This window comes from Dyella sp. SG562 (genome assembly GCF_011759495.1).
GTDB classification, from domain to species: Bacteria; Pseudomonadota; Gammaproteobacteria; order Xanthomonadales; family Rhodanobacteraceae; genus Dyella_D; species Dyella_D marensis.
Genome location: NZ_JAAOYS010000002.1, coordinates 319252 through 376922, shown reverse-complemented (window position 1 = coordinate 376922; position 57671 = coordinate 319252). Strand labels below are relative to the sequence as shown.

Annotated in this window: 43 protein-coding genes (1 of these 43 running past the window's edge); 18 read left to right on the top strand and 25 right to left on the bottom strand. The window is 67.8% G+C overall.

All coding sequences use genetic code 11. The features are described 5' to 3' along the window. Positions 1-2016 carry the 5' portion of a winged helix-turn-helix domain-containing protein gene (locus tag FHW84_RS05040; RefSeq protein WP_167253046.1) on the bottom strand. Its footprint begins 309 nt before the window's first position, so 2016 of the gene's 2325 nt are visible here — the first part of the coding sequence; the start codon lies at positions 2014-2016; its stop codon lies off the left edge, out of view. Between the two features lie 159 nt (positions 2017-2175). On the opposite strand from FHW84_RS05040, the gene FHW84_RS05035 reads away from it, so the two are divergent. From FHW84_RS05035 to FHW84_RS04990, 10 genes are all read left to right on the top strand, one after another. After that, the gene (locus FHW84_RS05035; protein ID WP_167253045.1) at positions 2176-3756 is read left to right on the top strand and encodes a MoxR family ATPase; all 1581 of its coding nucleotides are present in this window, start codon (positions 2176-2178) and stop codon (positions 3754-3756) included. Beyond that, positions 3756-4748, top strand: coding sequence for a hypothetical protein (locus FHW84_RS05030; RefSeq protein ID WP_167253044.1), 993 nt, complete (start codon positions 3756-3758; stop codon positions 4746-4748). The genes FHW84_RS05035 and FHW84_RS05030 overlap by 1 nt, the downstream gene beginning before the upstream one ends. Beyond that, positions 4745-6529: a VWA domain-containing protein gene (locus FHW84_RS05025; protein WP_167253043.1), complete on the top strand. Its 1785-nt coding sequence runs from the start codon at positions 4745-4747 to the stop codon at positions 6527-6529. Before FHW84_RS05030 ends, FHW84_RS05025 begins: the two co-directional genes overlap by 4 nt. Further along, positions 6526-7485: a radical SAM protein gene (locus tag FHW84_RS05020; RefSeq protein WP_167253042.1), complete on the top strand. Its 960-nt coding sequence runs from the start codon at positions 6526-6528 to the stop codon at positions 7483-7485. Before FHW84_RS05025 ends, FHW84_RS05020 begins: the two co-directional genes overlap by 4 nt. Positions 7486-7487: 2 nt before the next feature. Next, positions 7488-8069 (top strand): hypothetical protein, encoded by a 582-nt coding sequence (locus FHW84_RS05015; RefSeq protein WP_208399631.1) that lies wholly within the window; start codon positions 7488-7490, stop codon positions 8067-8069. Continuing rightward, complete coding sequence (locus FHW84_RS05010; RefSeq protein ID WP_208399630.1) at positions 8066-9415, top strand: AMP-binding protein; 1350 nt, start codon at positions 8066-8068, stop codon at positions 9413-9415. The genes FHW84_RS05015 and FHW84_RS05010 overlap by 4 nt, the downstream gene beginning before the upstream one ends. Then, complete coding sequence (gene pnuC / locus FHW84_RS05005) at positions 9412-9981, top strand: nicotinamide riboside transporter PnuC (RefSeq protein ID WP_167253039.1); 570 nt, start codon at positions 9412-9414, stop codon at positions 9979-9981. Before FHW84_RS05010 ends, pnuC begins: the two co-directional genes overlap by 4 nt. Further along, complete coding sequence (locus tag FHW84_RS05000) at positions 9978-11006, top strand: AAA family ATPase (RefSeq protein WP_208399629.1); 1029 nt, start codon at positions 9978-9980, stop codon at positions 11004-11006. Before pnuC ends, FHW84_RS05000 begins: the two co-directional genes overlap by 4 nt. A gap of 106 nt (positions 11007-11112) precedes the next feature. Beyond that, positions 11113-11901 (top strand): class I SAM-dependent methyltransferase, encoded by a 789-nt coding sequence (locus FHW84_RS04995; protein WP_167253037.1) that lies wholly within the window; start codon positions 11113-11115, stop codon positions 11899-11901. 124 nt (positions 11902-12025) lie between these two features. Next, the gene (locus tag FHW84_RS04990) at positions 12026-13204 is read left to right on the top strand and encodes an antibiotic hydrolase (protein ID WP_167253036.1); all 1179 of its coding nucleotides are present in this window, start codon (positions 12026-12028) and stop codon (positions 13202-13204) included. A 48-nt stretch (positions 13205-13252) separates the two neighbouring features. Here FHW84_RS04990 and FHW84_RS04985 read toward each other — a convergent pair whose 3' ends face one another. Together FHW84_RS04985 and FHW84_RS04980 are read right to left on the bottom strand one after the other, a co-directional pair. Continuing rightward, a complete protein-coding gene (locus FHW84_RS04985) occupies positions 13253-13813 on the bottom strand; it encodes a cytochrome P460 family protein (RefSeq protein WP_167253035.1) in 561 nt (186 codons plus the stop codon). A 181-nt stretch (positions 13814-13994) separates the two neighbouring features. Next, positions 13995-14849: a LysR substrate-binding domain-containing protein gene (locus tag FHW84_RS04980; protein WP_167253034.1), complete on the bottom strand. Its 855-nt coding sequence runs from the start codon at positions 14847-14849 to the stop codon at positions 13995-13997. 158 nt (positions 14850-15007) lie between these two features. Here FHW84_RS04980 and FHW84_RS04975 point away from each other — a divergent pair, with 158 nt between their 5' ends. Next, the gene (locus FHW84_RS04975; RefSeq protein WP_167253033.1) at positions 15008-16966 is read left to right on the top strand and encodes a CocE/NonD family hydrolase; all 1959 of its coding nucleotides are present in this window, start codon (positions 15008-15010) and stop codon (positions 16964-16966) included. Between the two features lie 6 nt (positions 16967-16972). Here the strand turns inward: FHW84_RS04975 and FHW84_RS04970 are convergent, their stop codons facing one another. The 4 genes from FHW84_RS04970 to FHW84_RS04955 form a co-directional block, all read right to left on the bottom strand. Continuing rightward, positions 16973-17863 carry an EamA family transporter gene (locus tag FHW84_RS04970; protein WP_167253032.1) on the bottom strand — a complete coding sequence of 297 codons (891 nt, stop codon included), beginning with the start codon at positions 17861-17863 and terminating at the stop codon, positions 16973-16975. 297 nt (positions 17864-18160) lie between these two features. After that, positions 18161-20599, bottom strand: a complete 2439-nt coding sequence (locus FHW84_RS04965; protein ID WP_167253031.1) for a TonB-dependent receptor — start codon at positions 20597-20599, stop codon at positions 18161-18163. Between the two features lie 267 nt (positions 20600-20866). Continuing rightward, entirely contained in the window at positions 20867-23305 is a 2439-nt protein-coding gene (locus tag FHW84_RS04960) for a glycoside hydrolase family 3 N-terminal domain-containing protein (RefSeq protein ID WP_343203561.1), read from the bottom strand. Positions 23306-23597: 292 nt separating this feature from the next. Continuing rightward, on the bottom strand, positions 23598-24608 hold the full coding sequence (locus FHW84_RS04955) for a LacI family DNA-binding transcriptional regulator (protein WP_167253029.1): 1011 nt from the start codon (positions 24606-24608) through the stop codon (positions 23598-23600). Positions 24609-24739: 131 nt separating this feature from the next. Here FHW84_RS04955 and FHW84_RS04950 point away from each other — a divergent pair, with 131 nt between their 5' ends. Next, positions 24740-25603: a LysR family transcriptional regulator gene (locus FHW84_RS04950; protein WP_167253028.1), complete on the top strand. Its 864-nt coding sequence runs from the start codon at positions 24740-24742 to the stop codon at positions 25601-25603. 74 nt (positions 25604-25677) lie between these two features. Here FHW84_RS04950 and FHW84_RS04945 read toward each other — a convergent pair whose 3' ends face one another. Next, positions 25678-26241: a lipocalin-like domain-containing protein gene (locus tag FHW84_RS04945; protein WP_167253027.1), complete on the bottom strand. Its 564-nt coding sequence runs from the start codon at positions 26239-26241 to the stop codon at positions 25678-25680. Positions 26242-26528: 287 nt separating this feature from the next. On the opposite strand from FHW84_RS04945, the gene FHW84_RS04940 reads away from it, so the two are divergent. Beyond that, the gene (locus FHW84_RS04940) at positions 26529-27431 is read left to right on the top strand and encodes a LysM domain-containing protein (protein ID WP_343203560.1); all 903 of its coding nucleotides are present in this window, start codon (positions 26529-26531) and stop codon (positions 27429-27431) included. 39 nt (positions 27432-27470) lie between these two features. On the opposite strand, the gene FHW84_RS04935 is transcribed toward FHW84_RS04940, so the two are convergent. From FHW84_RS04935 to FHW84_RS04915, 5 genes are all read right to left on the bottom strand, one after another. Further along, positions 27471-29159: a protein kinase gene (locus FHW84_RS04935; RefSeq protein WP_167253026.1), complete on the bottom strand. Its 1689-nt coding sequence runs from the start codon at positions 29157-29159 to the stop codon at positions 27471-27473. Then, positions 29156-29683: an FHA domain-containing protein gene (locus FHW84_RS04930; RefSeq protein ID WP_167253025.1), complete on the bottom strand. Its 528-nt coding sequence runs from the start codon at positions 29681-29683 to the stop codon at positions 29156-29158. The genes FHW84_RS04935 and FHW84_RS04930 overlap by 4 nt, the downstream gene beginning before the upstream one ends. Before the next feature lie 615 nt (positions 29684-30298). Beyond that, on the bottom strand, positions 30299-31687 hold the full coding sequence (locus FHW84_RS04925; RefSeq protein WP_167253024.1) for an XVIPCD domain-containing protein: 1389 nt from the start codon (positions 31685-31687) through the stop codon (positions 30299-30301). 36 nt (positions 31688-31723) lie between these two features. After that, positions 31724-32467 carry a hypothetical protein gene (locus FHW84_RS04920; RefSeq protein ID WP_167253023.1) on the bottom strand — a complete coding sequence of 248 codons (744 nt, stop codon included), beginning with the start codon at positions 32465-32467 and terminating at the stop codon, positions 31724-31726. Positions 32468-32616: 149 nt separating this feature from the next. Next, positions 32617-33465, bottom strand: coding sequence for an AraC family transcriptional regulator (locus FHW84_RS04915; protein ID WP_167253022.1), 849 nt, complete (start codon positions 33463-33465; stop codon positions 32617-32619). A gap of 137 nt (positions 33466-33602) precedes the next feature. Here FHW84_RS04915 and FHW84_RS04910 point away from each other — a divergent pair, with 137 nt between their 5' ends. Beyond that, entirely contained in the window at positions 33603-34571 is a 969-nt protein-coding gene (locus FHW84_RS04910; RefSeq protein ID WP_167253021.1) for an alpha/beta fold hydrolase, read from the top strand. 43 nt (positions 34572-34614) lie between these two features. On the opposite strand, the gene FHW84_RS04905 is transcribed toward FHW84_RS04910, so the two are convergent. Both FHW84_RS04905 and FHW84_RS04900 read right to left on the bottom strand, forming a co-directional pair. Further along, positions 34615-35556, bottom strand: coding sequence for a hypothetical protein (locus FHW84_RS04905; RefSeq protein WP_167253020.1), 942 nt, complete (start codon positions 35554-35556; stop codon positions 34615-34617). Next, on the bottom strand, positions 35549-35803 hold the full coding sequence (locus FHW84_RS04900) for a hypothetical protein (RefSeq protein WP_167253019.1): 255 nt from the start codon (positions 35801-35803) through the stop codon (positions 35549-35551). The genes FHW84_RS04905 and FHW84_RS04900 overlap by 8 nt, the downstream gene beginning before the upstream one ends. Positions 35804-36291: 488 nt before the next feature. Between FHW84_RS04900 and FHW84_RS04895 the strand changes: the two genes are divergently transcribed. Continuing rightward, entirely contained in the window at positions 36292-36651 is a 360-nt protein-coding gene (locus FHW84_RS04895) for a YciI family protein (RefSeq protein ID WP_167253018.1), read from the top strand. A gap of 55 nt (positions 36652-36706) precedes the next feature. Here FHW84_RS04895 and FHW84_RS04890 read toward each other — a convergent pair whose 3' ends face one another. Next, entirely contained in the window at positions 36707-38125 is a 1419-nt protein-coding gene (locus FHW84_RS04890; protein ID WP_167253017.1) for an N-acetylmuramoyl-L-alanine amidase, read from the bottom strand. 347 nt (positions 38126-38472) lie between these two features. On the opposite strand from FHW84_RS04890, the gene FHW84_RS04885 reads away from it, so the two are divergent. Further along, positions 38473-39078, top strand: a complete 606-nt coding sequence (locus FHW84_RS04885) for a hypothetical protein (protein WP_167253016.1) — start codon at positions 38473-38475, stop codon at positions 39076-39078. Positions 39079-39162: 84 nt separating this feature from the next. After that, positions 39163-39396 carry a hypothetical protein gene (locus FHW84_RS04880; RefSeq protein WP_167253015.1) on the top strand — a complete coding sequence of 78 codons (234 nt, stop codon included), beginning with the start codon at positions 39163-39165 and terminating at the stop codon, positions 39394-39396. An 83-nt stretch (positions 39397-39479) separates the two neighbouring features. Here FHW84_RS04880 and FHW84_RS04875 read toward each other — a convergent pair whose 3' ends face one another. From FHW84_RS04875 to xylA, 5 genes are read right to left on the bottom strand one after another with little or no spacing between them, the layout of a single operon-like run. Then, positions 39480-40622 (bottom strand): sugar ABC transporter permease, encoded by a 1143-nt coding sequence (locus FHW84_RS04875; protein ID WP_167253014.1) that lies wholly within the window; start codon positions 40620-40622, stop codon positions 39480-39482. A gap of 20 nt (positions 40623-40642) precedes the next feature. Then, positions 40643-42190, bottom strand: coding sequence for a D-xylose ABC transporter ATP-binding protein (locus FHW84_RS04870; RefSeq protein ID WP_167253013.1), 1548 nt, complete (start codon positions 42188-42190; stop codon positions 40643-40645). A gap of 5 nt (positions 42191-42195) precedes the next feature. Continuing rightward, positions 42196-43221, bottom strand: coding sequence for a D-xylose ABC transporter substrate-binding protein (gene xylF, locus FHW84_RS04865; RefSeq protein ID WP_167253012.1), 1026 nt, complete (start codon positions 43219-43221; stop codon positions 42196-42198). A gap of 32 nt (positions 43222-43253) precedes the next feature. Next, positions 43254-44726: a xylulokinase gene (xylB, locus tag FHW84_RS04860; protein WP_167253011.1), complete on the bottom strand. Its 1473-nt coding sequence runs from the start codon at positions 44724-44726 to the stop codon at positions 43254-43256. 5 nt (positions 44727-44731) lie between these two features. Beyond that, positions 44732-46048: a xylose isomerase gene (gene xylA, locus FHW84_RS04855; protein WP_167253010.1), complete on the bottom strand. Its 1317-nt coding sequence runs from the start codon at positions 46046-46048 to the stop codon at positions 44732-44734. Positions 46049-46257: 209 nt separating this feature from the next. Between xylA and FHW84_RS04850 the strand changes: the two genes are divergently transcribed. Beyond that, positions 46258-47424, top strand: a complete 1167-nt coding sequence (locus tag FHW84_RS04850) for a DNA-binding transcriptional regulator (RefSeq protein WP_167253009.1) — start codon at positions 46258-46260, stop codon at positions 47422-47424. A gap of 47 nt (positions 47425-47471) precedes the next feature. On the opposite strand, the gene FHW84_RS04845 is transcribed toward FHW84_RS04850, so the two are convergent. The 4 genes from FHW84_RS04845 to FHW84_RS04830 are packed head-to-tail and all read right to left on the bottom strand — an operon-like array spanning position 47472 to position 57270. Then, positions 47472-50345, bottom strand: a complete 2874-nt coding sequence (locus FHW84_RS04845; RefSeq protein WP_167253008.1) for a TIM-barrel domain-containing protein — start codon at positions 50343-50345, stop codon at positions 47472-47474. Positions 50346-50360: 15 nt separating this feature from the next. Beyond that, a complete protein-coding gene (locus FHW84_RS04840; protein ID WP_167253007.1) occupies positions 50361-52058 on the bottom strand; it encodes a DUF5597 domain-containing protein in 1698 nt (565 codons plus the stop codon). Beyond that, complete coding sequence (locus tag FHW84_RS04835) at positions 52055-54265, bottom strand: sialidase family protein (protein WP_167253006.1); 2211 nt, start codon at positions 54263-54265, stop codon at positions 52055-52057. The genes FHW84_RS04840 and FHW84_RS04835 overlap by 4 nt, the downstream gene beginning before the upstream one ends. A 38-nt stretch (positions 54266-54303) precedes the next feature. Then, positions 54304-57270 (bottom strand): TonB-dependent receptor, encoded by a 2967-nt coding sequence (locus FHW84_RS04830; protein WP_243867888.1) that lies wholly within the window; start codon positions 57268-57270, stop codon positions 54304-54306. Positions 57271-57671: the final 401 nt, after the last annotated feature.

Sequence of the window (57671 nt, the reverse complement as noted above, 5' to 3'; positions counted from 1 at the left end):
GCCCTCGGCCTGGGCCTGTATGGCCTGCGCACGCAGCAGCCGGATGGCGATCCAGTCGTCGCGGTCGGTGGAGGAAAGCTTGTCGGCCCAGGCCTGCATGGCGGACAGCGCCCGCTGGATTTCCTTCACGTCGCCGGCCTGCTGCGCGATCAGCGCGTCCAGCAGCCACGCATCGGCGGTGTCGCGCTGGTCGCCGTCCCATGCCAGCAGATGCCCCGACAGGGCTTTGGCTATCCACGCCTGCGCGCCGCCGATATCGCCACGCTGCAGCGCGAGCTTGGCCAGCAACATGTATACCGTGGCTTTGAGGCCGGGCTCGCCATGGGGGTCGGCATCGATCTGCGCGAGCACCTGCTCCAGCAACGCGCCGGCTTCGGCGGCGCGGCCCATGCCGCCCAGGGCATCGGCGCGATGGAACATCAGGATATGGCGGCCGATGTTCTCGGTGTATTCCGGAAATTGCTTATCGAGCGGCCAGTACCGCTCCGTGCTGGCGAAGGCATCGGCATGCTGCAGCAGCATCTTCTGCGAGATCACCAGGTCCGTCATCAGCGGCGGCACATACTGACGCATGCCCAGGCGTTCGTATTGCCCGACCGCACGCTGGATCACCGGAACGGCCTGGGCGAAGTGCCCGTGCTGCATGTTCAGTTCCGCCAGCGATTCGTCAATGCCCACCACGCCGGCGGTGTCGCCCGCCAGAGCATAGTTGACGCGCGCATCGCCGAAATCCGCCTGGGCCTCGTCGAAGCGGCCCGCCATGCTCAGCAGCTCGGCGCGCTGCGCATAGGCATAGGCCAGATAGCCCGTGTTGTTCTGCTGCTTCAGCAGGCTGATCGCTTCGAGCAGCGCCTGCGCGCCTTGCGCGTGCTTGTGTTCGCGGAAGTAGACGTACCACCGCTTCGCCAGCGTCCTTCCGCGCAGCACCGGCTGGGTCCTGGCCGGCAGGCGGTCCAGCAGGTTGGCGGATTCGGTCTTGCATGCCTCGTACTCGCCCTGGTCGCAGTAGAAGGCGACCTTGGCGTAGGCAAACGCCGGCGTCGTGCGCAGATCCGCCGGCGCGTTGTCGATCAACTCGCGCAGTACGCCGAGCGTACCCGCATAGGACGCGGCCTCCATGCGCAGCAGGTATTGCTCCTTGTCGTCTTCCGAAGCGACGCGGTCGGAATCGCTCGCGCCCAGCTGGGCGAGCAGGAGAGCGTTGGCCTCGTGCGCGGCCTTCAGCATGTTGACGGCGGAGGCCTCGGCCTGCAGGGCGCCGCCGTCGCGCATGCTCGCCTCGAGCTGGACATGCCAGCGGCCGTTGTCCAGCGTCACCTGGGGCTGGATCACCAGCGCATACGATGCAAGCGGCGCCGCGCCGCCCTGTTCCGGCCGATCGAGCAGGTTGACCACGGTCCGGCTGCTTTCCACCGGCACCCTGGCGCCGCGCAGGTCGCCGACGATCAGGTCCATCAGGCCCAGGCGCAGCCACGCCCACTCTTCCGGTGCATGAATCTGCGCGGGCAGGACTACCGCGGTACCTCGCTGGAAAGCCTTGCTGGCGCGCCCGTGGAAGCGCCATGCGCCGAAGCCGGCCACGGCCACCAGCAACAGCAGCGCCACGCCCCAGCGCAGGCGGCGGCGCCGGGGCGATGGCGCGCGGCGCGCGATGACCACCGGCTCATCGCCCGCCGCGGCCGGCGGGCAGGGTATGTCCGACATGATCGACGTGGCCATCACCCAGCGGTAGCCCATGCGCGGCAAGGTCTTGATGCAGCGCTGCTCGTCCGCGTTGTCGCCAAGCACGCGGCGCAGGCGGACGATGGTCTGGGCGAGCAGGTTGTCGCTGATCTCGGTGCTGCCCCAGACCGCGGCGATCAGCTCGTCCTTGCCCACCGCCCGTTCGCGATGCTCGACCAGGTAGGCCAGGCAGTCGAAGGCGCTGGCGGTGAGTTCGACGGGATCGCCGTTCTGCAGCAGCTGGCGCGCCTGCGGATGGAGCTCGAATGCGCCGAACCGGTAAATCGTCGTCATGGGCGCCATTATGACCAGCCACGGCGAGGTTGCTATCCCGCGGCGGCGGGACTGGCGGCTTTGTCACATGGCAAGCCGCGCCCGGCCTCCCGGGCTGCACTTACGGCCGCCAGGCACGCGTTCTAGAATGCCGCGAATGGCTGCCCAGCGAGGGATCGAGTGTCGCCGTTCAATCTGTTTCAGCGCGTGTCCAAGGCGCCCACCAATCCGCGGGCCGAGCCGGCGCCGCGCAACTTCGACGTGGCGGAGCTGTACGAAGGGCCCGTGCGCACCGCGGCCGATGCCGAAGCGCAACCGGTCCGCCTCGACGAGAAGCTGCGCCAGGCGTATTTCTGGATCGTCAACAACGCGATCATCAGCCCGCACTACGACATCGAATACCACGACGGCCCCGCCGCCACCTTCGCGGTGGGCGATACCCGCCGCACGCTCACCCTGCCCTCGGCGCAGAGCTATTCCAGCTACGTGCTGCTGCCGCTGCTCGCCTTCGCGGCGCGGCGCAAATGCCTGTTCATCGGCGGCCCCGGGCGCGGCAAGACGGCCAGCGCCATCCTGATGGGCGTGCTGGCCGGCTATCCGGTGCGCGAGGTGCGCCGCGCCATGCAGCACGGGCATCCGCAGATGACCATCGCCGACCTGCTCGGCAATCCGCTGCCGGCCGACCTGGTGGCGGCGCAGGACATGGGCGATATCCGCATCGCCTGGCGCAAGTGGCTGTCGATGCGGGTGAAGATCATCGACGAGTACAACCGCATCCCCACCCGCACGCAGAGCGCCCTGCTCACCGTGATGGGCGACAACTACGCCGAGATCCTCAACCACGTCTACGAATGCCCGGAGTCGGCCTGGTACCTCACCGCCAACGACGACCGCGGCGGCGGCACCTACCAGGTGGTGGAGGCCTTGCGCGACCGCATCGACGTGGTGGTGCAGGCGCTGGCCTTCAATCCGCGCTTCCTGGACGAGCTGCTGCTGCGCGTCGAGGAGAACATCCGGCCGGAAGAAGTGGTACCGCGCGACATCATCTTCGCCGAGGCGGAAGTCGACCGCCTGGGCGAGGAAATCCGCGCGGTGGACGTGCCGCAGGACGTGCGCCGGCGCGTGGAATTCTTCGCCAGCCAGTTCGAGCTGATGGAAACCGCCGGCGCGCAGTTCGAATACCTCACCAAGGACACCGTGCGCCTGGCCGGCGCCGACTGGGCGCAGGCCACCGCCGCCGACACCGGCCGCGACCGCATGAAGGACCTGGGCTGCCAGACCCGCAACGGCCTGTCGGTGCGCAACCTCACCACCTTGCTGGTCTTCGCCAAGGCGCTGGCCTATTTCCGCGGCAATACGGCGGTGGCGCTGGACGACGTGCGCCACGTGCTGCCCTTCGTGCTCAACGACAAGCTGCAGCCCGACCTGGACGCGCCGTTCTTCGGCCTGCCCGAGAACGCCGCCTACCGCACCGACCGGCTGAGCTGGCTGCGCTGGCTGTTCGACGCCTCCAACGCGGAATACGACCGCCTGGACCTGGACCGCAACGACCCGGTGGGCGAGCTGTCGGCGGAATTCGCGCGCGGGCTGGACGGCTTGAGCGAGCGCGAGACACGCGCGCGGCTGGTGCGCATCGAGCGGCTGATCGAGGAGCGGGTGAAGGGCCGCAAGCTCTACGGGCATCTGTACGACGATCTGCTGAAGCTCAAATACCTGCACCAGCGCTACACCAATTACCTGCACTGGCAGCAGGCGCGCTGATGGTCTCCGACACGCTCGCCGGCGTGCTGGCCTCGCGGCGCGCGCTGCTCAACCAGCGCGTGGCCGAAGCGCGGCATCAGCAGCCCGGGTTCGATACCGCGGCCTTCAGCGCGTTCGCGGGCGACACGCTCGATGCAGTGTGCGGGGCGGTGCAGGCCGTGGATCCGCTGGCCACCGGCGCGGCGGTGGAGGCGGCGTTCGAGATCGGCCTTACCCTGGTCGGCCAGGGGCTGGCCGAACCGAAGGCGCGGCTGCCGTGGGTGGACCGCGCGTGGAAACAGCTCGCTGCGTCCATCGCCAGGCTGATCGCGCAGGCGCCCACCGAAACCCTGGGTACGGTGACCAATGCCGTCGTGCGCCTGAGCAGCGTGCGCGGCGTGCGGGTGGAAGAGTGGATCGACACCATGCGCGCGCTGGCCGGCCGCTGCGCCGCGCTTGACGAGCTGCGCGCACTCGGCGCGCTGTGCGCCTGGCGCGCCGGCATGGCGCACCTGCGCGAGCCGGCGCTGGTGCAGGCCGATCGGCTGGACCCGGCACTGGCTTCGGCCGCGCTCGGTGCGCCCGACGTGCCATGGGCGGGCTTGCGCGAACGGCTGTCGGCCGATCGCTGGTGGAACCCATCCATCGGTGCGGTCGATGCGCAGGGCCAGACGCTCGGCGGTTTCAGCGGCATGGATGGCCCCTTCGCGGTGCCGCCGGCCATTCGCGCCGGCGCCGGGCATTTCGTGGCCGAGAGCGCGGGGCGCCACTTCCTGCTGATGGCCGATGCCTTCGGCGCGGTGGTGCTGCCGGCGGCGGCGAACGAGTTTGCGCAGGCCGACGCAGCCGCGGCGCCCGGCGTGGCGATCACGCCGCGCGGCGGCAGCGTGGGCGGACGCGAGATCGCGTTCGCTGTGCCGGGCGACCGCATGCAGGCGGTGGGCCGCGCCGACAGCGTGGCGCTCTTCTCGCCGTGGTCGCACCACGTGCGCATCGTGCCGGCGCGCGCGTGAGCGAGGGACCTGCCACCGACACGCTGTCCCGCTGGCAGGCCGCATGGCCGGCCGCGCTGGAAGCCTGGAGCCGCTTCACCCGCCTGCGCGATCCGCGCCTGTGCGAGAGCCGCGTGGATGCCGCCGCCGAAGGCTTGCTCGGCAGTTTTGCGATGATCCGCCTGTTCGACCAGCGCGTGGTGATCGACCTGCCCGAAGTGGAGCGCCTGGGCCTGACCGATCACGCCGTGGAAATCCTGGCGCACGAGATCGGCCACCACGTGCTGGCCCCGGCCACCGCCACCGACCACGCCCACCTGCTCGCGCGCCTGCGCCATGCGCTGCCCACGCTGGAAGCGCAGGCGCCGATGGTGGCCAACCTCTATACCGACCTGCTGATCAACGACCGCCTGCAGCGCCAGTGCGGCCTGCGCATGGCCGATATCTACCGCCGCCTGGCCGAACGCGATACGTCGACAGAGACGACGCCGGTGTGGACGCTCTACATGGGCATCTACGAGCAGCTGTGGCAGCTGGCGCCCGGCTCGCTGGGCGGCCCGGTGGATGACGCGGCGCTGCGCGGCGACGCCTGGCTCGGCGCGCGCGTGGTGCGCGTCTATGCCGGCGAATGGATGGATGGCGCCTCGCGCTTCGCCGCCCTGCTGCTGCCGCATCTGCTGCGCTCGGTGAAGGATTGGCGGGTGGACGTGCTGATGGATACGCGCAACGCCGGACAGGGCAGCCAGCCGGTGGGGCTGGAGCGCATCGAGGACGGCGAGCTGGATCAGGCCGTGCATCCCGCGCTGGATCCGCGCATCACCGGCGAAGCGGAGACGCTGCCACCGACACCGCCGGAGCTGCCGGCCGCGCTCAACCGCCAGGGCGGCCAGGCGCGCGAGCCGTTCGAGTACGGGGAGATCCTGCGTTCCGCCGGCCTGGACCTGAGCGATCACGATATCGCCGTGCGCTACTACCGCGAGCGCGCGCTGCCGCATCTGATCTGCTTTCCGGTGCGGCCGCAGCCGCAGGCCTTCGAGCCGCAGCTGGAAGGGCTGGAGCCGTGGGAAGCGGGCGATCCGCTGGATGCGCTGGACTGGATGCAGAGCCTGCTGCAGTCGCCGCGCGTGATTCCGGGGCTGACCACGGTGCAGCGCGCGTATGGCGATGCGCCGGGGCAGGATCCGGCCAGCGAGCCGGTGGACCTGGATCTGTACGTCGACAGCTCCGGCTCGATGCCCAATCCGCAGACGCACACCTCTTACCTGGCCCTCGCCGGCGCCATCATCGCGCTGTCCGCGCTGCGCGTCGGCGCGCGGGTGCAGGTCACCTTGTGGAGCGGCAAGCAGCAGGTGCTGCACACCGGCGGCTTCGTGCGTTCGGAGGACGACATCCTGCGCGTGCTCACCGGCTTCTTCGGCGGCGGCACGGCGTTTCCCATCCACCGCCTGCGCGATACCTACGCCCAGCGCGCGCCGCACGAACGCGCGGTGCATATCCTGCATATCTCCGACGACGGCATCACCACCATGTTCGCCAACGACGAGCGCGGCAACAGCGGATGGGATGTCGCGGCGCGTGCGCTGGCCGCGGGCCGCGCGGGCGGCACCATGGCCTTGAACCTGTACACCCCGTTGCCGGCGCATCTGGCGCCGACGAGCCGGCCCTGGGAAGCGGACCTGCTGCGTGCGCAAGAGGCCGGCTGGGCCATCCACGCGGTGCGCGACATGGCCGACCTGCTCAGCTTCGCGCGCGAGTTCAGCCGGCGGCATTACGAGCGGCCGGCAGCGGGAGTACGCGCATGATCGTGCTGTGGCGCATCAGTGCGGTATGCAACCTGGCCTGCGGTTTTTGCGCGTACGACCGGCGGCTGCGGCTGGTGCGGCAGGAATCCGATCCGGCCGAGGTGGAACGCTTCGCCGCCTTGCTCGGCGCGTACGGCCGCGCTCATGGCGAAGACATGCTGATCAGCTGGCTGGGCGGCGAGCCGCTGCTGTGGCCGGGCGTGCTCGCGCTTTCGCGGCGCCTGCGCGAAAACCACGGCCTGCGCATCAGCGTCACCACCAATGGCAGCACCTTGCATCGGCCCGGCGTGGTGGAGGCCATGGCTACGGCATTCGACGAAGTGACGCTCAGCATCGACGACGTCGGCGAGGCGCACGAACGCCTGCGCGGCTGGCCCGGTGGCTGGCGGCGGCTGGAGCAGGGCATCGCGCGCCTGGTTGCGCAGCGCGGCGCCGCGGGCGGCACGCCGAAGCTGCGCGTCAATACGGTGCTGATGCACGACACTCTGGAACGCTTCCCGGCGCTGTGCGACCGCCTCGCGGACTGGGGCGTGGACGAGATCACCTTCAACCAGCTCGGTGGCCGCGACCGTCCGCAGTTCCATGCCGGCCACGCCTTGCGCGCCGCCGACGTGGCCTGGCTGCGCACCCGGCTGCCGCCGTTGGCGGCGCGCATGGCCGGGCGCGGCGTGCGCCTGTGCGCGCACGACGCCTACCTCGACCGCTTCGAGGCCAGCGCCACCGGCCGCGCCATTGCCGTCGCCGATTGCGCACCGCGCCGCCCCACCATCTTTATCGACGAGCACGGCCGCATCGCGCCGTGCAGCTTCACCATCGACCATAGCCCCATGAGCACCCGCGACATCCGCACCGCGCACGACGTAACCGCCCTGCGCGCCCGGCTCGCCGTCCGCCAGCCCGCGGCGGTGTGCGCGGACTGCCCTTCCACCCAGGTTTTCGCCAAGTTCGGGACATGAGCATGCCGGCCGGACCTTCGCTCGAACGATTGCTGCGGCGCCTGATCGAGACGCCGCCGGATTTCCTCGCCCCGCCCTGGCGCGGCGGCGAAGGCCAGGTGCGCGTGGCCGCCGTGGTCAACGACGTGCTTGCCGCGCTGGATGTGCAGGCGCCGATGAGCCTGCTCGCCACGCTGTCCGGCGAACTGAAAGCCGTGTCCGCCGAGCAGCTGAGCTTGTCGGCGGTGCTGGCCTGGCTGCTGGCGGACGATGCCTGGCACCATTTCGCCAAGGCATCGCCCGCGCTGCCGGCGTTGTTCGCCGAGGCGGTCCCTGCGCTTGCCGCCGAAGCGAATGCCTCGCGCTACGTGTTCGAACCCGAGCGCCGCGAGGAATTGGCGCGCACCGCCATCGCACGGCTGGGCCTGACGCCCGAAGGCGAAACCGCCAGCCAGGCGGCGGATCGGCTCGCCAGCGTCAGCGGCGTCGAGCGGCGCCGGCTGCTGGAGGCCAGCCGCGAAGCCGAGGCGCGTGCGCGCGCCATCCGCGAAGCGCTGGCGCGCAAGGCGGCCGAGGAATCCGCAGACAAGTGGACGCGCGAGTGAGCCGCGAACCGACGGACGCCGAGCGCTATCCGACGCTGAGCGAGGCGGGCCGGGCGATGCTGCGCTTCATGAGCGAGCACCCCAGTGCGCCGATGCTGCGCAATCGCAGCGGCAATCGCCTGCTGGCCGAAGAGGTCGAGGACTTGCGCGCCTACGAGCGCGAGGTGGCCGCTGCGCGCTTCGCATGGAGCACGCGCCACGCACCGCCATGGCTCGATGCTTTCGTCGATGAGGTGTTCGCGCAGGTCCCGCACTATCGCTCGCTCGGCCGGCCGGCTGGCTTCGCGCAGATCGCCACGGTGGGCCGCGGCGATCTCGCCGCCGATATCGCACAGTTCGTGCCCGACGCCGTGCCACTGGATCGACTCATCAACTTCCGCACCACCGGCACCACCGGCCATCCGCTGATCCTGCCATCGCACCCGCTGGTGGCCGGCCGCTATCTGGCGTTCCACCAGCGCGCGCTACGGCGCGCCGGCATCGAACTGCGCCATGGCCGCGGCCAGGTCGGCGTGATGCTGCTGGGCCTGCAGCGCAAATGCTTCACCTATATCTCGGTCACGCCAACCATGAACGAGTCGGGCCTGGCCAAGATCAACCTGCATCCGGACGACTGGCGCGATCCGGCCGACCGCGCGCGCTATCTCGATGCGATGCAGCCGGAGGTGATCGCCGGCGATCCGATTTCCTTCGCGGCGCTGCTGGAACTGCCGGTACGCCACCGGCCGCGCGCCCTGCTCTCGGTATCGATGGCCTTGTCCGCCTCGCTGCGCACGCACTTGAGCGAGCGCTTCGGCTGCCCGGTGCTGGACGTGTACTCGATGAACGAGGCGGGCCCGCTGGGTGTGTACGACGAAACACTCGATGCTTTCGTGCTGCTGCAGCCCCGCATGTACGTGGAAACCCTGGATGCGTACGGCCACCCGGTGCCGCAGGGACAATCCGGCGAAATCGCGCTGACCGGCGGCTTCAACTTCTGCCTGCCGCTGCTGCGCTACCGCACCGGTGACCACGGCGTGCTGATCGACACCCCTGAAGGCCCCGCCATCGCACAACTGCATGGACGCCAGCCGGTGCGTTTTCTCACCCTGGACGGCGACTGGATCAACAATATCGACCTGACCCATGCGCTGCTGCCGTTGCCGCTGTCGCGCTACACCGTGCATCAGGCCGCGAACGGCGACGTGGCGGTAGCGCTGGCGCGGGCCGAAATGAACTACGCCAGCGAAGCGGCAAACCGGGTATCCGCCGCGCTGCGCGGACGCGACATCCGCATTATCGAACTCACCAGCGAGGACAAAGTGCTGCAATACACCACCGACCTGCCCGGAGGCATGGCCGCATGACCTTGCTGGAAGGCGTCGCCAACGCTCTGGCTACCGCATCGATCCTGCTGGCCGGCCGCAACAGCGTGCATACCTGGTGGACCGGCATCGCCGGCTGCTCCCTGTTCGCCCTGCTGTTCTGGGACACGCGCCTGTACGCCGACGTGCTGCTGCAGGCGTTCTTCGTCGGCGCCAGCGTGGTCGGCTGGTGGTACTGGAGCCGGCATGGCGAGCGCGCGGAACTGCCGATCGCCCGCACCGCGCCGCGCACGCTGGCCTGGTTCGTGGCGGGCGCGGCGGTGGCCACCCTCGTGTACGGTTCGCTGCTGCATCGCTTTACCGACGCCTACGCACCGTTTGCCGATTCGACCGTGCTGGCCTTGTCGGTGCTGGCGCAACTGCTGCTGATGCGGCGGCGGATCGAGACCTGGCCGATCTGGCTGCTGGTCAACAGCGTGGCGGTGCCGCTGTATGCCTCGCGCGGGCTGATGCTGACGGCCGTGCTTTATTCGGCGTACTGGATCAATGCATGGGTGGCGTGGCGGCATTGGCACAATCTGTTCCGGCGTGCGGAAGCGGTGGCGTGAAGCGTTTCGGCACCGCTCTGGTGGTGGGCAAGTTCTGTCCGCTGCATCGGGGACATCAATATCTGCTCGACCGCGCGCAAGCCGCATGCGAGCGGCTGGTGATCGTCAGCTATACCAGGCCGGAGTTTCCCGGTTGCGAACCGGAGCGGCGCGAGCGCTGGCTGGCGGCGCTGTATCCACGGGCGACGCGACTGGTGGTCGACGATGCGCGGCTGGCGGCTTATGGCGTCGCGTTGCCGCCTAACGAAGCATCGGACGAGGAACATCGCGCTTTCGTGGCCTGGCTGCTGCGCGAAGTGCTGCGCGTGGACGTAGAGGCCGTCTTTACCAGCGAAGCCTACGGCGACGGCTTCGCCGCGTCGCTGTCGCGGGCGCAGGGCGAGCGCGGTGGCCCGGCGGTGATGCATGTCTGCGTGGATGCCGCGCGCACCGCCATCCCCGTATCGGGCACGGCGGTGCGTGCGGACGTCCATCGTGCGCGCGCTTCGCTCGATCCCCTGGTGTATGGCGACTTCGTGCGGCGCGTGGCGATCCTCGGCGGCGAATCCACCGGCAAGTCCACCCTCGCGGCGCAGTTGGCCAACGCGCTGGGCACGATCCATGCCGCCGAATACGGCCGCGAACTGTGGGAGCACAAGCAGGGGCGACTCGTCGCGGACGACATGCTGCCTATCGCCCGGACCCAGGTGGCCCGCGAAGAACAACTGGCGCCCACCGCGCAACGCTTCCTGCTCTGCGACACCACGCCATTGACCACCCTGCTCTACGCGCAGGCCATGTTCGGCCATGCCTGCCCCGAACTGGAAGCGCTCGCGCAACGCCCCTACGACGAGGTGCTGCTGTGCGCGCCCGACGTCCCCTTCATCCAGGACGGCACGCGGCGCGACGAAGCCTTCCGCGCATGGCAACACCGGTGGTACCTGCGCGAACTCGCCGCCCGCGGCGTCCGCTATCGCCTGCTGACCGGCGGGTGGCAGGCACGCACTGCCATGGCGCTGGGTCTTCTGTCCGCACCGGCCATTTAAAAACGCCATCATAGAAATCGCTTTTCGCGACTGTCGGCCGCAGGGGCGGTTTTCTACGATGCCCGCTCCCCACTCCGCTCCGATGAGCATCCGCCACGAGGTAATCATGAAAAGGCCATTGCTGGGTTTTGCCACCCTCTGCCTGCTCGGCATCGCGGCCGCCAGCGCGGCGGTACCTTCCTACATCGCCGCGGCCATCGGCGACAGCGCACGCCCGGCGGCTGACAAGGCGAGCGACGCCGCGCGCAAGCCGGTCGAACTGATCGCCTTTACGGGCATCAAGCCGGGCGACCGCGTGGCCGACATCCTGCCAGGCGGCGGCTATTTCACCCGCCTGTTCAGCAAGGTGGTGGGGCCGAAGGGCCACGTCTATGCGGTGTTGCCGGAGACCCTCGTCGCCAAGGCGCCGCCGGAGAAACTGCAGCCGATACGCGCGCTGGTCGCCGACCCGGCCTACCGCGACAACACCAGCCTGGAGACCCGCCCCTACGACAGCCTCGATGTCGGCGCGCCGCTGGACGCGGTGTGGATCTCGCAGAACTACCACGACATCTACGGCGCGGTCAGCGTCTTCAGTGTCGACGGCACCACCGGCACGGATGCTGCCGCCAAGCTCGACGCGGCGGTGTTCAAGGCCTTGAAGCCGGGCGGCGTCTTCGTCGTGGTCGACCACGTGGCCAAGCCCGGCGCCGGCGAAGCGGACGCGCATGCCCTGCACCGCATCGACCCGGAAACCGTGATCGCGCAGGCCAAGGCGGCCGGCTTCGTGCTCGAAAGCCGCAGCGACGTACTGGCCAATCCGCAGGACACGCACGACCAGACCGTGTTCGCCGTGGAGATCAAAGGCCACACTGACAAGTTCGCGCTGAAGTTCCGCAAGCCGAAGGAGCGCTAAGCGGCGCAGTGCGAGTGCGGGAGCCGCATGCACGGGCCTTCACGAAACCCTGTGCTAGCGTGCCGCGCGATCCGGGCAGCCGTCCGGATCGCGGGCATTCCCGCCCATCACAAGGAGATGAGTGATGCATCGCATGCTCTGTCTGGCCGCGCCGGCCATGTTCGGCGCCGTTGCCCTCCTGCTTCCCGTGCCTGCTCTCGCCGCCGCCGATGCGGCTCCCGCCAAGGCCGGCTTCGACACCTTCGCCACGCCCACCCAGGCCAGCACGCCGCAGGGTGTCGACGTCGCCGCCGACGGCAACGTGTGGTACTCGGAAACCAGCGCCGGAAAGATCGCCGTGCTCCGGCCGGATCGCAGTTCGGCGGAGTACCCGCTGCCCGATGGCGGCCAGCCTTTCATTCTTAAAACCGGCAAGGACGGTATCTGGTTCACCGATCAGGTCCGCCGCGCGATCGGTCACCTGGATCCGCGCAGCGGCGCGCTCGTCGAGTACGCGATTCCTTCGCGCGAGAAACCGTATTTCATCCAGCTCGCGCCGGACGGCAGCCAATGGTTCACCGTCACGGCCGGTGTCGGACGCCTCGCGCCGGATGGCAGCGTCAGCGAATGGACGGTGCTGCTGGAGCACCCCGACGACCATATGGAACAGCTGAGCCTGGACCCGCATGGCAACGTGTGGTTCGTGGAACGCAACTACGCCGGCGCCGGGCCGAAGGGGACCAACAAGGTCCGCCGCCTGAACCCGGGCACGAACGTCATCAGTACGTATCTGGTGCCAACTGCCGGCGGCACTCCTTCCGGCGTGATCGCCAATGCCGACGGCACGGTGTGGGTATCCGAGTACTACGGCAATGCGCTGGCGCTGCTCGACCCGGCCGTGGCGCCGCACACCGACGAAACCGCCAAGCCGGCGACGCGCGCGGCGAGCCCGCAGCCCGCGACGATCAAACCCACCGTCACGGCACGCGCGACGCCCACGCGTGCACCGGCACCGCCGAGCACCAGCGAAGTCAAGCCCAAGGTAACGCGCGGCTGGATCGAATATCCCCTGCCCATCGCCAACGCCAACGCGGAAGACATGCGCGTGGACAGCCACGGCCGGGTCTGGTTCGAGCAGGACGCGGGCTATATCGGCATGCTGGATCCGAAGGCCCGCCGCATCGCGCAGTACACGATCGTGCCGGCCAACAGCGGCTACTACAACATCGCACTGGAACAGCGCGCCGGCCTGCTGTGGGTGACCGAGGCCGGCGGCTCCGGCGCAGCGGCAACCGGCATTGCCAGTCTGCCGATCGGACCCTGACCTCGGCGCAAGGGGCTTGCGGCGATGCAAGCCCCTTGCCTGCCGGCATCAGCGCTTCTGGTACGGATGAAAGATGTGATCCTTCGCGGCCACTTTGACGTGGCACGAGTGGCCGCAGTCGGCGACGCCGGTGGGGTCGGCGCTGTAGGTATCCGCGGCCGCGTCGTAGTCGACCAGCGCATAGCCCCAGCCACCGCTCCTGGGAAAGCGCTTGCTGTCCTTCTCGATCACGAAGGCCTGCGAGAACACGTCGGGCACGTCGACGACGAACGGCGCCTCGGTGCTCTTCTTGAACTTCCACTGCAGCTTGGCGATCTTGGAGCCTTCCGGGAACGGCTTGCCGTTGCCGGGAATGCCCGACTTGTAGGCCTTGATCATGATGGGATTGGCCACGATCACCTTCAGCACCTCGTCGGTGCGCGCGCTGGATACCACCGACCAGTCCTCGTAACCCTTGAAGTCGGCGAAGGCGATGCCGCTGGGCGAGACCAGCGAGTACTTGTCGTGCGTGCCCGGCGGGCCCTTGGCTTTTTCCTGCGCGGAAAGCACGGTGCCGCCGGCGACGATGAGCAGGAGCGTTCCGGCCGTGGTCATGAGCAGATGCTTCATGGCTGACCCTCGGTGATGGTGACGAGCGTCGATCGCGGCGTAGCCCTGGCCGCCGCCCCGGGGAGGCAGCGCCTCCCTGCCGGAATCTACGGGCTGGCTGGCAGGCCCGACATACGCCGTACGGTGCATTGAAAGGCGATGCGCATCGGCATGAAGTAGGCGGTTTGCCCGGCCTGGGCGGTCAAAGCGTGGGCAGTACCGCCCGCACATGCGCTTCGAAACGGCTCGACAGCCTCGAGGCATGCGCGGCGTTCTGGATGGTGATGCCGATCGAGGGCAGCGCCGGCAGTCCGCTCGACGGCGGCAGCACGCGCAAATCCGGCGGCACGCCGGTGAGGGTCATCACGGTGATGGCCTGTCCGGAACGCACCACCGCGGTGAGGCCGGCCACGCTGCCGCTCGCATAGGCGATGCAGTAATCGCGGCCCGCACGATCGAGGCTGGCGGTCGCGGCCAGATGATCCAGCGCATCCGGATCCGACAGCGCCAGCTGCAGGGGATCGCGCCGGAATGCCTGGCTGCCTTTGCTGCCCACCCAGACCAGCGGTTCGCGGCGCAGGAAATGACCGCGCTCCGCGCTGTCCGGCTGCGATACCAGGGCGATGTCCAGCGACTTGTCGCGCAAGCGTTCCAGCAGCCGCGGCGATGGCGCGCACACCACTTCGATGAATACCTGCGGATGCAGGCTGGCGAAACTCTGCAGCAGGCCGGGCAGGAACACGCGGGCGTAATCGTCCGGACAACCGAAGCGCAGGCGGCCCGACAGGTTCTCGCCGGTGAGGTCGGCCACCGCTTCGTCGTGCGTGCGCAGGATGCGCTGCGCATGCGCCAGCAGCCGTTCGCCATGCGTGGTGAGCGAGACGCCGCGGCCGCTGCGGATCATCAATGGCTGCTGCACGGCCTGCTCCAGCTTTTTCAGCTGCTGGCTGAGCGCCGCCTGCGTGCGGCCCACCTGCCCGGCGGCGCCGCTGACCGAGGTGGCGTCGGCCATGGCGACGAAGCTGCGCAGCAATGCGATATCGAGTCGGATGCCCATGCCGCTGTCCGTGATCAGGTGGGTGGGCCGGACCGTGGGGGATGCCGGGCCTCGCCGGATAATCGCATCTTATAAGAGCCATTAGCGTTTTTAGTTTTCGCCGGCGCGCGGGCCGTGCCTAAGATCGAACGGACATCCCCGCTGAAAGGATCGGACGCATGAGGACCACCCTGGGCAGGTCGCTGTTGATGTGCCTCTTCGCCATGGCGGCCACGGTGGCCGCGGCCGACGCACCGCGGAAGCAGGCGCCGCTGTACGGCATCAACGATATCCCGAAGACGTTCGACGACGCGGTGCCGGGCGGGCAGGACTTCGTCAAGCGCGTGGCGATGATCCCGATGCGCGACGGGGTGAAGCTCTACACGGTGATCATGCTGCCCAAGGGCGCGCACGATGCGCCGATCCTGCTGACGCGCACGCCGTACAACGCGGACGAGCGCGCGGGCAATGCGACCAGCTCGTCGCTGCTGTCGGCGTTGCCCTTGGGCGATGCGGTGTTCGCGCAGGCCGGCTATATCCGTGTCTATCAGGACGTGCGCGGCAAATACGGTTCGGAGGGCGACTACGTGATGATGCGGCCGGTGCGCGGGCCGCTGAATCCCACCAAGGTGGATCACGTCACCGACGCCTGGGACACCATCGACTGGCTGGTGAAGCACGTGCCGGAATCGAACGGGCGCGTCGCCATGATCGGTTCATCGTACGAAGGCTTCACCGCCGCCATGGCCTTGCTCGATCCGCATCCGGCGCTGAAGGCGTCGGTGCCGGAGAGTCCGGTGATCGATGCCTATATGGGCGACGACTGGTTCCACCATGGCGCGTTCCGCAACCTGATGCTCGGCTATGTGCATATGCAGACGGTGCAGAAGGGTGCCGGCGCGGTCACGCCCAGCGACACCTACGACAAATATGAGGAGTACCTGCGCGCCGGCTCCACCGGCGACTACGTGCGCAGCCGAGGCCTGGACAAGCTGCCGTTCACGGCGCGGGTGATGGAACACCCTGCCTACGATGCGTTCTGGCAGGGGCAGGACCTGGTGCGGCTGCTGGCGGCGCATCCCTCGTCGGTGCCCACGCTGTGGGAGCAGGGCCTGTTCGACCAGGAGGACATGTGGGGTGCCAACCATGCGTGGCTGGCATTGAAGGCCGCCGGCCATGCGTCCAACAACTGGCTGGTGCTGGGCCCGTGGTCGCATAGCCAGGTCAACGGCACCGGTTTTGCGCTGGGGCCGCTCAAGTGGTCGGGCGACACCGCACTGGAATACAACCGCGACATGGTGCTGCCCTTCCTCGAACACTACCTGCGCGACAAGCCGGCGGCGCCGCTGGCGCACGTCTCGGTCTACAACACCGGCGACAACCGCTGGGACCGCTTCGAGGACTGGCCCACGGCCTGCGAGCACGGCTGCGTGAACGCCCTGAAGCCGCTGTACCTGGGCAAGGATTTCGGCCTGAGCTTCGCCGCGCCCACCGAAGCGGATGCGGGCGACAGCTATGTCAGCGATCCGGCCAGGCCGGTGCCCTTCCTGCCGCGCCCCGTGCTGGATCCGTTCTTCGCCTACGGCTCGACCTATGCCGGCTATCTGCCCTGGAGCAAATGGCTGGTGAGCGACCAGCGCTTTGTCGATGGACGCACCGACGTGCTGGTGTACGAAACGCCGGTGCTGACCGCGCCGGTGCGCGTGCAGGGCATCCCCGTGGCGGACGTGCGCGCGGCCACCACGGGCACCGATGGCGACGTGGTGGTGAAGCTGATCGACGTGTATCCCTCGCAGGTGACGCACGATCCGTCGATGGGCGGCTATGAGTTGCCGATTGCGCTGGATATCTTCCGCGGCCGCTACCGCGAGAGCTTCGAGCATCCCAGCGCGATTCCGGCGAACCAGCCGCAGCGCTATCGCTTCGAGCTGCCGAACGTGAACCACGTGTTCCAGCCGGGGCACCGGATCATGGTGCAGATCCAGTCCTCGCTGTTTCCGCTGTACGACCGCAACCCGCAGACCTTCGTGCCGAATATCTTCGAGGCGAAGCCGGGCGATTACCGCGCGGCGACGATCACGGTGCTGCGGTCGGGCGCGCAGCCGTCGGCGGTGTGGTTGCCGGTGGTGGAGCGCTGAGCCGCTTCAATTCACGGCCGTGCCCGGCTCGACGGCGGTCGGCCGGCGCACGCTCAAGGCGGTGCCGGCCGAAGCGATGATGATGGCGCCGATGGCCAGCCACTGCAGCGTGGTCAGGCGCTCGCCCAGCAGGGTGACGCCGGCCATCGCGGCGACGGCGGGTTCCAGGCTCAGCAAGGTGCTGAAGGTGCGCGCGGGCAGGCGCGTCATCGAGATCATTTCCAGCGAGTACGGCAGCGCGGAACTGAGGAAGGCCACGCCCAGCGCGTACGGCAGCAGCGAAGGCGACAGCAGTGCGGTGCCGGCGTGCGCCACGCCGAAGGGGATCGCCAGCAGGGCGCCGATCGAAGTGCCCAGCGTGACCGCATCGGCGCCATACGCCGCGCCGGTGCGCTGGCCCAGCACGATGTACAGCACCCAGCCCACGCCCGCCGCCAGCGCATACATCACGCCCACCGGATCGAGCGCATGCACCTGGCCTTGCAGGGGCAGCAGCAGGAGCAGGCCGCCGATCACCAGCGCGATCCACACGAAGTCGATCAGGCGGCGCGAGCCGATCATCGCCAGCGTCAGCGGGCCGGTGAATTCCAGCGCCACCGCGATGCCCAGCGGGATCGTGCGCAGCGACATGTAGAACACCAGGTTCATCGCACCCATCGCCAGGCCGTAGCCCCACAGCACGCGCCAGTCCTTGCCGCGGTGGACGCGGCGCCACGGGCGGCGCCACAGCAGCAGGATCAATGCGCTGAGCCCCAGCCGATACGCCGTGGCGCCCTGCGCGCCGACCTGGGGGAACAGGTGCTTGGCCAGGGAGGCGCCGCACTGGTACGACACCATGGCGATCAGCAGGACCCCGATCGCGAGCGCGACCTGGGCGTGGGTGGTGCGGGGCGGCATGTGGGGGCCATCACGGGGTGAGGTCCGTACATCATGCCAGCAGGCATGGTCGAAGCGGTCGCAGCGAAGCCGGACTGCTGACATCCCGTGGCAGCAGCGCAGGTTGGGGTGAGCGCAGCGAACCCCAACGGTGCGGCCACGCGGGAGGCCTGTTGGGGTTCGCCTTCGGCTCACCCCAACCTACGCGTCAGGCGGCAGCGGCGTGTCCGCTTTCGCCCTGAAGAAAGGGCCGGGTCGCGCGGACCCGGCCAAGGGGAGTACGCCGGCGCCATCGCTGCGCCGGCGGATGGAACCCGGTCAGAACCACACGCCCAACTGCACCCCGAACGTCCGCGGCGGCAGATACTGCGACACGTACTGGAAGCTCCCGTCCGGCATCGCAAACCGCCCCGCACTGGTCCGCACGCGGCCGTCGGTGACGTTCTGCACGAAGGCCGCCGCCCACCAGCGATCCTGCGGCTCGGTATAGCGCAGCGCCAGGTCGCCGCGGAAATAAGCCTTCTGCTTATCCCCTGCCCCCAGGTTGAACGTGCTCAGCCACTGGTCGCTCTGGTACTGCCCGCTGAAACGCGGCGTCAGGCGGCCGCCATTGCCCAGATGAAAATCGTGCTCGTAGATCGCGGTGAGCGCGACATTCGGCGCATGCGGCAGATCGTTGCCGGAGATATTCATGCAGGCCGAAATACCCGACTGCGGCGCGCACGCCGGCAGTCCCTGGTAATCGTTGCTGCCCGCGTAGAGCAAGGTGCCCAGCTCCTTCTTCGGGATCAGCGACAGCACCAGGTTGGCGCGGTCGTCCTTGTCCTGGTACGCCAGCTCCGACTCCAGGCCCGCCACCTTGGTGCTGCCCTTGACGTTGTTGAAGCCCAGGCCGCGGTTGCCGTCCGGATAGGTGATCGGCGCGGACAGCTGGAAGTCCTTGAAGTCCTCGTAGTACGCCGCGGTGTTCCAGGTGAGCTTGCCGTCGAGGAAGACGAACTTGGTGCCGATCTCGTAGTTGGTCAGCGTCTCCGGCTTGTACAGCGTGCCGGCGTCCTGCGTGCCGCCGGACTTGTAGCCGGTGGAAACGCTGGCATACAGCAGGCCGTGTTCGCTGATGTCGGTATCGATGCGCGCCAGCCAGGTCACGCGGTCGTCGCTGTACTTGGCGTCGTTGCGCGTGGAGATATTGAAACCGGTCGCGGGGCTCGGATACGTGCTCGGCGCGATCGGCACCTGCGGCACCGTGGCGTCATAGGCCCAGCCCCAGCCGCGGCCGCCGATGTTCTTCTTCTCATCGTCCGACCAGCGCAGGCCGCCGGTCAGGCGCCAGTGGTCGGACAGATGCCAGGTGGCCTGGCCGAACAGCGCGGTGGATTTCACCGTCTCCTTGGGCTGGATGAAGGAGCCCTGCCACGCCACCGACTCCGACACCATCGTGCCGTTCATGATCGGGATGTCGAAGCGGATGTTGTTGTCTTCGTAGCCGTAATAGGCGCCGACGATCCAGTCCACGGTCTGCTCGCCCACCGACTTCAGGTCGAACTCGTGGCTGTAGCTCTTGTAGTTCGACGAGTTGGTGCGGTCGTTCTGCGAGGAAGCGCCGGTGGCGAAGCTGGTCGGCACCTGCACGCCGGAATCCTGGTCGAACTGGCTCTTGCCGGAGAAATGGTTGTAGCCGGCCACATAGCTCAGCTGCATATTGCTGCCAATGTTCCAGTCCATGCGGCTGCGCAAGGTGCCGGAGTTGCGGTGCAGATCGGGCGCGGTGTCGATCAGCGCGGACCAGAACTTCTGCCCCTGCCGCGGCTGCTGCATCAGGCCCATGTTGAGCGTGCCGCGATCGATGAAGTACTCGTACGAGAGGTTCCACTTGAACGCCTCGCTCGGCTGCCACAAGGCGCTGACGCGCGCGGCCGATTGATCCTGCGCGCTGTACTTGTCGCCGCCCTGCACGAACAGGCTGGGGTCGATCGGGCGGAACTTGGCGGGGTTGCCGCCGGCGGCGAGATACGTCGCCTGCTGCTGCGCCACGCTGGGCAGCTGGCTGGACGGATTCTGGTAATCGACGTAGCCGTCGTGCTGGGCGTGCACCACCGCCACGCGCATGGCGAAGGTGCTGCTGATCGGCAGGTTCACCGCGGCGCGCGCGCCCATCATGTTGTAGTTGCCCGCTTCGACCTGCGCATTGCCGTAGAAGCCGGCATTGATGTCGGGCTTGGCGGTCTGGAAGCTGATCGCGCCGGCGGTGGAGTTGCGGCCCCACAGCGTGCCCTGCGGGCCGCGCAGCACTTCCACGCCGTCCATGTCCAGCAGCAGGCCGGCGGCGGCTTCGGCGCGCGGCGAGTACACGCCATCGACGAAGGTGGCCACTTCCGGGTCGGCGTATTCGGTCTTGGCGCTGTCGTTGCCGATGCCGCGCATGGTCAGCGTCACCACGCCGTGGTCGCCCTGCGCGGTGGCCTGCAGGCCGGGTACCAGGCGGGTCAGGTCCTGCACCGTCATCACGCGCTCCTTGTCGAGCGTGTCGGGCGTGATGGCGCTGACGGCGACCGGCGTCTTCTGCAGCGGGGTTTCGCGCTTGGTGGCGCTGACCTCGATGGCGTCGAGCTGCTTGACCTTCTTGTCCGGCGCGGTGCCGCCCTGTGCAGGTGTGTTCTGTGCAGGCGCGGCCTGCGGACCGTCCGCCGCGAACGCCGCCGGCGTGGCGAGCGCCAGGGCCAAGGCGACGTGCAAAGCTGAGTAGCGCAACTTCATGTAAGTCTCCCCTACTTCTTGGCGATGGGCGCCGCCGTCTCCCCGACGGCGGCGTGATGCTGGATGTCAAAATGACAGCGCTGTCATTCGGGGATGATAGACCGCCTTTCCCGCGGAAGCTTGACGCGTGGCAGCACGCGTGAACTCCACATCAAACCCTTGCTGTGACGGGCTTTGCGAGGGTCCGCCAGCGAACGTGGCGGCCCTCATGGTGCATAGCGGGAAGAGGCTTGCGGCAGCGCCGTGCCGGGCTGCCCGGTTCGGCGCTTATCTGGCGCAGTCGACGACCTGGTCGGCGTCGGTGCCCAGCGCGACGCGCGCCAGCGCCACCGACGATCCGGCGCCCGCGCCCCACACGAACGGCTGGTCGATGCGGTGCATGTCGGCGCCCGCGGCGCGGAAGCATTTGAGCGGCACGCCGATGCGCGTCCACGTGCCGGTGGGCAAGGCCGCCAGCGTCGGACCCAGCGCCACGCGCCCCTTGCAGCCGGCGCCGCAGCCCATGCCGATCCATGCGTCCTTGCCCGGCAGCGCATCCACGCGCACGGTCGCCACCAGCAGCACGTCGCCATTGGTCTGGCGATCCAGATCGAACGGTGCGCGCGACTGGATGGTCAACTCCGCGCCGCTCTTCTTCCACTCGAAGCGGCGTGCGTCTTCCTGCGCCTTGTAGTCGAGCGCGCTCATGCGCAGGCTGCTGTCGCCGGTGGCCGACTGCGACGTGCTGACCACCGAGGCAACGCCGTCGGCGCCGAGCAGGCGGAACGTATAGCCGCGCACCGACTTGCCGCGGTCGAGATAGTTGCCCACCGGAATCTGCTCGCCGCTGATGCCCGAGGCTTCCGACAGGTCGGTAACGTTGGCATGGTCGGCATAGCGCAGGCCGTAGCCGAACGGAAAGCGCGATTCGCCCTGCCCGTGCACGCCGCTGCCCGGCCATGCGTAAGCGAGCTTGCCGTGGAAGTCGTTGGCGATCTTGCCGTCGCGCTTGCGCAGCAGCACGTCGGCGACGCCACCGCCTTCGCTGCCCGGCAGCCACGCCGCGACGAAGGCATCGGAGGCGTTGATCTCGCGATTCACCCACAGCGGACGGCCGCTGAGGAACACCGCCACCACGGGAATGCCGTCGCCATGCAGGCGGCGCAGCAGTTCCAGATCGTGTTCGTCGCCGGGGCGATACAGCAGGTTGGGCAGGTCGCCCTGGAATTCCGCATAAGGGTCTTCGCCGAACACCACCACGGCGACGTCCGGCTTGCTCGCGTAGCGGCCGTCGGCGGCGATCTCGGCCTGGCCACCCGCTGCCTTCACCTGCTCGGCGATGCCGGCGCCGATCGATTGCGCGCCCGGAAAGTCCTTATTGCTCAGCCCCGTGCCTTGCCAGGTGAGCGTCCAGCCGCCGCTCTGGCGCGAGATGTTGTCCGCCGCATCGCCGGCCACCAGGATGCGCTTGCGCGGATCCAGCGGCAGCAGGCCGTTGTTGTTCTTGAGCAGCACCAGCGACTCGCGCACGGCGCGGCGCGCCAGCGCGCGATGCGCGGGGCTGCCGATCACCTCGGCGGATTTCGCGGCCAGCGGCTGCGCGGAGGGCAGGCCGGCTTCGAACAGGCCGGCGCGGAACTTCACGCGCAGAATGCGCGCCACCGCGTCGTCCAGCCGCGCGGCGGAGATCGCACCGGATTTCGCCTCGGCCAGCGTGTGCTCGTACAGGCCGCGCCAGCTGTCCGGCGCCATCAGCATGTCCACGCCCGCATCGATCGAAGCGGGGCAGTCGACGTTGCTGCAGCCCGGCACCTGGCCATGGCCGTTCCAGTCGCCGACCACGAAGCCCTGGAAATCCATGCGGCCCTTGAGCACGCCGGTGAGCAGCGCCTTGTTGCCGTGCATCTTCTGGCCGTTCCAGCTGGAGAACGAGGCCATCACCGTCTGCACGCCGGCATCGATCGCCGGCGGATAACCGGCGGCGTGCACTTCGCGCAGCCCGGCTTCGCTGACCTGCGCGTCGCCCTGGTCCTTGCCGTCCTTGGTGCCGCCGTCGGCGAGGAAGTGCTTGGCCGAAGCGACGACGTGCGAGGCGTCGAGGAAATGCGGCGTGCCGGCCTTGCCCTGCAAGCCTTCGATCATCGCGGCCGCGTACTGCGCCACCACTTTCGGGTCCTGCGCGTAGCCTTCGTAGGCGCGGCCCCAGCGCAGGTCCTGCGGCACGGCGAGGGTGGGCGCGAAGGTCCAGTTGATGCCGGTGGCGCGCACTTCGGCCGCGGTCGCCGCGCCGATGTCGCGGATCAGCTGCGGATCGCGCGTGGCGCCCAGCGCGGAGTTCTGCGGAAACAGCGTGGCGCCCACGGTGTTGTTGTGGCCGTGCACGGCGTCGATGCCGATCAGCAGCGGGATGGCCTGGCGGCCGTCGCTGGTGTCCATCGCGGCGCGGTAGAACGCATCGGCCAGCGCCTTCCACTGTGCCGCGGTGGCGGTGGTCTTTCCTTCCGGCTTGGAATTGCCGCCGGCGAGGATGGAACCGAGGCGGTAGGTGCGCAGGTCGTCCGGCGTGATGGCGGAGATGTCGGCCTGGATCAGCTGGCCGACTTTTTCTTCCACGCTCATCTTCGCCATCAGCGCGGCGACGCGCTGTTCGAGCGCGGCATCGCGCGGCAGCGGCCAATGCGCCGCGGGCCATTGCTCGGGATGGACGGCCGTATCGGCGGCCGTCACGGCGCCGGGCGGCAGACAGGCGAGGGCGAGGGCCCAAGCGATCGGTGCAACACGCATACGACGAACGGACGCCAGCACGCCTTTCTCCCTTCCACGATAAGAACCATCGGCGCTCACCCCGGAGCTGCCCCCAGAGCCGCTGAGCCTGCCAGAAATGACAGCGCTGTCAATTAGCATTGCAGCACTTTAGGACCAGACCGTAGGTTGGGGTGAGCTGCAGGCGAACCCCAACGGTGCGGCGCGTTTGGACGTTGCGATGTTGGGGTTCGCCTGCGGCTCACCCCAACCTACGTCAGGGCTTGGCGGTGGATTCGCGTATTTGCAGGGAATAGGGCACCTGCAACAGCAAGCCCGGACCGCGGCCGCGCAGCTTGTCCATCAGCTGCAAGGTGGCCAGCTTGCCCATCTCGCGGCTGGGCTGCCGCACGGTGGTCAGCGGCGGCCACAGCTGGGTCGCCAGCGGGGTGTCGTCGAAGCCGCACACCGAGAGATCCTTCGGCACCTTCAGGCCCCGCTCGTTCGCCGCCCACATCACGCCCGCCGCCATGTCGTCATTGGCCGCGAAGATCGCGGTCGGCCGCCTGGCCAGCTCGAACAGGCCGCGCGCGGCGATGACGCCGGATCCGAAGGTGAATTCCCCTTGCACCACCAACGCCGGATCGAACGGCAGGCCGGCCGCGGCCAGCGCTTCCTTGTAGCCCTGCAGGCGCCAGCGGCTGGCGCCGTGGTTGGCGATGCCCAGGATATGGCCGATGCGCTTGTGGCCCAGCTCGAGCAGATGTTGCACCACCGCCTTCGCCGCCTGCTGCTCGTCCATGCACACGCCGATGGCCGCTTCGCGTTGCAGCGGCGAGATGCTCGCGCAGGGCACGCCGTGTTCCTGCAGGCGGCGCAGCAGGGGCGCGTGGTCGGTGAGCGGCGGCGTCATGATCACGCCGTCGATATGGTGGTCGGCCACCAGCGCGTCGATGCGGCGGATCGGATCGTGCCCGCGCAGGCGCAGCGGGCTGACCATCATGCTGTAGCGGTGCGCATCGCAGGCGTCGAGCACGCCGTCCTGGATCTCGGCCAGGTACGTGGACGCGGGGTTCTCGTTGTTGTCGTACAGCATGGCGATCAGGAACGAACGGCTGCCGGCCAGGCCGCGCGCGGCGGGACTGGGCCGGTAGTTCATCTGCTCCATCGCGGCCAGCACTTTCTTGCGCGTGGATTCCTTGACCGACGGCTCCTCGTTCAGCACGCGGGACACCGTCTTGGGCGACACGCCCGTCGCGCGCGCTACGTCTTCCAGGCGGACCCGCATGCCATTCCCCACGTCGACTGCCGCCAGGGACTATGCCTGCCGCGCCGGACGCTTTACAAGAAGGCGCCCGGCGCGCACGGAACCGCCGCGCCGCCCCGCAGTCACACGGACCGTCCACCGGAAGCGCCTCGATGAAGTCCTCCACCAAAGCCCTCGACCTGGATGCCGTGAAGGCCTTCGTCTTCATCGCCGACCTGCAGAGTTTCACCCGCGCCGCGCAGACGCTGGCCACCACGCAGTCGGCGCTCAGCCTGAAGCTGCGGCGGCTGGAAGAGCAGCTGGGCCGGCGCCTGCTGGAACGCACCCCGCGCCAGGTGCGGCTGTCGGCGGAAGGCTCGCTGTTCCTGCAAGCGGCGCGCGAACTGGTGGGGGCGCATGAGCGTGCGGTGTCGTCGTTCCACGTCGAGCGGCGCCGCCTGACCGTGGGCATCAGCCAGCTGATCGTCGGCAGCGAACTGCCGGCCCTGCTGCGCCACATGAACGAGCACGACGCGCAGCTGCTGCTGGAGCTGCGCGTGGGCGGTTCGCGCGAACTGCTGCAGGCCTACGAGGAGGGCGCGCTGGACGCGATCCTGGTGATGCAGCCGGAAAGCCGCCGGCAGGAAGGCGAGGTGATCTACGCGGAGCAGTTCGCCTGGATCGCCGCCGCGCATTGGCGGCTGCGCCCGGGCGAACCGCTGCCGCTGTCGACGCAGGGCGAGTCGTGCAGCATCCGCGCGGCGGCGGTGCGCGCGCTGGACCAGGCCGGCATCGCCTGGACCGAAGTCTTCATCGGCAAGGGCGCGGCGGTGCTGGGCGCCGCCGCCGCGGCCGGACTTGCCGTGGCCGTGCTCGCCCGGCGCGCGGCGCCGGGCGGCACGGTCGACGTCGGGCCGGCGCTGTCGCTGCCGGAGCTGCCGCGGCAGGACGTGGTGCTGTACACGGGGCTCAACGACCCGCGCTCGCGGCAGGCGCTGCGGACCCTGGCCGAGGCGTTCAAGCACCTGGCGGCGTAGGTTGGGGTGAGCGCAGCGAACCCCAACGCTGCGGCCACGTTGGGGTTCGCCGTCGGCTCACCCCAACCTACCCGTCAGTCGAGCTTCCGCCAGACGACTTCGCCGTGCGCACCCTCGGACGAACCGCTCGACGGCTTGGCCACGATATAGGTCAGCTGATTGCCGTCGCGGCTGAAGCCGGTGCTGCCGCCGCGGCCGTTCCAGTTCGGGAAGGTGGCCTGCGCGATATGCGAGGTCAGCTGGTCGCCCTGCACGCCGACGGTGCCGTAGTGCGCATTGATGTCCAGCGAGGCGGCGCGGTATTCCTCCGGCGTGCCCTTGGCCTTGTCGCCCGCGGCGAACGGCGTGCGCGTGGCGCGCGCGATCACCATGGCGTAATGGCCGTGCGCGTCGATCATCCACTGGCCCTGCGGATCGTGCCCGTACAGCTCGACGCGGCGGCCGTCCGGATAGACGTTGTCGCAGCGGACCAGGGTCCAGGTGCCCACCAGCCAGGCCGGCACCGGCATGGCGGCCATGTCCATGGCGGGCTTGGCGCCGGCACTGTCCGGCGGCGCGGCAACGGCGGCCTGGGCGAAGGAAGCGGACAGCGCCACGAGCAGGGCGGCCGAAAGCATGCGGGTGCGATGGCGAAGCATGGGGATCCTCGATGCGTGGGGAAGCCAGTGCAGGCTAGGCCCGCGCCGAGGCGTCGAACAGCCGGCCGGGGCGTATTTCAGCGATGGCGAATCGGCATGACTGGCTTGATCGTTCCGGGCCACGCAGGCATGGCCCTCTCGCGCGCCGGCCGTGTCGGCGCTAATGTCGCTTCGCTCTTCCCCGCGCCAATGCGGGAAGAACGCGGCAGGGCAGGCGATCCCGGAAGATCGCCGCCTCGGAGCGGCGCCGGACAAGGCGGCGCCGGACGATACAGGGGAAGACGGTGGTGGTTTCGTTGCATTGCAGGCGCCTGGCGCTGGTCGTGTCCGTGCTGGCGCTGGCCGGCTGCGCGCAGGTCAAGGTGGTCCGTTCGGAAGTGGACAAGGCCCTGGGCAACGCGCCCGCGGCGAAAACGGCGCCGGCCGCGAATGCCGATGTGCGCGACGCGGACCTGATGCCGCCGGCCACCGTGGTCAACACCTATCTGCAATACGGCCGCTACGCCGACGGCGAACGCCGCCTGCGCCAGTACCTGGCGCGCTATCCCGGCGACCGCGCCGCGCAGGGCCTGCTGCGCCAGCTCACCGCCGATCCGCGCGAGGCGCTGGGCGCGGCTTCGCGCAACTACGTGGTGCAGCCGGGCGATTCGTACAGCACGCTGGCCTCGCGCTTCCTGGGCGACGCCAGCCGTTTCCTGATCCTGGCCCGCTACAACGGCTCGGACGACCCCTCCGCGCTGCACGTGGGCGACACCGTGCGCCTGCCGACCGCGCCGTCGCGCGCGCCGGCCGCCGACACCCTGGTGGTGCGCGCCACGGCGGACGACCTGCTGGCGGCGCCCACGGCGCCCGCGGGCAATCCCGCGCCGGCTGCCACGCCCGCCGACGCCCAGCGCCTGCAGGCCGAAAGCACCGTGCTGCTGCGCCAGGGCCGCAAGACCGACGCGCTGGCGCGGCTGGACCAGGCGCTGAAGCTCGATCCTCACCTGAAGCCGGCCGGCGACCAGCTGCTGCGCGACCAGCTGCTGTCCACCTACCACGAGCGCGCGGTGCTGCTGTACCGCGACCAGAAGCTGGACCAGGCGATCGCGCTGTGGGACCACGTGCTGGATATCGACCCCAGCTACGAGCGGGCGGTGATCTATCGCGCCCGCGCAGTGGAATTGAAGCAGCGCCTGAAGCAGCTCTGAGGCGGGCCAGCTCCGAGACGGGCCAGCTCTGAGACGGCCTCAGCCCAGCGCTTGGCGGTCCTCGTCGTCGGCCTGCAGCACCAGGGTGGGCTGCGCGGCCGCATCGGCGGCGGCACCCGGGGCGGAAGGCGTCTCGCCCGGCTGGCGCGCCTGCAGCGAGCTGTTCATCAGGTTGAAGGTGGCGAACAGCCGGCCCAGTTCGTCGCGCCGCACCAGGCGGATGCGATAGCCGTACTCGCCGCGCGCCACGCGCAGCATGGCCTCGCCCAGCATGCCCAGCAGCGCCAGCGGGCGGCGGAACAGCGCATAGGCCGCGCCGACCATCGCCGCCAGGGTCACTACCAGCACCGCCGCGATCACCCAGAAAGTGGTGCGCTGCGCGGCCGCCAGCGGCGCGGTGCTCACGCCCAGGCGCAGCAAGCCGACGCCCTTGTCCTGGTAGCGGATCGGCACGTCGAACAGCAGCATCGCCGCTTCGCCCGCACTGCCCATGCGGCCCCGGTAGCTGGTGACGCCGTCGTCCAGCACGCGGCGCGACAGGGGGGCGGGCGCCAGCGCGCCGCCGAGTTCCGCCGGCGCCGTGCTGGCTACCACGTTGCCGTCGCGGTTGGCGATGGCCAGGTAATGGATCTGCTGGTTGCGCGCCACGTCCTGCACCAGGGCGCGGGTGGCCGCGTCGTCGTGCAGCAGCAGGTTTTCCGCCGCCTCGCCGGCGACCACGCGGCCGAGCGAGCCGCCGAAATCCGTGGCCAGCCCGTTCACCGCGGTGTTCTGCTTGGCATAGATGGCGGCCAGGCCGGCCAGCAGCACCACGCACAGGATCGCGGCCAGCGCGCCGATCCAGCGCGTGCGCAGCGAGATGATGCGCGAGGCCAGCGGCGATTCGTGCGCGCGCTCGTACTCCTTGCGCGCCAGGCGCAGGTCGTCGATCACCTCGGCGCCGCGCTGGTAGCGCGTGGACGGGGCGGGCGAGAGCAGGGTGTTGACGACGCCGATCAGCATGGCCGGCGTGGCCGGGTCGATCGGGTCGATGACCGGGCGCGGCAGGCGCTGGCGTTCGCGCAGCAGGCGCGGCAGGTCGGGCATGTCCGGCCAGGGCAGCTTGCCGGTGATCAGCCAGTACAGCACCACGCCCAGCGAGAACAGGTCGCTGCGCGCATCGGCCGCTTCGCCGCGCAGGCGCTCCGGCGCCATGTAGGCGGGCGTGCCGCCGACGATGCGGCCGTCGCCTGCTCCCTCGGCACGGCGCTCCGCGATGCCGAAGTCGCTGAGCTTGGCGTAGTGCCAGTCGTCGACCAGCATGATGTTTTCGGGCTTCACGTCGTGGTGCAGCACGCCCTGGCCGTGCGCGTAGTCCAGCGCCGCGGCCATCTGCGTGGCCAGCTCGATCACCACCGACAGGGGCGGCAGGCCTTCGCGCGCCACGCGGCTGGCCAGGGACTCGCCGGTGAGCCGCTCCATCGCGATATAGGCGCGGCCGTCCTCGGTGCGCCCGGTGTCGAAGATGGTGACGATATTGGGGTGGACCAGCTGGCCGGCGGCGCGCGCCTCGGCCAGCAGGCGTTCTTCCAGGCCGCGCGCGGCGGCGCGGCGGTGCAGGCATTTGATCGCCACGGGGCGGTCGATGCCGGGGTCGAAGCCGGCATACACCATGGCCATGGCGCCGGCGCCGAGCACGCCGTCGATGCGGTAGCGGCCGATCATCCGCGGTGCGGCGACGGCGTTCATGCGCGGGTGGTCAGCCACCAGGTGAGCACCGCGGCCCCGGCCAGCGCCACCGCCACGGCGGCAATCAGCCACCCGGTAACGGCGCGCATGCGCCCGCCCGGTTCGCGGGTGAGGAACACGAACTCCGCCTGGCCGAAGCGCACGCGATCGCCGTGGCGCAGCGGCGCCTCGTGCACGCGCTGGCCGTTGACGAAGGTGCCGTTGGTGGACAGCGTGTTCATGACCACGTAGTGGCCTTGCTGGTTCATGATCCAGGCGTGGGTGGACGACACGCTGAGGTCGTCGATCACCACGTCGTTATGGCCGCCGCGGCCCACTGTCTGGCGCCCCGCGTGCAGGGCGAAGCGGCGGCCTTCGAAGCCTTCGGAAGCCCCTTCCAGCACCGGCGACTGCGCGCTGGCGCGGCCGTCGGTGTCCGGTTCGGCCTGGGCGGCCAGGCGCTTGAGCTCCTCGGCCGAAAACAGCCGCGTGCCTTGCGGGCCGGCGGAACGGCGGGGCGGAGGAGTGGCTCGATGGGTTTCCATGGCGCGTTTCGCTGCGGATCAGCCCGACACTGTAGCCAACATATGTCGGCCATGGCGACCAAAGCTTGACGGGGCGCACATGGGGACGCTTCGACGGGGATGGTTCTTGGGCTTGTCGCGAGATTCGATGACGCGCTCCGCCCAGCCCCTCACCCCGGCCCTCTCCCCGGAGGGGAGAGGGGGATGGAGAGCGAAGCGAAAATCGAACCAAGAGCCCGCGGCGCAGCCGCGGCGTTCCGCTGGCGCGCCTTTGCTCTTGATCTACCGGGTCCCCTTGGCGCCGGCGGTGAGGGCTGGACGAAAAGGCCCCCGCAAGGGGGGCGAGGACATGGATGTCCTCGCCTTTTTGACTCGGGCAGGATGCCCGATCAAAAAGCCCGGCCAGCCCTCACGGACCCTCAGCAGCTACGCTGCTGAGGGCGCCAAGCAGGGTGCCCTTTCTTCTTGGTTACTTCTTCTTTGGGCACGCAAAGAAGAAGTAACTCGCCCCGCGGCAGCGGGGCGAAACACTCGCCGAAGGCGAGACAACCAACCGTCAACGCAACAACCGAGCGATACCGCCACCGGATCCCGGCCTACGCCAGGATGCCGACGATGAGGCGCCGCTTTGAAGCCTCAGCGAGATGGCGAGCCAAGCTGCTGGGACTGTTGCTGTTGCTGTTGCTGCTGCTGGTTCCTGGCCTGCTCCTGGCCCGGCGCGCTGTGCAACTGCGCGCTGGAAGCGCTGCTCTGCGCCAGCGGCGTGTTGATCGCCTGGCCCACGTTCACCTCGGCGTGCTGCTTGAACGGCGAGCGCAGGTCGCCCTGCACGGCCCAGGCGCGCGAGCCGTCGTCATTCAGCACCACGTGGTTGATCTGCTTCAGGCCCTGGCGCTGCGCCTCGACGGCCAGCGAGCCGGCGAAGTTCTCGCGCTGCGCGCTGGAGGCGCCGCCGCCCAGCTTCTGCACGCCGTCCAGCGCCTGGTTGTAAAGCGCGTGCTGCGGGTGACCGGGCTGGTTGAGCAGCGGCTTGGCTGTTTGCTCCTGCGCATGCAGCCTGGTCTGCGTCTGCAGCTGCTTCTGGGTGAGCGGGCCGGCTTCGCCGTCGCGCTGGAGGTGATGGTCGTGCTGGAACGCTTCCAACGCACCCTTGGTGCCGGGGCCGAACTGCCCGTCCACGCGCAGCGGCTTGCCGTCGGCGCCCTTGTAGCCCAGGTCGTGCAATTGCTTCTGCAGCGCGCTGACGTCCTGGCCCTTGTCGCCTTCCTTCAGCACCGCATGGCCGGCCGGGGCCGCGTGCCTGGGCGGCTGCGCCTCGGACTTGGCGGGCGGCACCGGAATGGGAGCGGCCGGCGCATTGGCCGACTTGGCCGGCACGCCCTTTTCCAGCTCCTGCGCGTACTTGGCGTACTTGTCCATCTGCTGGCCCATGCCCTTGTAGGCCTCGGCCACCGTCATGCTGCCGTCGCCGTACAGGCCCGGGTTGCGCTCGATCACCTTGTGCGAGAGCACGTGGTCCACGCGCTGGTTCGGGTCGGCCTTCAGCGCCTCCAGGAACTTGGTGCCGCCGCCCTGGCCGAGGTTGTGCAGCGCATAGACGTTGGCGTCCGCATCCGGGCCGCCCAGCTTGGCGCCGAGCTGCATGTTCTGCTTGGTGAATTCCGCCAGCATGCCGGCCTGCAGCTTGGAGTTGTTGCGCATCTCCGGCGAATTGATCTGGTCGGCGGTGAGCTTGTCGGCGTTGGGCACGCCGTACTTCTCGCCGTACTTGTGCACCATGCCGACCCAGGTGTCGTCCAGGAACTGGCCGTAGCCATAGGCCGAGGACATCGCCTTGGTGCCGTCGAACTGCGTCACCGTGTTCAGTTCCGCGTGCTTGGCGCCGGCGATGGGGCGCGCATGCGGGTTGTAGCCGGACTCGAAGCCGGCGATCTTGGCCATCAGGCCCGGCTCGATGCCGGCCTTGGCGGCGGCCTCGGCGAGGTCCTGCTTGTTCGCTTCCCAACGTTCGTCGATCTTGGACATGTTCGTTTCCTCCGTGAACAAGGGCGCCCGGGCGGATTACTTGCCCGCGGGCAGCTGGTACGCGTATTTCTTCGGGTCGAAATTCACCGTGATGTCCTCGACCTTGGCCTTCGCCCGGGTCTTGGTCACGGTCAGCGGGAACAGGCCCGGGCCGGCGCGCTCGGCGACCTTCAGCTCGTAGGTCACGTCCTGCGCGCTGGCCTTGGTCTGCGGGATGCGGCTGACGTCGACGAAGCCGCCCTGGCGTGGCATGACGATGCTGTAGTCCGCCACCACCTTGCCCTGGATGGCGCTGCCGCTGACGAACAGCCAGCCGTAGTCGCCCTGGTTGCTCAGCTTGACGAAGCCGGCCTTGTTGCAGCCGCAGTAGCCGTTGCTGCCGAATTCCATGGCGCTGTCCATGGCCACGAAGGTCCACTCGCCCTTGGCGTCGATGCTGACCTGGAACGCGCCCAGCAGGCCGGGATCGGTCTGGCCGTAGCTGTAGCGGTTGTCGTCGTGGATGTCGTACGCATTGGCGGCGTAGACGAACAGCTGCTTGCCCTTGGCCGTGTCCACCAGCTCGGGCTTGCCCGGCTGCATGCAATAGGTGAGGTCGTCGCCCTGCTCGGTGGTGTGGGTAAAGGTCCAGCAGGCGTGCTTGGCGTCGTACTGCTTGCCGTACTGGTCTTCCATGACCGCCTTGACGATGGCGTTGAGGTCCGGCGCGGGGGCGGCACAGGCGGTCTGGCCCAGCAGCAGCACGGACAGGGCGAGTCCTGCCCCGGTGATCTTGTACATCTGACGTCTCCTTCGCATCACGGTCGGCTTCCTGCGAAATCACAGTAGCGGCGGGACTTTAGCCGCTTTGTGCGGGAGCCGGGTGTAAATGCGGTTAACGGTAACGCGAGGATGTGAACCGCTTCATGCCACGGGCAAATTCGGATAATTCAACGCTTGCCAGGCACGATCTGCGAAGGGTTCACCCCCAGCACCCGCCGCACGCAGCGCGCCATGTGGCCCGCATGCGCAAAGCCTGCTTCGGCCGCGATCGCCGTGAGGCTCAGCCGGCCCTCCATCAAGCGCAGCCGCGCGCGCTCGACGCGCCGCTCCATCACGAAACGGTGCGCCGGCAACCCGGTGGCCTGGCGGAACAGCGGCTTGAAGTGGGACAGGCTGTAGCCGGCCACGGCGGCCAGTTCGGGCAGGGTGAGGTCTTCGTCGAGGCGGGCCTCGATGTATTCGACGACGCGGCGCAGGCGCCAGGCGGGCAGGGCGCGCGTCTGGGCCGGGGCTTCCCGGCGCGTCTGCAGCACCAGCAGGCGCGCGGCCAGCGCGGAGGCGAGGCTGTCGGCGAACAGCCGGCCGCCCGGATGCGCGTCGCGTTCCTCCGCCTGCATCATCCAGCCGATGCGTTCGACCTGGGGGTCGCGGATGTGGATGGAAGGCGCGAGGGCTGCGTCATAGGCGCCGGTGCCCATCGCCTCGGCCGTTTCCCGCAGCAATTGGGGTGACAAGCGCAGCAGCAGCGAGGTGGCCGGCGCGGCCAGCGTCCAGCGTGTGCTGGAACCGGCGGGGACGACGCAGAACTGGCCGTGCAGGCGGGTGCCTTCGCGTTCCACGCGGCCGGCGCGGTACGACACCGGCACCGGTACGCCCAGGTGCAGGCACAGCACGTGGCGATGATCGACCGGCGAGTCGAAACGGCCCGACGGCACCGGCGAAGTGAGCACATCCAGCAGCGGCAACGGCCCCGCGGCGGCGGCAGGGGCGGGATAGCAGTCGGGGCGGCCGGTCATGCCCGCCATCGTTCGACGATCCCGGCCGACCGGCATGTGCCGGAAATCATCCCTCCGTGCCCGGCGCCGGCCGTTCGTGCCGGTGCAGCTCCAGCGCAGGCGCCAGCATGGCGGCCGTCCCCGAACGGAGTCCGACCATGCAGCGCCGCCAGTTCCTGCAGTACAGCCTCGCCACCCTGGCCGCCGGCGCGATGGCCGGATGGATCGCTCCGGCGCAGGCCCGCGGCCTGCCGGGAGAAAGCCGCACCGATGCCGCGGCCTTCCGCGCCATGCGCCGCTACGCCGAACTGCCGTTCGGCCGGATCGCCTACGCCGACCGCGGCCGCGGCAAGGCCGCCCTGTTCCTGCACGGCGCCCCGCTCAACAGCTACCAGTGGCGCGGCGCGATCGACCGCCTCGCCGCGCACCGCCGCTGCATCGCACCGGATCTGATGGGCCTGGGTTATTCGGAAGTCCACGAAAACCAGGCGCTGGGCGCCGCGGATCAGGTGGCCATGCTCGCCGCGCTGCTGGACAAGCTCTCCATCCGCGGTGTCGACATCGTCGCCAGCGACTGCGGCACCGCCATCGCCCAGCTGTTCCTCGTCCGCTACCCCGAGCGCGTGCGCACCCTGCTGCTCACCAACGGCGACGTGGAAATCGACAGCCCGCCGGCGAAGGTGCAACCCGCCATCGACATGGCGCGCAAGGGCACGCTCGCCGACGCCACCGCTCAATGGCTGACCGACCGCAGCCTCGCCCGCGCCACCTTCGGCGCCAGCGTATTCCACGACCCGAGCCGCTTCGCGGACGCAACGATCGACTACTACGTGACGCCGCTGGTGAGCACGCCGCTGCGGCGAAAGCAGTACCACGCGTTTCACCTGGCGCTGGAGCCGAATCCGCTGGCGGGGATCGAGGCGAAGCTCCAGCGCAGCCAGGTGCCGGTGCGGATGGTGTGGGGGGCGAGCGACGATATTTTTGCGATGGGGGATGCGGAGTATCTGGATCGGGTGTTTCCGCGCTCGCGTGGGATACGGCGGGTGGCGGAGGGGAAGTTGTTCTTTCAGGAGGAGTATCCGGAGGTCATTGCGGCAGAAGCCATGCACCTCTGGGGTTTGGCCTGATAGCGCGAACTCCACCCAAGCAACGCGGGAAAGTCAGCAAAGCTCAATCGCTCCCGCTGCGATCATCGATCGCGATCAACGTGTGGTAACGACGAATCAACGAACCATTTGCGACCGTTCTTACCTGAAACTTGGCTCTTGTAGGCGTAAAGAGCAGCTTGTCGAGCTCATGCTGCATGCCGGCCTTTTCGAGCAGGCGCGCAGGCCCCGGGTCCATCCTTCCTGTCAATTTTTCACCCGCCACTGGGGCGAATTCGAATGACTTGCTGGTAAAGCCAACGATCTGACCTTCGATCCACCCCGTCTGCTCCTGGGCTATGCGCGTCAGATCGGCCCGGGATCGCGCCCTGCTTATTTCAGCGTGCGATACCTCCCGGTCTCGACTGCCTTCCACGATCCTGAAGGTCGCCCCGCCTTCATCCAGCACGGAAAAGAACTCTTTAAGACAAGCGACCACGCGATCATCGAACTGCTCGATCGTATCTGCCCATTCGTCTCCATCTCCTCCCAGCCTGGAGATGGCATCGGAGATCTGCTCTATGGCGACCGCCAGCTCAGTCTCAACCATCTGACTTTGCTCCGGTGCCTCCTCAAGTACAAAACCCACAGAACCTCGCGCCACGTCGGTAATCATCAGTCGCGCCTCGCCTTGCACCGGAACGGGACCCCGCGAGCCAAGATCGCCGGCTTCCATACGCGCGAACTGACGAGATACGAGCTTCTGGAAGCTATCCATGGCCTTGCTGGCGAATTCCGCATCCACGCCACGTGAACCGATTACCGGTCGGCCACCAAAAAAGACTGCAACTTTCGCCAGCTTATCCGTGGCCCCTGCCAGCTCCGCGAGCTCCTGCTCCAAGGCATCGATCTTCTTCTGGAACTGCAACATTCCAACCGGGTCGCCAGCTTTTTCCGCGCCGGCCAGCATGGTGCGGGCCGCGCCAAGATCGGCGCGCAAGCCTTGAAGCCTCAGCTGCTTAATCATGGCCAGCCTCCGCGGTTTCGACCGACAGATCTTTTCCCAAGTCGATCTGAAGCAAGCCTTTCCACAGGAATGTTTCTCGCTGATGCGAAAAGAGCCCTGACCAATACGCTGTTTGCATCACCAGCCAGTTCGGAGCCACGCCGAGCTCCACCATGTACGCATCACACTGGTATATGCGCTTGCTCTCCTCAGGATCGAAGAGGTCCTGGCGCTCGTTGATCAGAGCGATCCATGCATCGATGCCCATATCCCTTGGTCGCCAACAGAAAGTGACGACGTCAACGCCCTCCGGTGGACGCTGGCGTGTGAGCTCGGCCGCCTCTACAAAACTTGATCCACTGGAACCCCTCGACTAGCCCCACGGTGCGTAAAGCCGAACGATAGCGGAGCAGTCCTTCGAAGATCTTCCGCCTCTCATCGCTTGTCACGAATTGGCGGCTGATGATGGCGAGATCGGTCGCGTAAGGCGACCTGCCGTCCGTGCTGTGCGCTTCTCCCACAAAGGGCGGAAGGACGCCGGAATGATTGAAAGATGGGATCACCTGCTCCCCCTTGGCCTGCCCTGGCCCCTCTTGCCGTCACATTGCCCCGGCTCACCGGTGCCCGACAAGGCTTTGCGCTCAGATTCAGAGTCTTTCGCATGTCGATTCCTCCGCCCTTCGTTCGTCGCCTGGATGGAACGCACCCTCGACAGGTTGCGCCGCCACTATTCCAACTTACCCAGGAGAGAAATCCATGCGCTTCCTTACCCTCATCCGCATCAACGAAAACTCCGGCCAGGCCCCCGACGAGCGCCTGATGACCGAGATGGGCAAGCTGATCGAGGAAATGAAAGAAGCCGGCGTGCTGATCGACACCGCCGGGCTCGCGCCGACCAAGGACGGCAAGCGGCTGCGGCTGTCGAAAGGCCGCATCAAGTCCACGGACGGCCCGTTTACCGAGACCAAGGAAGTGATCGGCGGCTATTTCATGCTCAAGGCCGCAAGCACGGAAGAAGCCGCTGGCTGGATCGAGCGCTTTCTGCAGGCGCATGGCGACCAGTGGGAAGTGGAGTGCGAGGTGCGGCCGCTGGATCCGCATTTCTCCGATCTCTGAGCGTACGGCGGAACACGGGCACGGCGCAGATTCGCCGCGCCCGTCTTTCCTTGCCTTAATAATGGGAATATTTGCAATTCACCTCGCCCTCTACAGGGCTCGACGCGACTCCATCGCGATCAATCAACGTGAGCCGATACTTCCGCACGCCGGGAACGCCAGGACAACGCAAGCCGTAGTAGATCATCGGGGAAGGCTCGATGTCCCTGGAGTCCTGTTGGCTCATGCATTCCGCAGCCGACGGATTGCAGCCAATCTCCTCGAAATTGAAAATGACCGGAGGCCTGGGAGATCCCTTGTAGCTGAAGATCATCGTCGCGTTGCTATGGATGTACCCGCTCCCTTGGCCTACCTCCGTAACGACGAAAGGCTCGCACCCTTCGCCGTCCATATATAGTTGAACACCCTTGGTCAGTCCGCTCACCGCCGCCCTCTTGAAATTTTCGTCGAGTAACGCGGCGGCATCCTTCTCGTTGGAATGGAAGGCCAGTTCTACCAGGGCAGATGGCATAGCGGCCAGACGGTTCTCACCATAGTCACCGTCATTCCTGGACTCATCGTCTATTTGAAAATCTTTGTACTTGGGCTGGGCTCGGATGACCTCCTTCAGGCCGCACAGAAGGCTATCCGCCAATTTTTTGCTTTCCGGCGAATCTTTGTAGTGATAGGCCCGCGCACCTCTCACCTTTCCGGATGGTTCGGCATTTGTATGTAGATGCACTAGCGCGTCCGCCCCTATGTGGTTGGCGAACAACGGACGACTTCTGATGTCTTCCAGGCGCTCGCGGCCCTTCGTCTTGTCTTCCGGCAACGAATGCCATATCTCTGGGTTCTCTGGATACTCCCAAGCCAAGTAGTACCGGGCAGAAATATAGCTCCAGGGCTTCCTTGTCTCGGCGTGAGTAAGGTCCCAGTCAAGCCGCGTCAACCTTGGCGTAAGCATCCCGGGTCGCTGACTCATCTCTTCCTTGAGAAGCCGCGCATACTCCATGGTGATGACATCTTCCTGCACGCCATGCTGTTCAGTGCGCTGAAATACCCAGGAGTAGCTGTCCTTTTCCCCATAGAGCCTGTAATGACCATGCCCCGGCGACAACACCACCCGTGGCCAGCTACGCATCCTCGCCCTTTGCCTTGGCGGCGGAGGCCGCTCCTCCGGACGGTAGAAATACATGTCCTTGCCATCGAACAGAAAGCTGATTCCACGGTGGGTGACCTGGTCGGCCAGCTCCAGATCGAAAGTGTTGATCAGCAAGCTCTCCAGGTCCTCCATGTCCGCCGTGTTCGATAGCTTGCCAAGGCCTGGACCCAAGTCGATCAGCACCCTTCCTCCATCGTCGAATCGCACGTCCACACGGATCGGACCTGGCCGTTCATCGAACCATATGCGCTGATTGGCCACTTCATGGAGCCGGCGGGATAACCGCACCTCCATCTGCCGCTTCGCTTCCGTAGCCACCAGTTCGATCGGCATGCTCTTTCCTGAGCGAACGCCTGAATGCGGTGCGGACTGTGCGTGTGCCGAGGACGCCGCGATCAGCCAGATCAACATCAGAGCGCAACGGCGCGTGACATGTTCGAGAGCGGACTTGCGCAACCGCTGCATGGGCACTTCTCTGATGTGAGTTGCGGCCCATCGTAGAAATGCATCGTGCTCTCGACCATCAGAGGAATCTGCTTTAACGAAGAATCCGATTATTTACTGCACGGAAGCGAGTTATCTCCTAAGACTCGTCTAAGGAGACACGTCTGGCGGCGCATCCAAGCTGCCTTTGAAGGACAATGCCAAGCGGGATATTCCACCATTCAAGGATGAAACCCATGAAGCGATTCGCCACACTCCTGCTGTCCGCTTTCATCTTCTCCACGCAGGTCAGCCCCATCGCCCAGCCCATCACCGCCGCACAGCTGCCCACCGGCATCACCTTCAAAGGCAACTTCAAGCAAGCCCTCCGCTGGACCGACGCCGAAGGCGACAACCTCGTCGTGGTCAGCACGCACAGCGACGACAACAGCGAATACGGCTACAACGACGACCTCTACGCCGTGCGCTACACCCTCGCCGGCGGCAAGGCGCAGTTGCGCTGGAGTCTGCACGACTACGTGCACGACTGCGGCGTCGACCACCAGGCCACTTTTTTCCACGGCGCAGCGCTGCAGGTCACCGACCTCGATGGCAACGGCACGGCGGAAGTGTGGATGGCGTATCGCCTGATGTGCCGCGGCGATATTTCTTCGGACACGATGAAGGTGATCGCCTACCAGGGTGCGCAGAAGTACGCGATGCGCGGCGAAACCAGGGATGCCGGCGGCCAGGGCGGCAGTTACGTTTTTGATACAGCCTTCCTGGAAGCGCCCAGGCGCTTGCGCGAATTCGCACGCAAGTTATGGGCCGCGCACGTGGCGGATGCGCCGGACGGCGAGTAAAGCGTCTCGGCCGTTTGGCTACTACAAAGCCCTGTTCGCGCTTGCTGTAATCGCCGGTCTCCACACCCGGCGGAGGACTGTGCGATGCGCTTGAAAGCCCCGATGCGTTGCGTCGAAGGGAATTACCGGCCCTGGCCAGAGGATTTCGATCCGACCAAGATCGAATACGACGCGGCGGTGGCGCACGCGCTGCTCGAAGCGATGGATCGCGGATGGGATTCCGGACTCAGCATCGATGCGCGGATGATCATCGAGGCTTATCGCAAGGCCTTGATCAACCGGGCGAATGACTTGATGTGGAAGTGGGGATATCCGTAGCGCGGCCAAGAAAACAAACGGTTGGTTTTCCTCTCGCTCCTGCCTTCCGTGGAAAGGGGGCAGCGCGGAAAACCGGCCGGCCTTCAGTCGCGCTGCGGGCGGGACAGCACGTCCACCCATACGGCGAGCACCAGGATGGCGCCCTTCACGATGTACTGCCAATACGTTTCCGCATCCATCATCGACATGCCGTTGTCGAGGCTGGCCATCACCAGCGCGCCGATCAGCGCGCCATGCACGGTACCGGCGCCGCCGCGCATCGAGGCACCGCCGATAAAACAGGCCGCGATCGCGTCGAGCTCGCCATTGGTGCCCGCCGACGGCGAGCCTGCCGCCAGCCGCGCGGTATTGACGATGCCGGCGAACGCGCACATCACGCCCATGACGCCGAACACCACCAGCTTCACCCGCGCCACGTTCACGCCGGACAGCCGCGTGGCTTCCAGGTTGCCGCCCACCGCATAGATATGCCGGCCCAGCACGGTCTGCGCGCCGAGGTAGGAGAACAGCGCCAGCAGCGCCACCAGGATCAGCACCGGCAGCGGAATGCCGCCGTAGCTGTTGAGGGTGGCCACGAACACCGCCAGCGCGATGCCGATCGCCAGCACTTTCAGCACGTCCGCCCACCACGGCAGCTGGCGAATCTGCAGCTGCGCGCGGCGGCGCCGGCGCAGCAGCGCAAGCACCGCCGCCACCGCGAAGATCGCCACGCCCAGCACGCTGGACAGCAGCGGCGACACATAGCCCTGGCCGAGATAGACCAGGTCGGCCGGCACCGGCGCGATGGTCGCGCTATGCGTCGTGCCCAGCAGCACGCCGCGGAAGGCCAGCATGCCGCCCAGGCCGACGATGAACGAGGGCACGCGCAGATGCGTCACCCAGAAGCCGTTGAACAGGCCGATCAGCAGGCCCAGCAGCAGCACCGCCACGATCGCCGCCGGCGTGGACCAGCCCTGGTTGACCGTCAGCACCGCCACCACGCCGCCGAGCAATCCCAGCAACGAACCCACTGAAAGGTCGATTTCGCCGGCGATGATCACGAACACCATGCCGCAGGCGAGCATGCCGGTGATCGCCATCTGCCGGAACAGGTTGGACACATTGCGCGCGGTGATGAAGTCGCCGCCGGTGGCCACGTGGAAGAAGATCCAGATCGCCGCCACCGCCAGCAGCAGGGCCAGGATCTTGTAGCGCGCGAACAGTTGCTGGATGGACTGGGCTTGCATGCGGATTCCGTGTCTTTGAGTCAGGCCGCGCGCGCGGACGCATCGGGGTCGATCGCCGCGGCCAGCACCTGTTCCTGGGTCAGGCCCTGGTTGGGGAAGTCGCCGCGCAGGCGGCCTTCGCCCATTACCAGCACGCGGTCGGCCATGCCGAGCACTTCCGGCATTTCCGAGGAAACCAGGAGGATGGCCACGCCCTGCGCGGCCAGTTCGAAAATCAGCCGGTAGATCTCGGCCTTGGCGCCCACGTCCACGCCGCGCGTGGGTTCGTCCAGGATCAGCACTTTCGGCCGCGCCAGCAGCATCTTGGCCAGCACGGCCTTCTGCTGGTTGCCGCCGGAAAGCCGTGCGATGGGCAGGGCCGGGCTGGCGGTCTTGACGCGGCGCTGCGCGATCTGCGCTTCGACCGTATGCAGTTCGCGCTGGCGGTCGATATGGCCGGCGTGCGCGTAGTGCTCCAGCGTGGCCAGCGTGATGTTGTCGCCAACGCCCAGCAGCGGCACGATGCCGTGGCGCTTGCGGTCCTCCGGCACCATGCCCAGACCCGCGCGGATGGCATCGGCCGGCGAGCGGATCTTCAGCGGGCGGCCTTCGAGAAACAGCTCGACCGAGCTCTTGCCCGCGTACGCGCCGAAGATGGCGCTCACGAGCTCCGTGCGGCCCGCACCGACCAGGCCGGCGATGCCGAGAATCTCGCCGCGGCGCAGCTGGAACGACACGTCGTCCACGCGCTTGCGCTGCGGATTGACCGGGTCCAGGCAGGTGGCGTGGCGCGCTTCGAAAATTACTTCGCCGATGGCGTGCTCCACGCGCGGATACAGATTCTCCAGCTTGCGGCCCACCATCAGCGCGATCAGCGTGTCGACGCTGAGCTCGTGCATCGGCTGCGTGGCAATGTGGCGGCCGTCGCGGATCACGCAGACGGTGTCGCACACGCGTTCCACCTCGTCGAGCTTGTGCGAGATATAGATGCAGGCCACGCCGCGGCGCTTGAGGTCCTCGACGATGCGCAGCAGCACCTCGGTCTCGCTGGAGGTCAGCGACGAGGTGGGCTCGTCCAGGATCAGCAGCTTGGCCTGCTTGGCCAGCGCCTTGGCGATCTCGAACAGCTGCTGGTGGCCGCCGCCGTAGTGCATGGCCGGCAGCGCCACGTTGACGTCGTGCAGGCCCAGCTCCCGCAAAAGCGCATCGGCCCTGGCATACATGGCGTCGTAGTCCATGCGGCCGCCGGGGCGGGTGAGCTCGTGGCCGAGGAAGATGTTCTCGGCCACCGACAGCTGCGGCACCAGCATCAGCTCCTGGTGGATGATCACGATGCCGGCGCGCTCGCTGTCGCGCACCGAACGCGCGCGCAGCGGCTGGCCCTGCCACCGGATCTCGCCGTCCCAGCTGCCGTGCGGATAGACGCCGGACAGCACCTTCATCAGGGTGGACTTGCCGGCGCCGTTCTCGCCGCACAGCCCCAGGCATTCGCCCGCGCGCAAGGCCAGATCGATGCCGTCCAGCGCCTTGACCCCGCCGAAGGACTTGGCGATGCCGCGCATCTCGAACAGGCAGGACTCCGCGGCCATCGCGCTTACTTCGCGCCGTAGATCTGGTCGTGGGTGTAGAAGCCGTCCTTGATCACGGTGTCGTCCACCTTGTCGCGGGTCAGCAGGATCGGCTGCAGCAGCACGGCGTCCACGTCCTTCTTGCCGTTGTTGATCTTGCTGGTGTACGCGGGCTGCTCGCCCTTGGCCAGCTTCATCGCCAGCTCCGCCGCGGTGCCGGCGATGCTCTTCAGCGGCTTGTAGACGGTCATCGTCTGGGTGCCGTCGATCACGCGGCGCACGGCGGCGAGGTCCGCATCCTGGCCGGACACGGCGACCTTGCCGGCCAGCTGCTGCGCGGCCAGCGCCTGGATCGCGCCGCCGGCGATGGAATCGGCGGAGGCGACGATGCCCTGGATGTCGTTGTGGTTGGCGGTAAGCGCGTCTTCGATGATGCGCAACGCCTTGGACGCATCCCACTCCGGCGTCCACTGCTGGCCGACGACCTTGACATCGCCGCGGTCGATGGCCGGCTGCAGCACCTTCAGCTGGCCCTCGCGCAGGATCTTGGAGTTGTTGTCGGTCGGCGAGCCGCCGAGCAGGAAGTAGTTGCCCTTAGGGCTGGCGTCGAGCACGCCCTGCGCCTGCAGTTCGCCGACTTTCTCGTTGTCGAAGGAGACGTAGGCGTCGACGTCGGCGCCGAGGATCAGGCGGTCGTAAGCGATCACCTTGATGCCGTTGCGCTTGGCGTCGGCGATCACGTTGTCCAGCACCTTGGAGTTCATCGGCACGATCACCAGCACGTCCACGCCGCGCGAGATCAGGTTCTCCAGCTGCTGCACCTGGCGCTGCTCGTTGCCGTCGGCGGACTGCACATAGACCTTGGCGCCGAGCTTCTCGGCCGCGGCCACGAAGTAGTCGCGGTCGCGCGTCCAGCGCTCCAGGCGCAGGTCGTCGATGGAAAAGCCGATCTTCGGCTGGTCCGAAGCCTTGCCGCTGCAGGCGGTGAGCACGGCGGCGGCCAGGGCGACCGAGACCAGGGCCAGCATGGCCCGCACGAACAGACGCTTCATGGAATTCTCCCTCGAATGGATAGCCGGGCCGCTCACGTTGCCGCCGCCGCGCGCAGCTGCGCGTAGGTGCGGCGGAACAGCGGCTGCCGGCGTTCGCGATAGTAGGCATGTCGGCCGGCGTCGGGCAGGTGCACCGCGACGAGCGGTGGCATGGCGCACACTTCCTCGATGCGCGCGCCCGGTTCGGCGGCCAGATGCGCCAGGCGCGCCGCGCCGAGCGCGGCGCCGACGTCGCCGCCGGCGCGCAGTTCCAGCGGACGGCCGGCGATGTCGGCCAGCATCTGCAGCCAGTAGGCGCTGCGCGTGCCGCCGCCGATCACCGCCACGCTGTCGGCGCGCAGGCCGGCGGCGTCGACCGCTTCGATACCGTCGAGCAGCCCCAGGCCCACGCCTTCGAGCGTGGCGTTGGCCAGGTCCGCGCGCGTGGTGTCGGCGCGCAGGCCGGTGAACGAGCCGGTGGCATGCACGTCGTTGTGCGGCGTGCGCTCGCCGCTGAGATACGGCAGGAACACGGGGCCGTCGTCGCGCCACGGCGTGGCCTGCGCTTCGGCCAGCATCGCGCCGACCTCGGCGTGGCCGGTGAGGCGCGCGGTGTAGTCCAGGCAGCTGGCGGCGTTGAGCATCACCGACATCAGGTGCCAGGTGTATGGCAGGGCGTGGCAGAAGCTGTGCACGGCCTGCTCGGGCCGCGCCAGGAAGCCATCGGACACGGCGAAGTACACGCCGGATGTGCCCAGCGACAGCATCGCCTGGCCATGCCGCACGATCCCCGCGCCCACCGCGCCAGCCGCGTTGTCGCCGCCGCCGGCCGCCACCGGCACGCGCTCCATGCCCCAGCGCCGGGCCAGTTCCAGGCGCAGGCGGCCGGCCGGTTCGCTGCCTTCGTGCACGCGCGGCATGTGCTCGCGGGTGAGGCCGCAGGCGGCCAGCATCGGCGCGCTCCACTGGCGCTTGCCCACGTCCAGCCACAAGGTGCCGGCGGCGTCGGAGGCATCGGTGGCGTATTCGCCGGTGAGGCACAGCCGCAGGTAGTCCTTCGGCAACAGCACCTTCGCCACCGCGTCGAACGCGGCCGGCTCGTGCTCGCGCAGCCAGGCCAGCTTGGGCGCGGTGAAGCCGGGCATGGCCAGGTTGCCGGTGATGGCGTGGAAGTCCGGCAGCGTTTCCATCCAGCGGCATTGCGCATCGCTGCGGCCGTCGTTCCACAGGATGGCCGGGCGCAGCACGCGGTCGCTGCGGTCCAGCAGGGTGGCGCCGTGCATCTGGCCGCTGAGGCCGATGGCGGCGACGCGGCTGGCGGGGATGCCGTCGCGCGCGGCGGCCTGCAGCAGTTCGTCGATGGCGGCCACGGAAGCGCGCCACCAGTCCGCCGGGTCCTGCTCGGACCAGCGCGGCTGCGGATGCGCGACGGTGAGCGGCTGCGAGGCCGTGGCGCGCACCGCGCCGGCCGCGTCGACCAGCACGGCCTTGACCGCGGAGGTACCCAGGTCCAGCCCGAGGAACATCGGGTTCAACCGTAGATGTAGCGGTTGACCAGGTTCTCCAGCCATTCCTGCTGGCCGGAGACGTGGGCGGGACGGAAATCGTGCTTCGCCGCTTCGTCCGCCAGGCCCTGCAAGGTGTAGCCGCCGTCCAGGATCCGCCGGCCCAGCTCGCCGTCCCAGCCGGCGTAGCGCTGCGCCTTGAAGGCGGCCAGGCGGTCGTCCTCGATCATCTTCGCCGCGCGCTCCAGCGCCAGGGCCAGCGCGTCGATCGCGCCGACATGGCCGTGGAACAGGTCGGCCGCGTCCACGCTCTGGCGGCGCACCTTGGTATCGAAATTGAAACCGCCGGTGCTGAAGCCGCCGGCGCGCAGGATCTCGTACATCACCAGGGTCAGTTCTTCCACGCTGTTGGGGAACTGGTCGGTGTCCCAGCCGTTCTGCGCGTCGCCGCGGTTGGCGTCGATGCTGCCGAACACGCCGAGCGAGATCGCCGTGGCCACTTCGTGGTGGAAGGAATGCCCGGCCAGCGTGGCGTGATTGGCTTCCAGGTTGACCTTGACCTCCTGCTCCAGCCCGAACTCCTTGAGGAAGCCGTAGACGGTGGCGGTGTCGTAGTCGTACTGGTGCTTGGTCGGTTCCTGCGGCTTGGGTTCGATCAGGATGGTGCCCTGGAAGCCGAGCTTGTGCTTGTGCTCCACCACCATCTGGAAGAAACGCCCCAGCTGCGCGCGCTCGCGGCGCAGGTCGGTGTTGAGCAGGGTGTCGTAGCCTTCGCGGCCGCCCCACAGGACGTAGTTGGCGCCGCCCAGGCGGTGCGTCGCGCCCATGGCGTGGAACACCTGGCTGGCGGCGTAGGCGAACACTTCCGGCTGCGGGCTGCTGGCCGCTCCCGCGGCATAGCGCGGATGGCTGAACAGGTTGGCGGTGCCCCACAGCAGCTTCACGCCGGTCTGCGCCTGCTTGGCTTCCAGCACGTCGACCATGCTGGCGAAATTGCGTGCGTACTCGGCCAGGCTGGCGCCTTCCGGCGCCACGTCGGTGTCGTGGAAGGTATAGAACGGCGCGCCCAGGCGCTGGAAGAAATCGAAGGCCGCGTCCGCCTTGGCATGCGCCTGCGCCATCAGGTCGCCGGCCTGCTGCCACGGCCGCTGGAAGGTGCCGGCGCCGAACATGTCCATGCCCGGCCATACGAAGCTGTGCCAGTAGCACACGGCCAGGCGCAGGTGCTCGTCCATGCGCTTGCCCAGGATGATGCGCGACGGATCGTAATGGCGGAACGCGAGCGGATCGTCCGTCTTAGCGCCGGCGTAACGAATCGGCGCCACGTGCTCGAAGTAACTCATCGAAAACCTCCCATGCGAGCCGCCCGGGGGATTCAGGGTCGGCTGCGGATGCTCCGGATGCTGCAATCGGCGTCAGCCAGGCGCAATTGCGAAATCCATCACCCTGGCATTCATTTTCCCTGTCGCGTTGCGACATGCGGGCGCAGGAGCGAACTGGTAGCGTCCCGGATCCACGGCAGGTGCCGTCGGTTACTGTCACTGGTACGCCCATGTCGCCCCATCGCATCGCCCTGCTGTTCAATGCCAACAAGGTCTACGACCGGCAGGTGATCGCCGGCATCGGCCAATACCTGAAATCCACCCGCGTGGTGTGGGATCTGTTCCTGGAAGAGGATTTCCGCTGCCGCACGCTGGGCATCCAGCACTGGCGCGGCGACGGCATCATCGCCGACTTCGACGACCCCACGGTGGAAGAAGCGCTGGCGCACCTGAGCATTCCGGTGGTGGCCATCGGCGGCTCCTATGCCGACGACAGCCGCTATCCGGCCAACATTCCCTACGTGGCCACCGACAACGCCAAGCTGGTGCGCGTGGCCTACGACCATCTGATCGAGCAGGGCCTGCAGCGCTTCGCCTTCTACGGCCTGCCGCCGTCGCCCGGCAACCGCTGGGCGCAGGAGCGCGAGGACGCCTTCCTGCGCATGATCGCCGCCGACGGCCTGGAGGGCAGCGTCTACCGCGGTTCGCCCACCAGCGCGGGCGGCTGGGGCCGTTCGCAGGAAGACATGGTGGCCTGGGTGCGTTCGCTGCCCAAGCCGATCGGCGTGGTGGCGGTGACCGACGCCCGCGCCCGCCAGCTGCTGCAGGCCTGCGTGGTGGCGGATGTGCCGATTCCGGAACAGATCGCCGTGGTGGGCATCGACAACGACCCGATGGCGCAGCTGCTCAGCCGCATTCCGCTGACCTCGGTGATCCAGGGCGCGGAAGAAATGGGCCGCATGGCGGCGCAGGTGCTGCACCAGATGCTGCACGGCGGCGACTGCTCCAGCACGCGCGTGCTGGTGCCGCCGGTGGGCCTGAGCGTGCAGGCCAGCAGCCAGCACGAGCCTTTGCGCAGTCCGTATGTGATGCGGGCGAAGCATTACATCCGGCAGTACGCCTGCCTCGGCATCAAGACCGAGCAGGTGGCGGATTACGTCGGGATTTCGCGCACCCTGCTGGAAGAGCATTTCAAGCGCGAGCTGAAGCAGACGGTGCACCAGGCGATCCTGGAGCACAAGCTGGAGATGGCGCGGTCGATGCTGGTGGACAACTCGATTCCGCTGGCGGACGTGGCCGTACGCTGCGGGTTTACCTCGCTGCAGTACATGTATGCGGTGTTTCGGCGGGAGTTCAATTGCACGCCGAGGCAGTTTTTGGGGGCTGCGCGGGCATAGCGGCGTAGGTTGGGGTGAGCCTGCGGCTCACCCCAACCTACGCGTCGTTACAGTTTTATCGACTGTGCCGCGCCGTTGTATTCGACGCTCACGTCACCCGACGCATCGACCCCATCCGCATTCGCCTTATCCCCACGAATCACCCGAACCACGAACTGCCGTTTCGCCGGCGCCCCGCTGCCGTCCCCCTCGCGCTTGCCGATCGTCAGCGTCTTCGCCTTGTCGTCGTAACTGAGCGGAATACGCGAGTAGCGCCCCTGCTCGTAGCCGTACGTGGTCCCCTCGTCCTCGTACAGCGAGAACCGGCTATCCGCACCGGCATAGACCAGCAGGGTCACCGGCGCATCCGGCTGCTCGCCCGTGTACTGGATCTGCGGCCCCGTCGGCACGATCGCCCCGGCGCGCACGAACAGCGGCATCCGCGCCAGCGGCGCGTCGGCCTGCAGGGTTGCGCCGCCCTCGTGGTACTTGCCGGTATGGAACTCGTACCAGCCCGTGCCGGCAGGCAGATAAACCTCGCGCGAGGTGGCTTTGTACTCGGTCACCGGCGCCACCAGGAAGGCGGGGCCGAACAGGTACTCGTCGTCGATGCCGCGCACCTTCGCATCGCCCGGGAAATCCATCACCAGCCCGCGCATGATGGTGCCGTCCTTCCAATACGTATCGCCGGCCAAGGTGTAGACATACGGCATCAGGCGATAACGCAGGCGGTCGTAATAGGCCAGGGCCTCGTACATCGGCGAACCGGGCGCAGCGAGGTTATAGATCTCGCGGTACGGAAACTGCCCATGCGAGCGGAACAGCGGGCTGAACGCGCCGAACTGGAACCAGCGCAGGTTGAGCTCGCGCCATTCGTCCAGATCCGCCGCGCCGGGCTTCTCGTAACGCGGCTCCAGCGCGAAGCCGCCGATATCGGTCGTCCAGTTCGGGATGCCGGCCAGCGAGAAATTGACGCCCGCGGAAATCTGGTCGTGCAGATTGCTCCAGCGCGAGGCCACGTCGCCGCTCCACGTCGCTGCCGCATTGCGCTGCTGGCCGGCGAAGGAGGAGCGGGTGAGGATGAAGGCGCGGCGATCGCCATGGTCGCGCCGCCAGCCGTCGTACACGCCGGTGGAATGCAGCAGCGGATACGAGTTGAAGAACGCCGCGCCCGGACCCAGCGCCGTCGGCCCCATGCGCAGCTTGCGCTCGGCGATATCCAGATTGGAATGCGTATCCGGCTCCGATGCATCCAGCCACCACGCATCGATGCCGATCGCGCCGAGCTTCTGCTGGATTTGCCGCCAGTAGATGCGGCGCGCCTCTTCGGCGTACGGATCGTAGAAGGCATTGAGATAGCCCTTGCCGATCCAGTCGACCTCGCCCTTTTCCACGTTGCGGCGATAGATATAGCCCTTGGCGTCGAGCTCCTGGTAGTTCTTCGTCGCCGGATAGAACTTCGGCCACACCGAAATCATCAGCTGCACATGCATGGCATGCAGCTGGTCGACCAGGCCCTTCGCATCCGGGAAGCGCGAGGTGTCGAAATCGTGCGAGCCCCAGGCATCCTCCGGCCAGTAGCTCCAGTCTTCCACCACGTTGTCCAGTGGCAGGCCCAGTTCGCGGTAGCGCTTGGCGGTATCGAGGATCTCCGCTTGCGTCTTGTAGCGCTCGCGGCTCTGCCAGAAACCGTAGGCCCAGCGCGGCAGCATGGTGGCCTTGCCGGTGATCTGGCGGTAGCCGGCGATCACCTGGTCGAGGTTGTCGCCCGCCACGAAGTAATAGTCCACCGCATGGCCGGCTTCGGAGAACAGCGACAGCTCGTTCTGCTCGTCGCCGGGCAGCGGATCGAGATGCAGCAGGGTGAGATAGCCCTCGTTCGGCAACCATTCGATGCGCAGCTGGTGGCGGCTGCCCGCGTCCATCGGCAGGCGCAGGTTGTGATACCAGGGGTTCCAGTTCTGCCGCCAGTCGTCGTAGACCAGCTTGCCGTCCAGCCAGACCTTGGCGTAGCTGCTGGCATACAGCCGCAGCTTGTGCACGCCGGAAACGGAAGGCTCGATGCTGCCTTCCCACACCACCTTGCCGGTGGTCCTGGCCGGCGATGCGGAGGGCCACCGGGCGAGATCCTTGATGTACTGGTAATCCGGCTGCTGCTCGACACGCTTGAGCTTCAGCGTGCCACCCGCGTCGTAGTAGCTGGCGGTGAGGCCGCCGGCTTTGCCTTCGGCGTCGTAGAGCTTCAGCGACCGGCTGAGCGGCTGGTATTCGCGCGCATCGCCGAAGCGGGTGATCGAGTTGTTGTCCCACAGCAGGCCGTAGTTGCGCGAGGACACCACGAACGGAATGCCCACGTCCATATTGTGCTGCGCCAGCTCCACGTCCTCGCCCTTGTAGTTCATCTGGCGGTTCTGGTGCTGGCCCAGGCCGTAGAAGGCTTCGTCGGCGGGCGAATCGAAGCGCTGGCGCACGGCGTAGTACGGCTTGCCTTCGATCGTTTCCGGCTGGAACGAGCGTCCGTCGGCCCGTTCCGCCAGCAGTGGCTTGCCGCTGGCATCCAGGAAGCGGACGGCGCCATCGTGCAATGACACCTGGGCCGAAAGGCGCGCGGTCTTCAGCGTCACCGCATCGGCGCTTTCGTCCACGGTGAAACGCGTATCCCCGCCGGTCTTCACCGCCATCAGGCTGGCCGGCAGATCGAACTTGCCGTCGGGCACGGCGGTGACGTGCACGATGCGCTCGTCCACCGCCTGCAGGCGCACCTGCTGTGCGGAATGGTCCAGATGGACGATCACGCCGTCGGCGAGTTTCTCGGCGTGGCCGGCCTGGACCGGCGCGGCATGCGCCGCGGCGTTCTGCTCCGGCGCCTTGCCGCAACCGGCGACCACGGCCAGCGCCAGCGCGCACAACGGCAGCCACGAGCGGCTGGCGATCGGGGACATGCGCATCTCGTTCCTTCAGTACGTGGCCAGCCGCACACGCAGTACACGCGGCTCGCCGATGACATTCAAACCCCAGTCGGTCTGGTCGCCGTTCCACAGCCGGCGGAAGATCCAGCGGCCGTGGTCGTAGTGGCCTTCCTCGACGCGGTCGAGCAGGAAATCCAGCTTGCGCCCGCGCGCCGGCTGGAAGTTCACGCGGACGTCGCGGGCGACGAGCAGGTATTCGTTCGGCGCCAGCTGCGCGATCAGCGCGCCGCCGGAGCGGTCGGGATTGCCCTTGGGCGGCTCGTTACCGAACTGCAGTTGCCCATAGCCCAGATGCACCTGCCAGTCGCCCAGGTCCAGCGTCTGTTCGTGAGTGTCGTCCGGCTCGGAAGCACCCCATAGCTTGCCGGCATACGCCGCCGCGGCCAGTTCGCCCGCCATCGGCGCCAGCACGCCGTAGTTGGCGGCGAAGGTCCCGATCGTTTCGTCGTCCAGCTTGCGCGCGCCCAGCGGATAGTTGGAGTAGCCGGTGAAATCCATGCCGAACGGCGACCAGCCGATGGCCCCGGCGCCGAGCGCTGCATAGACATAGCGCGCGTAGACCTTGTCATTGCCGGTTTCAGCCACGAACAGCGGATTGTCCTTGCGCGCGTAGCGCTCCAGGTAAGCGGCGTAATGCGCGTAGTCCGGCCGGTAGATATCCGGCGCCAGCACGTCCAGCGCGGGTGCGGCGGCTTTCCACACATGCAGCACATTGTCGGTGGGCCCGCCGCTTTCATAGGCACCGGGCGGCCCGGGATTGAACGGATCGCGCAAAGCGGCATTGGCGTACATCGGCAGCGGGTACACCGCCTTGCCCGCCGCGGCGACCTGGCCGATGAAATGCGCGACGTGCCAGGCGTGGAAGAACTCCGCCGCATCGTTGCCGAACACCTGGCTCCAGCTGCCGGCGGACTTGCCGGCCGCATGCAGCAGCGCCTCGGGCACCTGGCCGGCAAAAGCCTGGTCCGCCATCGGCGAGTGGTCGCGATCGGTGCCGTAGGTGCCGGACTCGTTCTCCACCTGGATCATGATGACGGTGTGCTGCTCGCCGTCGATCTTGCGCAGATGCGTCATCAGCTGGACGAACGCCTTGCGGTCCGCTTCCAGCGTGGCCTCGGCCAGCGGCGACAGCGAATTGAGGCGGCGGCCTTCGCGATTCAGCACGCGCGGAAAGCGGTGCTCATCCAGCTTCACCCACGAAGGCGCATAGCTCGGGCCGTTGTTCTTCCAGGTGGCGAACCACAGCAGGATAAGGCGCACGCGATGCTCGCGGGCCTGGTTGACCAGGGTATCGAGGAAGGCGAAATCGAACTGGCCTTCCTTTGGCTCGATCTGCTCCCAGGCAATCGGCACCTGCACGGTGTTGGCGTGCAGCTGGTCGATGGCGGGCCATACCTGGTCGAGCACGGCGGGCCAGTTGCTGGAGTTGTTGACCTGGGCGCCGAGGATGAGGAAGGGCTTGCCGTCGACGAGCAAGGCGTGGCGGCCGTGGTCGGTGGCGATGCGGGGGAGTTCGGTGGCGAGCAGCGGGGTGGCGAGCAGCGGGGTGGCGAGCAGCGGGGTGGTGAGCAGAGAAATGAGGAGCAGCAGGAGCTTCAGGGTGTGGCGGCCCTTGGCGCGGCGCTCCGGACGGCCCCTCACCCCAGCCCTCTCCCCGGAGGGGAGAGGGAGTAGTACGGCGATCATGGGTGTACCTCGCTGGCTGGGTCGGCGTAGAAGATGCCGCGTCCGCTGGTGGCGAAGTACAGGCGGCCGAACATGCGCGGATCGCCGACGAGCTGACTGATCCGCCCGTAGCGGTGCTCTGCATCGTCGATGCGCTGCCAGCTCTTGCCGTCGTCCAGCGAGCGGAAGATGCCTTGCGCGCCGTGCAGGCGGCCGGCAAGGAACAGCGCGGGCTTCGGCGAACCCGGCGCCGCCTTGCCGAAGCCGAAGGCATCGACGCCGGTCACGCCGTCGAAGCGCTTGAGCACGCGCCCCGTGTCGTCGCCGCGCAGCCATTCGCCTTCGCGGCTGCCGACGTACAGCACGCCCGCTTCATCCGGAGCGGCCTGCACCCGTGTCTGGGCACGGCCATGCGATGAGTCGCCAAGCTCTCCGCCGATCGGGGCGAAGTGCGCGCCGCCATCGCGGCTGGCGTACAGCGCGCCGCTCATGCGGTCGTAGGCGTAGAAGCGCTTCGCATCGACACGGTCTGCCAGCATTCGCAGACCCGTGCCCAGGCCATCGGCCACCGTCCAGCTCTTGCCGAAATCCTGCGTGAGATACACATGCTGCGCATGGCGCGGCGCCCACACCACCACGCCGCCATCGGCCGCGATCGCGATGCTTCCCGCGCCCTCGCCTTCGGGCGGCTCGCTCGCGAACGCGCGCCATTGCCTGCCGCCATCCTCCGACCACGCGGCGCGGATCGCCGCACCGAACGGCTTGCGCAGAAAACCGCTGCGCACGATCAACGCCGGCTTCGCCTGCGCGAAGTCGATGCTCTCGCCGTTGGCATAACGCGGCGGCGCGGCGAACTGCAGCTGCGCGGTGTCCAGCTCGTCGTGACGGTAGCCGTCCAGGTCGCCGATGGCGCTGAGCAGATGCGCGCCTTCGGGCGGGCTGATCAGGCCCAGCGCCACCGTCTCTTCCAGTCCCTCGTCCTGGAACGACCAATGCACCGTGCCGCCCCGCTCCACGTTGCGCATGTCGCGCGAAGCCCAGATGCCATAGCCGGTGACGAACAGCACATGGTCCGGGTCGTAAGGGTCGATCTCGATGGAGGCCAGCCAATGCGGCGTGTGGTCGCGCGTCCAGGTGGCGTTGCCGTGGTCGAACTCGGAGCGCGGAAATACCGGCGCCCAATGCGCACCGCCGTCGGTACTGCGGAACAGCTCGTCCTTCGGCGCGTAGTGCGCGAACGTCGCGGTTATCAGCACCTTGGGATCGCGCGGATCGACCGCCACCGCGCCCCAGCCGCTCGGCTGGTCCTTCCACGGCGTGATCCTGGTCCAGCGCGCCGTTGCCGGCTCGAATTTCCACACCGCACCGTCGCTCATCGCATCGGGGCCGGGCTCATCGCCATAGCTCAGGTAATACGTGCCATCGCCGCCGCGCACCATATGGTTCGGCCGCAGGCCGGTGGGCTGCCCCGCTACCGGCTGCCAGCTGCGGCCAGCATCGTCGGAGCGGAACAGGCTGGCCTGCTGCGTGGACACGCCGGCATACAGCGTGGGGGTGGGCCGCCCCGGCTTGCCGCTGGCCGGCTCGAACACCACGAAGACGATGCCGATGGCCTGGCGGCGCCATTTGTTCTCGGCGCTGGCGGAAGGCGAGGTGGCCACGGCGGGAAAGCTTTCCACCTTCGACCAATGCGCACCGTAGTCCTGGCTGCGCCACAGCCCGGAGTCGCGCGAACCGAGAAACAGCACGCGGCCATCGTGCGGGTCGACCGCCAGGCGTTCGCCATTGCCGCGTCCCAGCTCGTTGCCGCCCAGCTTGAACGGCAGATCGGCGCGTTCGAAGTGCTTGCCCCGATCGGCAGAACGCAGCACCGCAGCCTGGCCCGCCTGCGGCGTGGTGTAGGTGCCGGCGGCCAGGTACACGCGCCCGGCGTCCGACGGATCCACCGCCAGGCTGTCGATCCCCAGCAGGTTCTCGTCCTTCGCCTCGATCCAGTCGGTGAGCGATACCCAGCGCTTCGCCGCGTCGTCCCAGCGATACGCGCCGCCCACGTCGGTGCGCGCGTAGTACAGCCCCTTTTCGCGCGGATGGAACGCCAGCCCGCTGACGAAGCCGCCGCCGCCGATGCGCACGCCGGCATAGCGGTACGGCACGGCCTCCTGCGCATTCGCCGCCAGGGCGAACGCCAGCGCGCACAGCGCCAGCGCCGCTTTCCAGCCGGGCCGCATGAGGCGGCCCCCGTCGCCTTTCCCCGCGTAGCCCGCCATCAGAACGTCGCGCGCACCACCAGCTCGTAGCGGCGGTCGTTGACGAACCAGCCGCGGTTGTACAGGCGGTGGTCGATCGTGCCGTCGGCGTAGCTGGTCGGGCCCATCAGGACCTTGGTGGTGGAGTTGGTGAGGTTGTTGGTCTGCAGGCCCACCTGCACGTTCTTGTTGAGGCGGTACATGATCGAGCCGTCGAGCTGGCCGTAGTCGTCCGACCAGGTCGGCAGCTTGGTGGCCACGTCGCTGGCGGTCAGCAGGTAGCGCGAGCGCCAGTTCCAGGCCAGGCGCATCGACCAGTTGCCCAATTCGTACATGCCGACCAGGTTGTAGCTGCGCTTGGACAAGCCTTCCAGCGGCAGCGCCACGCCGGTGACGGTGACGTTGGAGTACGGATCGGTGGCGCTGTTGGTGCCGCCCTTGCTGTCGACGTAGGTGAAGTTGGCCTGCACGCCGAAGCCCTTCAGCCAGCCCGGCAGGAAGTCGAAGAACTGCTGGTAGCCGAGTTCGCCGCCGCGGATCTTGCCCCTGCTCATGTTGTACGGGCGGGTCACTTCGAACGGCTGGCCGCTGTAGGTCTCGGTGCGCGTCTGGTTGGAGATGTAGTCGTGCACGTCCTTGTAGAACAAGGTGGCATACAGCTGGCCGGTGGGCGCGAAATACCATTCCAGCGCGGTGTCGTACTGGTTGGCGCGCATCGGCTTGAGGTCCGGATTGCCGGCCGAGCCGGTCCACTTGGTCACCGCGGTGTTGTCCGAGGTAAGCGTGGCGCCCATCTGCAGGTACGGCTGCAGCTGGGTGAAGTCCGGGCGGGTCATGGCCCGGGAGGCGGCCAGTCGCCATTGCAGGCTGTCGGTGAACTTGAAGCGCAGGTTGAAGCTGGGCAGCGCGTTCTTGTAGTGCCCGTTGGAGTTCAGCGGGAAATACTGGCCGTGGTACAGGGCCATCAGGCTGGGGTCGACGCCGCTGGTGGTGAGGTCCGGATACTGGCCGTAGCCGTTCGCCGCCACGTCGGTGCGCACCAGGCGGATGCCCACGTTGCCGTCCACCGGCACGCCGAGCGCATCGTCGCTGCCAAAGTACAGCACGCCATACGCGGACTTGGTCTTCTCGCTCTGATCGTTGACGTCCTGCTTGCGATAGATATCGCGCGGCGCCCAGCCCGTGGGCGAGCCGAACGAATGCAGCTGCTGATAGGCGTAGTGATAGTCGCGCACCAGCTTGTCGCTGGGGAAGTACAGCTGCGGCGGCATGCTGGCGTTGCCGCGGAAGAAGTTCGAATACGTGTACAGCGAGGACATGCCCGGCAGATACGTGGCCAGGTCGGCCAGCCCGCTCGGACTGTCGATGGCGGCCCAGTTGTCGGACACCACGCCCCAGTTGTAGCCGTTGTTCTTGTTCAACTCGCTGCGGCTGGTGGCGCGCACGCCGAATTTCACGTAGCGCAGCCATTTGCTGTCCTCGAAGTTGTATTCGAGGTCCAGCCGCAGGGCGCGCTCCAGTCCCTTGTTCCGCTCGTGGTGATCCATCGCCGCGCTCCAGAAGTAATTCGCCGGATTGCTGGCGTAGGAGGCGGGGTCGGAGGTGATGGTCGGCTTCGATCCGGTGGGCACGTTCAGGGTGACGCCCGGCAGGTAGGTGGCGTCGAACACGGTGAAGTCCAGCGACTGGCTGGTCGACTTGACGAACTGCGCATCGGCGTACAGCACCATCTGGTCGTTGATGTTGTACTTGAGGCTGTTGGACCAGTCGGTGGTGATGGTGCGCTGCGTCGCATAGCGGCGGTCGGCCATGAAGCGCACGCCATCGGTGGTCAGGTTTCCGCGCCACGAATCGGACGCCAGCGTGCCGCTCTGGAACACACCGTTGCTGTCGTAGTTGAAGGTGCCGCCGTCGGCCGGATGCACGTTGTTGCTGCTGTCGTTGAAGATGCCGCCGAACTCGTCCCACTGCATGCGGTAGTCCGAGCGCAGCACCTGGCTGGTCAGCTCCAGGTCCTTGGTCGGGCGCCACTGCAGCGCGCCGGCCAGGCCGATGCGGCGGCGCTGGAAATCCAGCGTGCGCCAGTCGGCGCCGCCGGGCACATAGACGTTGGCGAAGTTGGTGCCCTTGAGCACGGTGTCGTCGTTGCGCTTGACGTAGGGCTCCATCTGGATGCCGTCCGAGCGCGTGGCCAGCTCGGAGAAGGCCACGTCGAACAGCGCGCCGAACTCGCCATGATTCTCGGTCTTCCACACATTGCTGTAGAGGAACGAGGCCGACGGCTTGCTCTTCTTGGCGAAATCGCCTTCGTTGACGCCGCCGGTGAAACCGATCACCCGCCCCGGCGAGTCGAACGGCAGCCGCGTGCGCAGGTTCACCGTGCCGCCGATGCCGCCTTCGATGATCTCGGCGGAGGGATTCTTGTACACGTCCACGCCGGCCATCAGCTCGGCCGGCACGTCCTCGAAGCTGAGGCCGCGGCCGGAGTTGGCGCTGAATACGTCGCGCCCGTTCAGTTCGCCGCGCACCTGGGTCAGGCCGCGGATCATCACGCCGCTGCCTTCGGCGGAGAAGTGGTCCGGGTCGTTGCGCGCCATGAAGTGGTCGATGGTGACGCCGCTGATGCGCTGCAGGGTCTCGGTGACGCTGCGGTCGGGCAAGGCGCCGATGTCCACCGCGGTGACGGAGTCGACGATCTGGTCGGCGTTCTGCTTGATCTGCTGGGCCGACTGCAGGCTGGCACGCACGCCGGTGACGGTGACGCCGGCCAGTTCCTGCACGGACTTGTCGTCTTTCTTGCCGTCCTTCTTGGACTTGGCCGGTTCGCCGGGCTTGGCGGGGGCGCCGTTGTCCTGCGCGGGCGGGGTCTGTTGCGCCGAGGCGGCGCCGCCGTACAGCAGGGCTACGGCGATGGCGGCGGCCATGGCGAGGCGCGCAGGTGCCTTGGACGGGTGGCGCGAGGCCCCGCCATGCAATCTTTCGATCATGGTCGTTCGACTCCCCAACAGATTTTTTGTGTCCGTGGACGTTTGTCCGGCGGATGTACGCATGCCTCGGCCGATTTCCCCTATCGGTGGCTGGGTGGCAGCCGTGCCGGGGTGCGGTGGGTCGCATGCTGGGATGGGGGAGCGCTGCGCACAATTACGAAATTGAAATTTGGGGGTAATGTTTCTTCGTTTGCGGTTGCCACATGGATCGAGGCAAATGGCGTCGTTTCGGGGGAGGGGGTGGCGGCTTGGCCGCTTATGCAGCGGGCATTTGGGGCGCCTGCTCCTTGCTCGTCATCCCGGCGTAGGCCGGGATCCAGTGGCGTTATCGCCTGGTTTTCGCGTTATCGCGAACGGGCCGCTTATGCAGCGGGCATTTCGGACGCCTGCTCCTTGCTCGT

What these genes read in the sequence shown, in the direction of transcription:
- FHW84_RS05015 (WP_208399631.1), top strand. Translation starts at nt 7,488, where the DNA reads ATGCCGGCCGGACCTTCGCTCGAACGATTGCTGCGGCGCCTGATCGAG.
- FHW84_RS04990 (WP_167253036.1), top strand. Translation starts at nt 12,026, where the DNA reads ATGCATCGCATGCTCTGTCTGGCCGCGCCGGCCATGTTCGGCGCCGTT.
- FHW84_RS05030 (WP_167253044.1), top strand. Translation starts at nt 3,756, where the DNA reads ATGGTCTCCGACACGCTCGCCGGCGTGCTGGCCTCGCGGCGCGCGCTG.
- xylB (WP_167253011.1), bottom strand. Translation starts at nt 44,726, where the DNA reads ATGTTCCTCGGGCTGGACCTGGGTACCTCCGCGGTCAAGGCCGTGCTG.
- pnuC (WP_167253039.1), top strand. Translation starts at nt 9,412, where the DNA reads ATGACCTTGCTGGAAGGCGTCGCCAACGCTCTGGCTACCGCATCGATC.
- FHW84_RS04870 (WP_167253013.1), bottom strand. Translation starts at nt 42,190, where the DNA reads ATGGCCGCGGAGTCCTGCCTGTTCGAGATGCGCGGCATCGCCAAGTCC.
- FHW84_RS04970 (WP_167253032.1), bottom strand. Translation starts at nt 17,863, where the DNA reads ATGCCGCCCCGCACCACCCACGCCCAGGTCGCGCTCGCGATCGGGGTC.
- FHW84_RS04950 (WP_167253028.1), top strand. Translation starts at nt 24,740, where the DNA reads ATGAAGTCCTCCACCAAAGCCCTCGACCTGGATGCCGTGAAGGCCTTC.
- FHW84_RS04890 (WP_167253017.1), bottom strand. Translation starts at nt 38,125, where the DNA reads ATGCCGATCGAACTGGTGGCTACGGAAGCGAAGCGGCAGATGGAGGTG.
- xylA (WP_167253010.1), bottom strand. Translation starts at nt 46,048, where the DNA reads ATGAGTTACTTCGAGCACGTGGCGCCGATTCGTTACGCCGGCGCTAAG.
- FHW84_RS04910 (WP_167253021.1), top strand. Translation starts at nt 33,603, where the DNA reads ATGCAGCGCCGCCAGTTCCTGCAGTACAGCCTCGCCACCCTGGCCGCC.
- FHW84_RS04880 (WP_167253015.1), top strand. Translation starts at nt 39,163, where the DNA reads ATGCGCTTGAAAGCCCCGATGCGTTGCGTCGAAGGGAATTACCGGCCC.
- FHW84_RS04830 (WP_243867888.1), bottom strand. Translation starts at nt 57,270, where the DNA reads ATGATCGAAAGATTGCATGGCGGGGCCTCGCGCCACCCGTCCAAGGCA.
- FHW84_RS04965 (WP_167253031.1), bottom strand. Translation starts at nt 20,599, where the DNA reads ATGAAGTTGCGCTACTCAGCTTTGCACGTCGCCTTGGCCCTGGCGCTC.
- FHW84_RS04915 (WP_167253022.1), bottom strand. Translation starts at nt 33,465, where the DNA reads ATGACCGGCCGCCCCGACTGCTATCCCGCCCCTGCCGCCGCCGCGGGG.
- FHW84_RS04975 (WP_167253033.1), top strand. Translation starts at nt 15,008, where the DNA reads ATGAGGACCACCCTGGGCAGGTCGCTGTTGATGTGCCTCTTCGCCATG.
- FHW84_RS04925 (WP_167253024.1), bottom strand. Translation starts at nt 31,687, where the DNA reads ATGTCCAAGATCGACGAACGTTGGGAAGCGAACAAGCAGGACCTCGCC.
- FHW84_RS04840 (WP_167253007.1), bottom strand. Translation starts at nt 52,058, where the DNA reads ATGATCGCCGTACTACTCCCTCTCCCCTCCGGGGAGAGGGCTGGGGTG.
- FHW84_RS04945 (WP_167253027.1), bottom strand. Translation starts at nt 26,241, where the DNA reads ATGCTTCGCCATCGCACCCGCATGCTTTCGGCCGCCCTGCTCGTGGCG.
- FHW84_RS05020 (WP_167253042.1), top strand. Translation starts at nt 6,526, where the DNA reads ATGATCGTGCTGTGGCGCATCAGTGCGGTATGCAACCTGGCCTGCGGT.
- FHW84_RS04955 (WP_167253029.1), bottom strand. Translation starts at nt 24,608, where the DNA reads ATGCGGGTCCGCCTGGAAGACGTAGCGCGCGCGACGGGCGTGTCGCCC.
- FHW84_RS04850 (WP_167253009.1), top strand. Translation starts at nt 46,258, where the DNA reads ATGTCGCCCCATCGCATCGCCCTGCTGTTCAATGCCAACAAGGTCTAC.
- FHW84_RS04995 (WP_167253037.1), top strand. Translation starts at nt 11,113, where the DNA reads ATGAAAAGGCCATTGCTGGGTTTTGCCACCCTCTGCCTGCTCGGCATC.
- FHW84_RS04895 (WP_167253018.1), top strand. Translation starts at nt 36,292, where the DNA reads ATGCGCTTCCTTACCCTCATCCGCATCAACGAAAACTCCGGCCAGGCC.
- FHW84_RS04980 (WP_167253034.1), bottom strand. Translation starts at nt 14,849, where the DNA reads ATGGGCATCCGACTCGATATCGCATTGCTGCGCAGCTTCGTCGCCATG.
- FHW84_RS04930 (WP_167253025.1), bottom strand. Translation starts at nt 29,683, where the DNA reads ATGGAAACCCATCGAGCCACTCCTCCGCCCCGCCGTTCCGCCGGCCCG.
- FHW84_RS04885 (WP_167253016.1), top strand. Translation starts at nt 38,473, where the DNA reads ATGAAGCGATTCGCCACACTCCTGCTGTCCGCTTTCATCTTCTCCACG.
- FHW84_RS04905 (WP_167253020.1), bottom strand. Translation starts at nt 35,556, where the DNA reads ATGATTAAGCAGCTGAGGCTTCAAGGCTTGCGCGCCGATCTTGGCGCG.
- FHW84_RS04845 (WP_167253008.1), bottom strand. Translation starts at nt 50,345, where the DNA reads ATGTCCCCGATCGCCAGCCGCTCGTGGCTGCCGTTGTGCGCGCTGGCG.
- FHW84_RS04900 (WP_167253019.1), bottom strand. Translation starts at nt 35,803, where the DNA reads ATGGGCATCGATGCATGGATCGCTCTGATCAACGAGCGCCAGGACCTC.
- xylF (WP_167253012.1), bottom strand. Translation starts at nt 43,221, where the DNA reads ATGAAGCGTCTGTTCGTGCGGGCCATGCTGGCCCTGGTCTCGGTCGCC.
- FHW84_RS04875 (WP_167253014.1), bottom strand. Translation starts at nt 40,622, where the DNA reads ATGCAAGCCCAGTCCATCCAGCAACTGTTCGCGCGCTACAAGATCCTG.
- FHW84_RS04920 (WP_167253023.1), bottom strand. Translation starts at nt 32,467, where the DNA reads ATGTACAAGATCACCGGGGCAGGACTCGCCCTGTCCGTGCTGCTGCTG.
- FHW84_RS04835 (WP_167253006.1), bottom strand. Translation starts at nt 54,265, where the DNA reads ATGCGGCCCGGCTGGAAAGCGGCGCTGGCGCTGTGCGCGCTGGCGTTC.
- FHW84_RS04985 (WP_167253035.1), bottom strand. Translation starts at nt 13,813, where the DNA reads ATGAAGCATCTGCTCATGACCACGGCCGGAACGCTCCTGCTCATCGTC.
- FHW84_RS04935 (WP_167253026.1), bottom strand. Translation starts at nt 29,159, where the DNA reads ATGAACGCCGTCGCCGCACCGCGGATGATCGGCCGCTACCGCATCGAC.